The 56,505-nt window shown below is 56.5% G+C and carries 57 protein-coding genes, 1 tRNA gene and 1 pseudogene (1 of these 59 cut by a window edge); 20 read left to right on the forward strand and 39 right to left on the reverse strand.

The features are described from left to right. Positions 1-60 carry the 3' end of a MarC family protein gene (locus tag AC0TOF_RS16980; protein WP_122003360.1) on the forward strand. It extends 570 nt beyond the left edge of the window, so the window shows 60 of its 630 coding nt (coding positions 571-630); its start codon lies off the left edge, out of view; its stop codon occupies positions 58-60. On the opposite strand, the gene phnE (AC0TOF_RS16985) is transcribed toward AC0TOF_RS16980, so the two are convergent. The 13 genes from phnE (AC0TOF_RS16985) to phnG form a co-directional block, all read right to left on the reverse strand. Beyond that, the gene (phnE, locus tag AC0TOF_RS16985) at positions 57-929 is read right to left on the reverse strand and encodes a phosphonate ABC transporter, permease protein PhnE (RefSeq protein WP_473769096.1); all 873 of its coding nucleotides are present in this window, start codon (positions 927-929) and stop codon (positions 57-59) included. The two genes, AC0TOF_RS16980 and phnE (AC0TOF_RS16985), sit on opposite strands and share 4 nt — an antisense overlap. 31 nt (positions 930-960) lie before the next feature. Further along, entirely contained in the window at positions 961-1,833 is an 873-nt protein-coding gene (gene phnE, locus AC0TOF_RS16990) for a phosphonate ABC transporter, permease protein PhnE (RefSeq protein ID WP_122003358.1), read from the reverse strand. Between the two features lie 65 nt (positions 1,834-1,898). After that, positions 1,899-2,840, reverse strand: a complete 942-nt coding sequence (gene phnD / locus AC0TOF_RS16995; protein ID WP_122003357.1) for a phosphonate ABC transporter substrate-binding protein — start codon at positions 2,838-2,840, stop codon at positions 1,899-1,901. A 56-nt stretch (positions 2,841-2,896) separates the two neighbouring features. After that, positions 2,897-3,727 carry a phosphonate ABC transporter ATP-binding protein gene (gene phnC / locus AC0TOF_RS17000; protein ID WP_122003356.1) on the reverse strand — a complete coding sequence of 277 codons (831 nt, stop codon included), beginning with the start codon at positions 3,725-3,727 and terminating at the stop codon, positions 2,897-2,899. A 102-nt stretch (positions 3,728-3,829) separates the two neighbouring features. Continuing rightward, a complete protein-coding gene (gene phnN, locus AC0TOF_RS17005) occupies positions 3,830-4,408 on the reverse strand; it encodes a phosphonate metabolism protein/1,5-bisphosphokinase (PRPP-forming) PhnN (RefSeq protein WP_473769143.1) in 579 nt (192 codons plus the stop codon). 5 nt (positions 4,409-4,413) lie between these two features. After that, positions 4,414-5,553, reverse strand: coding sequence for an alpha-D-ribose 1-methylphosphonate 5-triphosphate diphosphatase (locus AC0TOF_RS17010; RefSeq protein ID WP_473769097.1), 1,140 nt, complete (start codon positions 5,551-5,553; stop codon positions 4,414-4,416). Further along, the gene (locus tag AC0TOF_RS17015; RefSeq protein ID WP_473769098.1) at positions 5,546-6,202 is read right to left on the reverse strand and encodes a DapH/DapD/GlmU-related protein; all 657 of its coding nucleotides are present in this window, start codon (positions 6,200-6,202) and stop codon (positions 5,546-5,548) included. The genes AC0TOF_RS17010 and AC0TOF_RS17015 overlap by 8 nt, the downstream gene beginning before the upstream one ends. Further along, positions 6,199-6,918, reverse strand: a complete 720-nt coding sequence (gene phnL / locus AC0TOF_RS17020; RefSeq protein ID WP_473769099.1) for a phosphonate C-P lyase system protein PhnL — start codon at positions 6,916-6,918, stop codon at positions 6,199-6,201. The genes AC0TOF_RS17015 and phnL overlap by 4 nt, the downstream gene beginning before the upstream one ends. Before the next feature lie 67 nt (positions 6,919-6,985). Next, positions 6,986-7,762: a phosphonate C-P lyase system protein PhnK gene (phnK, locus tag AC0TOF_RS17025; RefSeq protein WP_113474744.1), complete on the reverse strand. Its 777-nt coding sequence runs from the start codon at positions 7,760-7,762 to the stop codon at positions 6,986-6,988. Further along, positions 7,759-8,640, reverse strand: coding sequence for an alpha-D-ribose 1-methylphosphonate 5-phosphate C-P-lyase PhnJ (locus AC0TOF_RS17030; RefSeq protein ID WP_473769100.1), 882 nt, complete (start codon positions 8,638-8,640; stop codon positions 7,759-7,761). Before AC0TOF_RS17030 ends, phnK begins: the two co-directional genes overlap by 4 nt. Next, the gene (locus AC0TOF_RS17035) at positions 8,637-9,746 is read right to left on the reverse strand and encodes a carbon-phosphorus lyase complex subunit PhnI (RefSeq protein WP_122003351.1); all 1,110 of its coding nucleotides are present in this window, start codon (positions 9,744-9,746) and stop codon (positions 8,637-8,639) included. The genes AC0TOF_RS17030 and AC0TOF_RS17035 overlap by 4 nt, the downstream gene beginning before the upstream one ends. A gap of 2 nt (positions 9,747-9,748) precedes the next feature. Further along, positions 9,749-10,357 carry a phosphonate C-P lyase system protein PhnH gene (gene phnH, locus AC0TOF_RS17040; RefSeq protein ID WP_473769101.1) on the reverse strand — a complete coding sequence of 203 codons (609 nt, stop codon included), beginning with the start codon at positions 10,355-10,357 and terminating at the stop codon, positions 9,749-9,751. Then, a complete protein-coding gene (gene phnG / locus AC0TOF_RS17045; protein WP_473769102.1) occupies positions 10,357-10,872 on the reverse strand; it encodes a phosphonate C-P lyase system protein PhnG in 516 nt (171 codons plus the stop codon). Before phnG ends, phnH begins: the two co-directional genes overlap by 1 nt. Before the next feature lie 133 nt (positions 10,873-11,005). Here phnG and phnF point away from each other — a divergent pair, with 133 nt between their 5' ends. From phnF to arsH, 5 genes are all read left to right on the forward strand, one after another. Next, the gene (phnF, locus tag AC0TOF_RS17050; protein WP_473769103.1) at positions 11,006-11,755 is read left to right on the forward strand and encodes a phosphonate metabolism transcriptional regulator PhnF; all 750 of its coding nucleotides are present in this window, start codon (positions 11,006-11,008) and stop codon (positions 11,753-11,755) included. A 152-nt stretch (positions 11,756-11,907) separates the two neighbouring features. After that, positions 11,908-12,267 carry an ArsR/SmtB family transcription factor gene (locus AC0TOF_RS17055; RefSeq protein WP_473769104.1) on the forward strand — a complete coding sequence of 120 codons (360 nt, stop codon included), beginning with the start codon at positions 11,908-11,910 and terminating at the stop codon, positions 12,265-12,267. Between the two features lie 144 nt (positions 12,268-12,411). After that, positions 12,412-13,473, forward strand: a complete 1,062-nt coding sequence (gene arsB, locus AC0TOF_RS17060) for an ACR3 family arsenite efflux transporter (protein ID WP_473769105.1) — start codon at positions 12,412-12,414, stop codon at positions 13,471-13,473. Continuing rightward, on the forward strand, positions 13,470-13,880 hold the full coding sequence (gene arsC, locus AC0TOF_RS17065) for an arsenate reductase (glutaredoxin) (protein ID WP_473769106.1): 411 nt from the start codon (positions 13,470-13,472) through the stop codon (positions 13,878-13,880). Before arsB ends, arsC begins: the two co-directional genes overlap by 4 nt. Next, positions 13,877-14,590, forward strand: a complete 714-nt coding sequence (gene arsH, locus AC0TOF_RS17070; protein WP_473769107.1) for an arsenical resistance protein ArsH — start codon at positions 13,877-13,879, stop codon at positions 14,588-14,590. Before arsC ends, arsH begins: the two co-directional genes overlap by 4 nt. A gap of 287 nt (positions 14,591-14,877) precedes the next feature. Here the strand turns inward: arsH and ssb are convergent, their stop codons facing one another. After that, positions 14,878-15,393: a single-stranded DNA-binding protein gene (gene ssb / locus AC0TOF_RS17075; RefSeq protein WP_006470425.1), complete on the reverse strand. Its 516-nt coding sequence runs from the start codon at positions 15,391-15,393 to the stop codon at positions 14,878-14,880. Positions 15,394-15,508: 115 nt separating this feature from the next. Here ssb and AC0TOF_RS17080 point away from each other — a divergent pair, with 115 nt between their 5' ends. From AC0TOF_RS17080 to AC0TOF_RS17090, 3 genes are all read left to right on the forward strand, one after another. Beyond that, the gene (locus AC0TOF_RS17080) at positions 15,509-15,985 is read left to right on the forward strand and encodes a hypothetical protein (protein WP_473769108.1); all 477 of its coding nucleotides are present in this window, start codon (positions 15,509-15,511) and stop codon (positions 15,983-15,985) included. A 397-nt stretch (positions 15,986-16,382) separates the two neighbouring features. After that, complete coding sequence (uvrA, locus tag AC0TOF_RS17085) at positions 16,383-19,307, forward strand: excinuclease ABC subunit UvrA (protein WP_473769109.1); 2,925 nt, start codon at positions 16,383-16,385, stop codon at positions 19,305-19,307. A 120-nt stretch (positions 19,308-19,427) separates the two neighbouring features. Then, a complete protein-coding gene (locus AC0TOF_RS17090; RefSeq protein WP_473769110.1) occupies positions 19,428-20,009 on the forward strand; it encodes a hypothetical protein in 582 nt (193 codons plus the stop codon). 41 nt (positions 20,010-20,050) lie between these two features. Here AC0TOF_RS17090 and AC0TOF_RS17095 read toward each other — a convergent pair whose 3' ends face one another. From AC0TOF_RS17095 to AC0TOF_RS17145, 11 genes and pseudogenes are all read right to left on the reverse strand, one after another. Then, on the reverse strand, positions 20,051-20,371 hold the full coding sequence (locus tag AC0TOF_RS17095; protein ID WP_473769111.1) for a hypothetical protein: 321 nt from the start codon (positions 20,369-20,371) through the stop codon (positions 20,051-20,053). Positions 20,372-20,571: 200 nt separating this feature from the next. Beyond that, positions 20,572-20,847, reverse strand: coding sequence for an HU family DNA-binding protein (locus tag AC0TOF_RS17100; RefSeq protein WP_006470422.1), 276 nt, complete (start codon positions 20,845-20,847; stop codon positions 20,572-20,574). Positions 20,848-21,124: 277 nt separating this feature from the next. Next, on the reverse strand, positions 21,125-23,563 hold the full coding sequence (gene lon, locus AC0TOF_RS17105; protein ID WP_122003339.1) for an endopeptidase La: 2,439 nt from the start codon (positions 23,561-23,563) through the stop codon (positions 21,125-21,127). Between the two features lie 306 nt (positions 23,564-23,869). Then, positions 23,870-25,144 (reverse strand): ATP-dependent Clp protease ATP-binding subunit ClpX, encoded by a 1,275-nt coding sequence (gene clpX / locus AC0TOF_RS17110; protein ID WP_121983125.1) that lies wholly within the window; start codon positions 25,142-25,144, stop codon positions 23,870-23,872. 397 nt (positions 25,145-25,541) lie between these two features. After that, complete coding sequence (clpP, locus tag AC0TOF_RS17115) at positions 25,542-26,171, reverse strand: ATP-dependent Clp endopeptidase proteolytic subunit ClpP (RefSeq protein WP_112588234.1); 630 nt, start codon at positions 26,169-26,171, stop codon at positions 25,542-25,544. A gap of 95 nt (positions 26,172-26,266) precedes the next feature. Further along, complete coding sequence (hflX, locus tag AC0TOF_RS17120) at positions 26,267-27,685, reverse strand: GTPase HflX (protein WP_122003338.1); 1,419 nt, start codon at positions 27,683-27,685, stop codon at positions 26,267-26,269. A gap of 202 nt (positions 27,686-27,887) precedes the next feature. Further along, entirely contained in the window at positions 27,888-28,124 is a 237-nt protein-coding gene (gene hfq, locus AC0TOF_RS17125; protein ID WP_002964239.1) for an RNA chaperone Hfq, read from the reverse strand. Between the two features lie 5 nt (positions 28,125-28,129). Continuing rightward, positions 28,130-28,345, reverse strand: a pseudogene (locus AC0TOF_RS17130) (hypothetical protein). 59 nt (positions 28,346-28,404) lie between these two features. After that, positions 28,405-29,781, reverse strand: a complete 1,377-nt coding sequence (trkA, locus tag AC0TOF_RS17135) for a Trk system potassium transporter TrkA (protein WP_122003337.1) — start codon at positions 29,779-29,781, stop codon at positions 28,405-28,407. Between the two features lie 31 nt (positions 29,782-29,812). Further along, positions 29,813-31,174, reverse strand: a complete 1,362-nt coding sequence (gene ntrX, locus AC0TOF_RS17140) for a nitrogen assimilation response regulator NtrX (RefSeq protein ID WP_122003336.1) — start codon at positions 31,172-31,174, stop codon at positions 29,813-29,815. Between the two features lies 1 nt (position 31,175). Then, complete coding sequence (locus AC0TOF_RS17145; protein WP_473769112.1) at positions 31,176-33,533, reverse strand: sensor histidine kinase NtrY-like; 2,358 nt, start codon at positions 33,531-33,533, stop codon at positions 31,176-31,178. Positions 33,534-33,838: 305 nt separating this feature from the next. On the opposite strand from AC0TOF_RS17145, the gene AC0TOF_RS17150 reads away from it, so the two are divergent. Continuing rightward, a complete protein-coding gene (locus AC0TOF_RS17150; RefSeq protein ID WP_473769113.1) occupies positions 33,839-34,423 on the forward strand; it encodes a class I SAM-dependent methyltransferase in 585 nt (194 codons plus the stop codon). Between the two features lie 16 nt (positions 34,424-34,439). Here the strand turns inward: AC0TOF_RS17150 and AC0TOF_RS17155 are convergent, their stop codons facing one another. Further along, positions 34,440-34,937 carry a GNAT family N-acetyltransferase gene (locus AC0TOF_RS17155; RefSeq protein WP_473769114.1) on the reverse strand — a complete coding sequence of 166 codons (498 nt, stop codon included), beginning with the start codon at positions 34,935-34,937 and terminating at the stop codon, positions 34,440-34,442. 568 nt (positions 34,938-35,505) lie between these two features. After that, entirely contained in the window at positions 35,506-36,312 is an 807-nt protein-coding gene (locus tag AC0TOF_RS17160) for an ABC transporter substrate-binding protein (protein ID WP_122003332.1), read from the reverse strand. Positions 36,313-36,971: 659 nt separating this feature from the next. Here AC0TOF_RS17160 and AC0TOF_RS17165 point away from each other — a divergent pair. Further along, a complete protein-coding gene (locus tag AC0TOF_RS17165; protein ID WP_473769115.1) occupies positions 36,972-38,159 on the forward strand; it encodes a tyrosine-type recombinase/integrase in 1,188 nt (395 codons plus the stop codon). Between the two features lie 445 nt (positions 38,160-38,604). Then, on the forward strand, positions 38,605-39,003 hold the full coding sequence (locus AC0TOF_RS17170; protein ID WP_473769116.1) for a hypothetical protein: 399 nt from the start codon (positions 38,605-38,607) through the stop codon (positions 39,001-39,003). Between the two features lie 238 nt (positions 39,004-39,241). On the opposite strand, the gene AC0TOF_RS17175 is transcribed toward AC0TOF_RS17170, so the two are convergent. Continuing rightward, the gene (locus tag AC0TOF_RS17175; protein WP_473769117.1) at positions 39,242-41,482 is read right to left on the reverse strand and encodes an AAA family ATPase; all 2,241 of its coding nucleotides are present in this window, start codon (positions 41,480-41,482) and stop codon (positions 39,242-39,244) included. A gap of 355 nt (positions 41,483-41,837) precedes the next feature. Between AC0TOF_RS17175 and dcm the strand changes: the two genes are divergently transcribed. The 3 genes from dcm to AC0TOF_RS17190 are packed head-to-tail and all read left to right on the forward strand — an operon-like array spanning position 41,838 to position 44,923. Beyond that, positions 41,838-43,091, forward strand: a complete 1,254-nt coding sequence (dcm, locus tag AC0TOF_RS17180; RefSeq protein WP_473769118.1) for a DNA (cytosine-5-)-methyltransferase — start codon at positions 41,838-41,840, stop codon at positions 43,089-43,091. Continuing rightward, a complete protein-coding gene (locus AC0TOF_RS17185) occupies positions 43,084-43,548 on the forward strand; it encodes a very short patch repair endonuclease (protein ID WP_473769119.1) in 465 nt (154 codons plus the stop codon). Before dcm ends, AC0TOF_RS17185 begins: the two co-directional genes overlap by 8 nt. Continuing rightward, the gene (locus tag AC0TOF_RS17190) at positions 43,541-44,923 is read left to right on the forward strand and encodes an MvaI/BcnI family restriction endonuclease (protein ID WP_473769120.1); all 1,383 of its coding nucleotides are present in this window, start codon (positions 43,541-43,543) and stop codon (positions 44,921-44,923) included. Before AC0TOF_RS17185 ends, AC0TOF_RS17190 begins: the two co-directional genes overlap by 8 nt. 241 nt (positions 44,924-45,164) lie before the next feature. On the opposite strand, the gene AC0TOF_RS17195 is transcribed toward AC0TOF_RS17190, so the two are convergent. Next, positions 45,165-45,695 (reverse strand): hypothetical protein, encoded by a 531-nt coding sequence (locus tag AC0TOF_RS17195; protein WP_473769121.1) that lies wholly within the window; start codon positions 45,693-45,695, stop codon positions 45,165-45,167. 77 nt (positions 45,696-45,772) lie between these two features. Here AC0TOF_RS17195 and AC0TOF_RS17200 point away from each other — a divergent pair, with 77 nt between their 5' ends. From AC0TOF_RS17200 to AC0TOF_RS17210, 3 genes are all read left to right on the forward strand, one after another. Next, positions 45,773-46,033 carry a helix-turn-helix domain-containing protein gene (locus tag AC0TOF_RS17200; protein ID WP_473769122.1) on the forward strand — a complete coding sequence of 87 codons (261 nt, stop codon included), beginning with the start codon at positions 45,773-45,775 and terminating at the stop codon, positions 46,031-46,033. A 490-nt stretch (positions 46,034-46,523) separates the two neighbouring features. Beyond that, the gene (locus AC0TOF_RS17205; RefSeq protein ID WP_473769123.1) at positions 46,524-47,096 is read left to right on the forward strand and encodes a recombinase family protein; all 573 of its coding nucleotides are present in this window, start codon (positions 46,524-46,526) and stop codon (positions 47,094-47,096) included. 88 nt (positions 47,097-47,184) lie between these two features. Continuing rightward, positions 47,185-47,472 carry a hypothetical protein gene (locus AC0TOF_RS17210; protein ID WP_473769124.1) on the forward strand — a complete coding sequence of 96 codons (288 nt, stop codon included), beginning with the start codon at positions 47,185-47,187 and terminating at the stop codon, positions 47,470-47,472. Here AC0TOF_RS17210 and AC0TOF_RS17215 read toward each other — a convergent pair. The 9 genes from AC0TOF_RS17215 to AC0TOF_RS17255 all read right to left on the reverse strand — a co-directional run bounded on the left by AC0TOF_RS17215 (position 47,469) and on the right by AC0TOF_RS17255 (position 54,663). Next, positions 47,469-47,912 carry a hypothetical protein gene (locus AC0TOF_RS17215; RefSeq protein WP_473769125.1) on the reverse strand — a complete coding sequence of 148 codons (444 nt, stop codon included), beginning with the start codon at positions 47,910-47,912 and terminating at the stop codon, positions 47,469-47,471. The two genes, AC0TOF_RS17210 and AC0TOF_RS17215, sit on opposite strands and share 4 nt — an antisense overlap. A 222-nt stretch (positions 47,913-48,134) precedes the next feature. Further along, on the reverse strand, positions 48,135-49,532 hold the full coding sequence (locus AC0TOF_RS17220; protein ID WP_473769126.1) for a virulence-associated E family protein: 1,398 nt from the start codon (positions 49,530-49,532) through the stop codon (positions 48,135-48,137). Further along, on the reverse strand, positions 49,525-49,746 hold the full coding sequence (locus AC0TOF_RS17225) for a hypothetical protein (protein WP_162997387.1): 222 nt from the start codon (positions 49,744-49,746) through the stop codon (positions 49,525-49,527). The genes AC0TOF_RS17220 and AC0TOF_RS17225 overlap by 8 nt, the downstream gene beginning before the upstream one ends. Positions 49,747-49,839: 93 nt before the next feature. Next, positions 49,840-50,127, reverse strand: coding sequence for a hypothetical protein (locus AC0TOF_RS17230; RefSeq protein ID WP_122003322.1), 288 nt, complete (start codon positions 50,125-50,127; stop codon positions 49,840-49,842). Continuing rightward, positions 50,127-50,498, reverse strand: coding sequence for a hypothetical protein (locus AC0TOF_RS17235; RefSeq protein ID WP_473769127.1), 372 nt, complete (start codon positions 50,496-50,498; stop codon positions 50,127-50,129). Before AC0TOF_RS17235 ends, AC0TOF_RS17230 begins: the two co-directional genes overlap by 1 nt. Beyond that, positions 50,495-50,830, reverse strand: coding sequence for a hypothetical protein (locus AC0TOF_RS17240; protein ID WP_473769128.1), 336 nt, complete (start codon positions 50,828-50,830; stop codon positions 50,495-50,497). Before AC0TOF_RS17240 ends, AC0TOF_RS17235 begins: the two co-directional genes overlap by 4 nt. Before the next feature lie 857 nt (positions 50,831-51,687). After that, positions 51,688-51,764 (reverse strand) — tRNA-Arg (locus AC0TOF_RS17245). Positions 51,765-51,872: 108 nt separating this feature from the next. Beyond that, positions 51,873-53,495 (reverse strand): ABC-F family ATP-binding cassette domain-containing protein, encoded by a 1,623-nt coding sequence (locus tag AC0TOF_RS17250; RefSeq protein ID WP_122003319.1) that lies wholly within the window; start codon positions 53,493-53,495, stop codon positions 51,873-51,875. 118 nt (positions 53,496-53,613) lie between these two features. Further along, the gene (locus AC0TOF_RS17255; RefSeq protein ID WP_473769129.1) at positions 53,614-54,663 is read right to left on the reverse strand and encodes a lipoate--protein ligase family protein; all 1,050 of its coding nucleotides are present in this window, start codon (positions 54,661-54,663) and stop codon (positions 53,614-53,616) included. A gap of 400 nt (positions 54,664-55,063) precedes the next feature. On the opposite strand from AC0TOF_RS17255, the gene AC0TOF_RS17260 reads away from it, so the two are divergent. Then, complete coding sequence (locus AC0TOF_RS17260) at positions 55,064-55,615, forward strand: hypothetical protein (RefSeq protein ID WP_473769144.1); 552 nt, start codon at positions 55,064-55,066, stop codon at positions 55,613-55,615. Here AC0TOF_RS17260 and AC0TOF_RS17265 read toward each other — a convergent pair. Then, positions 55,612-55,902: a hypothetical protein gene (locus AC0TOF_RS17265; RefSeq protein ID WP_473769130.1), complete on the reverse strand. Its 291-nt coding sequence runs from the start codon at positions 55,900-55,902 to the stop codon at positions 55,612-55,614. The genes AC0TOF_RS17260 and AC0TOF_RS17265 overlap by 4 nt on opposite strands. Before the next feature lie 332 nt (positions 55,903-56,234). Between AC0TOF_RS17265 and AC0TOF_RS17270 the strand changes: the two genes are divergently transcribed. After that, complete coding sequence (locus AC0TOF_RS17270) at positions 56,235-56,432, forward strand: hypothetical protein (RefSeq protein ID WP_025089582.1); 198 nt, start codon at positions 56,235-56,237, stop codon at positions 56,430-56,432. Positions 56,433-56,505 lie beyond the last annotated feature (73 nt).

Below are 56,505 nucleotides of genomic sequence, written 5' to 3' on the forward strand. Positions count from 1 at the left end.
CTGGCAGCGCTGGCCGTTCAGTTCGTGGCCGATGGCATCAAGACGCTCATTACCGGCTAGGCGGATTTCTGCGCCTTCTTGCCGATCATGGCGTGACGTAGTTTCGACGAGAACCAGTCGATCACGGCAACGGCAACCAGGATCATGATGATCAGGAACGAGACGTCCTGAAGGTTCAGAACCTTGATCTGCTCGGCCAGATGCGCGCCAATGCCGCCTGCCCCGACGATGCCGATGATCGTCGCCGAACGGGTGTTCGACTCGAAGAAATAGAGCACCTGACTGCCAATCAGCGGCAGAACCTGCGGCAGCACACCGAAGCGATAACTGTGCAACTTGCCGCCGCCCGACGAGACAATGCCTTCGACGGGCTTTTTATCCGCGCCTTCAATGGCTTCTGAAAACAGCTTGCCGAACGCGCCGAAATCCGAGCAGGCGATGGCGAGAATACCGGCAAACGGCCCAAGCCCTACCACCGAGACCCAGATCAGGGCCCAGATCAGCGTGTCGACGCCGCGAATGGTATCGAGGAAGCGGCGGATGCCAAAATGCAGGAACACATTCGGGATAATGTTCTTCGCTGCCAGAAAGCCGAACGGGAAGGCAAGGATCGCCGCCAGCAATGTGCCGAGATAGGCAATCGCCAGCGTTTCCATCATCGACCACAGATAAAGGCTGAAACGCCCGCCGGAGGATGGAGGCATCATCATCAAGGCGAAATCGCCAAGCCGACCGAGGCCGTTCAGAATGCGCAGCAGCGAAAAATCCAGCCAGTAAAAGGCGAACCAGAGTGAAGCGATAAGCGCTACGGTTAAAATCGCCAGATTGCGCCATGTGCGGCCATTGCCGAACAGATCGGCATATTCGGCCCTCAATTCCTTTTCGTGCGCATGTGCCTCACGCGAGAGAGTTTGTGCAATGTCGGTCATAATTCTCTCTTTTGTTTGAGCATGATCTTTCTCAACCAATGCGACCAAGCAGTGCATGTCGCACACGCTGCGTAATGAGATCGATGACAACAATGGTCACGATGATCAGAAGCAGGATGGCGCTGACATCGCTGTAATAGAACTGGCGGATGGAGGTGAGCAGTTCCTGCCCGATGCCGCCTGCCCCCACAAAGCCCATGACGGAAGCGCCGCGCACGTTGATTTCAAAGCGCAGCAGGCCATAGGAGGCGAAATTGGCGGCCACTTGCGGCAGTACGGCAAAGCGGATGACCTGCAGGCCGGAACCGCCGGATGCGCGAATGCCTTCAACCGGACGCATGTCGATATTCTCGACCACTTCCGAGAACAGCTTGCCCAGCGCCCCTGTCGTGTGCAGCATCAGCGCCAGAACACCAGCCATCGGCCCAAGGCCGAAGGCGATGACGAAAAGCAGCGCGAAGACGATTTCCGGAACCGTGCGCAACAATTCCAGTCCGCGACGGACTATGAAGCGCACCGTGGAATTGGGGGCCATGTTGGATGAGGCTGCAAAGGCCGCAGCGAAAGCAACGACTGCGCCGATCAATGTCGCCAGATAGGCAATCAGCAGCGTTTCGAACAGCATCTTCAGCCAGCCGCCGAGGTTCCAGTACCAGGCAGCGAGATCGCCCCAGAAATTGGCAATGGTCAGATCCGGCAGAATGCGGCCGAGATAGCTTGTGAAGCGAAATAGATTTTCGACCAGTGTGCCGGGCCGAACATCGGCAACGACGGAGGCAGCAATGGCGACAAGGACAAGCGCAAGGAGAAGCGCGATACCGTAGAGCCGCCGTTTACCGACTTCCCTGCGATAATCGGCAAGCAGGCTCTTTGCACCACTGCCGTCGAGTGAGGATACCGTCATGCGAGATTCCCTAACAAAAGTGCCCGAAGCTTTTGCGGCTTCGGGCACTTCAATTGTTCTACGGATCAGGACTTGCGAGCCTTGTCGTTGAACTTGAGCATTTCGATGATCGGCTCGTAGTCCTTGGCTTCGGTGGCTACGAATTCCTGATCCTTGCCGTCGGAAAGAGCGTCAAAACCAGCCTTGTCCTTCTTCGGCATGTCGAGGAAGGCTTGCTTGATGTCGGCCTTCAGCTGGTCCGGCAGGGTGCTGAGAACGGCGAACGGGCCTTCAGGAAGGAAGTCCGATTTGAAGATGACGCGGAAATCGTCCTTCGTCATCGCCTTGCCGTTGGCATCCTTCAGAACGCCGCGGCTGACCATGCGGGTCAGGTTGGAATCGTCTTCCGAGTTCCAGGAGTTGGCAGCCGCATCGGCGGTGCCCTGTGCCAGAGCGAGAACTGCGTTTTCATGGCTGCCAGCGAAGAAGTTCTTACCGAAGAACGTATCGACGCTATAGCCCTCGCGATTGAGGAAGAAGCGCGGCGCATTGTTGCCCGAGGTCGAGTTCGGATCGACCAGAGCGATGGTCTTGCCCTTCAGGTCGTCCATTTTCTGGTAGGGGCTGTCGGCGCGAACGTAAACGACCGAATAATAGCCATTGACGCCGGTATCGTGACGCTGGTTGACGAGCGGCGTGGTTTCAACGCCGGTCATGACGGCGCGGGCATAGGACGCCGGGCCATAGAATGCGATCTGGATGTTACCGGCGCGCTGGCCTTCGATGACGGCTGCATAGTCGTTGGCAACGCGCAGCGTAACCTTGGTACCGAGTTCCTTGCCGAGATAGGCAGCCAGAGGCGCATAGCGGTCGGAAGTGGTCGAGGCGTTTTCCGCCGGGATCACGCCCAGAACGATTTCCGGATAGTCTTTGCTCCAGTCAGCAGCCTGAGCGGTGGAAGCCATCATTGGCATGGTCAGCGTTGCGGTAAGCGCAGCAGCCGCCAGAAAGTTTCTACGGTTAAGCATAGGTATCTCCTGTTAATCCTGAGTTTGGAGCGTGTTTTTTCCTGAGCTCTGTGCGCTCAGGCGGAAAGCTGACGCAGAACGGCTTCAGCCGACTGCGGAACTGGCATTGGCAATGGCTCATCCTGCTGCTCATCGGCATCGATGACGTCAGCGGCTTCCATGCCGTACAGGTCGCGGGCTGCCATTTCGGTCAGCATAGAAGGCGTGCCGCGGAATACGATCTTGCCAGCAGACATGCCGACCAGACGGTCGCAATAGCTGCGCGCAATATCGAGCGAGTGCAGATTGCAGAGAACCGTAATGCCATATTCGCGATTGATGCGGCGCAGCGCGTCCATGACACTGCGGGTGTTGCGCGGATCGAGCGATGCAATCGGCTCGTCGGCGAGAATGATGCGGGGCTGCTGAACAAGCGCGCGCGCAATCGCCACGCGCTGCTGCTGGCCACCCGAAAGCTCGTCGGCACGGTGCGCCGCAAGATGCGCTATGTCGAACTGCTGCAAGGCGGAAAGAGCGATCAGGCGTTCTTCATCGCTCCAGACGCGCAGGAGCGATTTCGGCGTCGAAACATAGTTCAGGCGTCCCATCAAAACATTCGTCAGAACATCGAGGCGGTCGACCAGATTGAAGTGCTGGAAAATCATCGCGCATTGCGCGCGCCAGTCGCGCAGCGCCGAACCTTTCAGCCCCGTAACGTCGCGACCATCCCAGTGAATGGTCCCTTCAGAAGGCTCGACAAGGCGATTGATCATGCGCAAAAGCGTTGACTTGCCCGCGCCCGAGCGCCCGATAATTCCCACAAACGTGCCGGGTTCGATTTCGAGGTCTACGCCCGAAACCGCCACCTTGTCATTATAGCGGCGCGTTATGTTTTTCAGTTGAAGCATGAATTCTTCTCCATTCATGCTCACTCTGAATGGCTTCCATGACACTGCAATGAAAGCACAATGACGTTTGTGTAAATTTACACGTCACTATAGGAAATCTAATCAAGCGATTGTTTTAACGCTGATTTCTTGCAGATGGCACAGGAAGGCTTTTGTGGATAGGCCGACTTCACCGGAATTGTCTATTGTGACAACGTCTCCCGCACCGTCATCGAAGCTGACTTCACGCGCCAGTCGCGCCACGATTTCCTCGCGGCTTTCGCGGCCGCGCGATGCGAGCCGCTCCGCCAGAACTTCCGGTCGGGCCGTTATCACGACCACCGAACGCGACGCATAGAGTCTGCGAATATCGCTGAGAACCCGGCGCGAAACATTGGCGATAACCACCGTTCCATCCGCGATTTCCCCCTCCAGCGATTTCGGCAATCCATAGCTCAAGCCATGCGCCTGCCAGTGCAGGGCGAATGCACCCTCACCCGCCGATTTCGCGAACGCCGCTTCGTCCAGACTGTCGTGATCTTCCGTTCCCGGCATTTGCGGGCGGGTGATGGTGCGACGCACGAAGTGAAAACGCGTGTCGCCCGCAAGAGCCACACGCGCCGCATCCATGATCGTATCCTTGCCGGCCCCGCTGGGGCCGACGACGGCGACGAAACAGCCTTTCGGCCTCTTGGATTGCATCTGCATCAAAGCACCCGTTCGCCTTCACGCCACACCGTGCGGACAACCGGAATCGCGCCTTTCGGACGTACACGGACCAGATCGGCGCGCTTGCCGATGGCGATCTCGCCGCGATCATCCATGGCCATCGCGTCGGCAGGATTCTTGGTCACAAGGCGGATGGCATCGGGAAGCGCAATCGGTCGTTCGCCGGAAGCCAGACCGAAAGCCGACTGAATGAGGCTGAAAGGAATGTAATCCGAGGAAAGAATGTCGAGGCTGCCATTGTCCACCAGATCGCGCGCGGCAATATTGCCGGAATGCGAGCCGCCGCGAACGATGTTCGGCGCGCCCATGAGGATCGAGAGGCCCGCGCCTTTCGACGCGTTGGCGGCTTCCATCGTGGTCGGGAATTCGGCAATCCGCACGCCATGGTCGAGCGATTCATCGACATGCGCACTGGTCGCATCGTCGTGGCTCGCCAGAACGATGCCGCGCGTTGTCGCCAGTTCGGCGATGGCGCGCCGGTGTCTGGCGGAATAGGCGTCCGAATCCGCCATGCGCTTTTCACAATGCACCCGGAACTCCTCATCCGTGAGCTTCATCTTGCGCATGTAATAGGTGCGATAGGTCTCAAGATCAACGAATTGCCGCTGTCCGGGGGCGTGATCCATGAGCGAAGCAAGTTTTACGCGATCATCGCCTGCGAAAAGCTCGAATGTTTCGAGACAATCGGCAGAGGAAACTTCGCAGCGCAGATGCAGGAAATGGTCGGCACGCAGGCGGTTTTCGCGCACGCCGCTTTCAATCGCATCCGCGAGCATCCGCATATCCTTGCCGACGAAATCGCGGTCATAGTCGGAGCCGACGCGCATCGCGTCGAATACGGTGGTGATGCCCGATGCCGCCACTTGCGCGTCATGCGCCTGCACGGCGGCATCGACATTCCAGCGCACTTTCGGGCGCGGCGCATAGTGGCTTTCAAGCTGGTCGGTGTGCAACTCGATCAATCCCGGAATGATATAATCGCCATCCATGTCGTCGCCGCCATTGGCGCTGCCCTGATCGATGGCTGCGATCTTGCCGTCACGGATCAGGATGGAGCCGGAAATAATCTCGTCAGCGAGCACGATCCGCGCGTTTTTCAGAACGATTTCATTAGCCATTGGACAGCTCTTTCATGACCGCATTTGTGATGGCGGCTGTTTCATATTTCGAGAGGAAGGCTTCGATATCGAGCGCGCGGAAATCATCGAGCGCCTGGCGCAGACGATCATGGCTCCAGTCCCACCAGGCCAGCCGGTCAAGGCGATTGCCGGTTGCAGCGTCGAAGCGTTCGCGGATGAGACGCGCAGGCACGCCGCCCACGATCGTATAGGGCGCTACGTCCTTGCTCACCACGGCTCCGGCACCGACAACCGCACCATTGCCGACCGTTACGCCCGGCAAAATGGTGGAACCATGGCCAAGCCAAGTGTCGTGGCCGATCTTCACGGCATTGCCGCGACGCCACTCGAAAAACTCGGTCTCATCCTTTTCTTCCGGCCAGTAATCCCCGGCACGATAGGTGAAATGATGCAGTGTCGGACGCCATGTCGGATGGTTGGTGGCGTTGATGCGCACGTGGCTGGCAATATTGGAAAACTTGCCAATCTCCGCGCACCAGATTTCGCAGTCGACGCCAAGATAGGAGTAATCGCCCAGCACGGTTTCCGAGACGCGGCTGCGCTCGCCGATCTCCGTATAGCGCCCGAGTGTGCAGCCGTTGACGATGGCCGTTTCGTGAACCAGTGGTTCTACCGAGAGTTTGGTCATGCCAGCCCCCTCGGAGAGAAAGCCGTCACGTCAATGATTCGGTCAGCAACTACCGAGCGCACGTCTTCATCGTGGAAGATGCCAAGCATGGCGACGCCTTGCTCCTTCTTGGTCTTGATGAGATCGACCACGACCGCGCGGTTCTTCGCATCAAGCGAGGCGGTCGGCTCGTCGAGCAGCAATACCGGATGATCCGTGATGAAACCGCGTGCGATATTCACGCGCTGCTGTTCGCCGCCGGAGAAGGTGGCTGGCGGCAAGGCCCACAGCCTTTCCGGCAGATTGAGCTGCGCCAGAAGTTCGCGGGCGCGGTTCAGCGCCGCTTCACGATCAACGCCACGCGCAACGAGCGGTTCGGCAACCACATCGATTGCCGCAACGCGCGGCAGCGTGCGCAAAAACTGGCTGACATAGCCGATCGTATCGCGACGCACGGCCAGCACCTCACGCGGATCGGCTATGGCAAGATCCACCGTGCGGTCTTCATGACGGATCAGGATCGAGCCGCCATTGACCGCATAATTACCGTAGACCATTTTCAGGATCGAGCTTTTGCCCGCACCCGAAGGTCCGCCAAGCACGGCGCATTCACCGGCGCGGAGTTCAAAATTGACGCCGCGCACGACCGGAAGTTCGATGCCGCCCTGCAAATGCATGACGAAGGTTTTCGTCACATCGGTGACGGCAAGCGGGGCTGATGTTTGCAACATAGGCATTTTTCACCTCACGCATGAAGTTCGGCTAATTTAGGAACAACATGCAATAAACATCTGTTTTAATTTACTAAACCTGCAGAATTGACGATACAAGCAACTGCGTATAAGGCGCCTGCGGGTCGTCGAGCACGCGGTCCGTCAAGCCCTGCTCGACAATATGGCCGTCTTTCATGACCATGATGCGATGGGACAGAAGACGCGCCACGGCGAGATCATGCGTCACGATAATCACCGACAGGCCGAGATCGCTGACAAGGCCGCGAAGGAGATCGAGAAGGCGCGCCTGCACCGACACATCAAGGCCGCCGGTCGGTTCATCCATGAAGACGAGGCGCGGAGCGGTCACCAGATTGCGGGCAATCTGCAAGCGCTGGCGCATGCCGCCTGAAAAGGCGCGTGGCTGATCGTCAATGCGATCAGAGGCGATTTCGACACGTCCGAGCCATTCCGTGGCCGTCGAGCGAATATTGCCGTAATGGCGTTCACCGACGGCCATCAGGCGTTCGCCGACATTGGCGCCAGCCGAAACCGTCATGCGCAACCCGTCAGCCGGATTCTGGTGCACAAAGCCCCAGTCCGTCCGCATCAGGAAGCGGCGTTCCGCCTCGCCAATCTTGTAAAGATCGCGAAATTCACCGTCACGCATCCGGTATTCAACGGTGCCGGAAGTGGGTTCCAGACGGGTGGCCAGACTGTTCAGCAGCGTCGTCTTGCCGGAACCGGATTCGCCCACGATGGCCAGCACCTCGCCCGGCCACAGATTGAAGGAAATATCCGCGCAGCCACGGCGATTGCCATAGAATTTCGACAGGCTGTTCACTCTCAGTAGAGGTTGCTCGCTCATTCTGCGGCCTCCTTGTTATTGGCGGACAGATGACCAAAATGCCCGTTGGCCTGCCGGTCTTCGCAAAAATCGGTGTCGGAGCAGACGAACATCGAGCCGCCGCGATCATCCAGCACGACTTCATCGAGATAGACGCCCTTCGCCCCGCAAAGCGCGCATGGTTCCTTGAACTTCTGCACTTCGAACGGATGATCCTCGAAATCGAGGCTCACGACATCCGTATAGGGCGGCACGGCGTAGATGCGCTTTTCGCGGCCCGCGCCGAACAACTGCAAGGCCGGAGACATATGCATTTTCGGATTGTCGAATTTCGGCGTCGGCGAAGGCGCCATCACATAGCGCCCCTCGATCATCACCGGATAATCATAGGTCTTGGCGATATGGCCGTGCCGCGCAATGTCCTCATAAAGCTTCACATGCATGAGGCCATATTCGGCAAGCGCATGCATCTTGCGGGTTTCGGTTTCACGCGGCTCCAGAAAACGCAGCGGCTCCGGGATCGGCACCTGATAGACGATCACCTGCCCTTCGGTCAGCGGATATTCCGGGATGCGGTGACGGGTCTGGATGATCGTCGCCTCGCCCGTATGGGTGGTGACGGCAACATTGGCGGTCTTCTGGAAGAAGGCGCGGATGGAGACGGCATTGGTCGTGTCGTCGGCACCCTGATCGATAACCTTCAGCACATCGTCCGGCCCGATGATCGAGGCTGTGACTTGCACGCCGCCGGTGCCCCAGCCATAGGGCATCGGCATTTCACGGCTGGCAAACGGCACCTGATAACCGGGGATCGCGATGGCCTTCAGAATGGCGCGGCGGATCATCCGCTTGGTCTGTTCGTCCAGATAGGCAAAATTGTAATTGGCCAGATCGCTCATTCTGCGGCCTCCTTTGCCAAACTTTCGGTATCGTTGTTCGCTTGCTCATATTCCGCGCGCATGCGGCGGATGAGTTCGAGTTCGGCTTGAAAATCAACGTAATGCGGCAGTTTCAGATGCTCGACAAAGCCGGTGGACTGCACATTATCGGAATGGGAAATGACGAATTCCTCATCCTGTGCGGGAGCGGTCACATCCGTATCGAATTCGCGCACGCGCAGCGCACGGTCGCAGAGCGACATGGACATGGCCTTGCGCTCGCTCTGGCCGAACACCAACCCATAACCGCGTGTAAACTGCGGCGGCTGTTTGGCAGAACCCTTGAACTGGTTGACCATCTGGCATTCGGTCAGCTGCACGCGACCGAGCGAGACGGCAAAGCCCAGTTCCGGCACGTCGAACTCGACCTCCACTTCGCCAATGCGGATTTCACCGACGAAAGGATGCGTGTTGCCATAGCCGCGCTGCGTGGAATAGCCGAGCGCCAGCAGAAAGCCTTCGTCGCCGCGCGCCAGCGCCTGCAAGCGCAGGTCGCGTTCCATCGGAAACGTCCACGGTTCGCGGGTCAGGTCGCCCGGCTCGTGCCCTTCCGGCAGCGAGCCGTCATCCTCGATCATGCCGTTGACGCCCAGAATATCGGTCACGCGTGGCGTTTCTTCCGGCTCCGCAGAGCGCGTTTCCGGTTCCGGCACAGCCACATCGCCAGCCAGATTGGGATCGAGAAGTCGATGCGTGTAGTCGAAGGTAGGCCCGAGCAACTGGCCGCCCGGCAGATCCTTATAGGTCGCCGAAATGCGCCGCTCGATCAGCATTTGCGCGGTTTCCATGGGACGCGAATAGCCGAAGCGCGGCAAGGTTGTGCGATAGGCCCGCACCAGAAAGATTGCCTCGATCAGATCGCCGCGCGACTGGCGAATGGCAAGGGCCGCCAATTCACGGTCATAGAGCGAGCCTTCGGCCATAACGCGATCAACGGCCAGCGCCAGCTGTTCGGCAATCTGGTCAAGACGAAGTGCTGGAACTGCACGGTCGCCGCGACGACGATCATCGAGAAGGCGGTGGGCATTGCGGATGGCCGTTTCGCCACCCTTTACGGCAACATACATTTTCAGCCCTCCAGAGCAGAAATTCTGGTTGTGCGGGGAAGTGCTGCAACGGCGCCGTCGCAGACCAGAACAAGATCAATGCCGAGCGGGTATTGCGCACCGTTCTCGTGCCATTGCCGGATGAAATCCTGCGGCAGACCATCGACATGCAGCTTGCGCTCGCCATTGATGCCGGGGCCGTTCAACACAAAACCCTGCCCGTCTGTCAGAGACGCAACGGCGAGAACCACCGTGGTCGAACGATCGGGGAATTCCGGTTCGCCTTGCGCAAAGGAAGAAAGCGCTGGCAGCGATTGCGCATTTGTCACGAGCGCGAACTGTGCCCTCGACTGCTCCTCAATGATTGGCGCGCCGGTATGGAAAGTCAGCCAGGCCGCTGCCTCCTGATTGGCGGCAATTTCAGCATCAACCCATATGCTGGCGTCGTGATCGAGCAGAGTGGCTGCAATAACGCCCAGCTCCGGCGTCAGCGGCTGCGGCGGCGTGGCTGCACGCGCCAGCGGATAGATTTGGCCGGGATTGGCCATGGCGTGCATAACGCCATGAAAAGCCGACTGCGCCTCATTGACCGGATCGGCCAGTCCGCCTTCGAAAGCAGAAGATTGGAGCATTAGTTGTCTCCCCGAACCATTGTGAAGAAATCGACCTTGGTGGCGGCAGCTTCGCCGCGCAGCTTGTCATCAGCGGCATTCATGCGATGGCGCAGCACGTCCAGCACTTCGCTTTCAACGGCGCTGCGCTTTCCCTCATCGAGCCAGATTGCGTCGAACAGGGCGGCAAGCTTTGCCTTCTCCTGATCGCGGCCCAGCGCGTAGGCATGGCCGACGAAACCGTTTGCCAGACGAACGGTCGCCCGCGTGACGGTCGCTTCACCAACGTTAAAAGGAGCGCCGCCGCCGCCGATGCGCCCGCGCAGCATGACCAGCCCGGTTTCAGGACCGCGCAAAACTTCAAATTGCGGCTTTTCCGTCCAGTTTTGCCAAAGCGCCTTAAGCTCTTCGCCACTCGCCTGCGCAAGCAGCGCCATGCTTGCCTGCCGTGCAATCTGCACCGCATCCGCTGTCGGCCTGCTTCCAGCGGCGGCGCGAGCTTCACTTTCGCCTGTGCTGTGTCGCGTTGTCTGCATGAGCTTTTTCCGCCCTATCTAATTCAGTTGACCTGATCGCCCTTATTGTCTAGTTATATAGACAACTATACAATATCAGAATGATTACACCCTGCCAATGACAGGACGATGACAGTTGATGACAAAGGCGCTGATGAAAAAGAGTGGACGAATTGAGAGAAACAGCGGCGTTGCCATCTGGCGGCAGATTGCCGACGAGATTCGTGGCGAGATCAGAGCCGGGAAGCTTCAGTCTGGCGCGCGCATGCCTGCCGAGATGGAGTTGGCCGACAGGTTCGGGGTCAATCGCCATACGGTGCGCAGCGCCATCGCCGCGCTGACACAGGAAGGAGTGCTGCGTGCCGAACAGGGACGCGGCACTTTCGTCGCCAATGCAAAACGCCTCACCTACCAGATCGGGCGCCGCACCCGCATTTCTCAGTCGCTCGCCTCGCAGGTGCGGGAAATGCAGGGGATTTTACTGGCTTCAGCCATCGAACCCGCCTCTCCGGATATCGCCCATGCGCTGGAACTGCATCCCGGCGAAGAGGTGATCCGGCTCGAAACAATGCACAATGCCGATGGCTACCCTGTTTCGACGGCCACCCACTGGATTAATGCCGCTCGATTCCCTTCCTTTGTGAAGGATTATGCGGAAAGCGGCTCGATCACGGCTGCTTTCAAAGCCGCCGGTATTGCCGACTATCTGCGAAAATCGACGGTCATATCGGCCCGCCACGCCGACCCGGAAGACCTTAGAAACCTGAAACTGTCTCCCGGCGCCATCGTACTTACGGCGCGGGCGGTGAATATCGATACGGAAGGAAAGCCGATCCAATATTCCTTGACCCGTTTTTCGGCAGACCGCATGGAATTCTCTATCGAGAATGACGAGAACGGCTGAGAAGTCTGCTTCATGCAGTTTTGGGTAAGCCTCTGTGGCGGCTGGGCATTTTGAGGGCTGTGGCTGTATCTCAACCCTGGCAGAACCCATGGGCTGGATGGCCACACCAGATCGCAACTTGACGCGCATGATATATCCATTATTCTAGATATATGGAAAACGACTCGGCAATCTCGGCTCTGGCCGCCCTCGCCCAATCGACAAGGCTTGATACCTTTCGATTGCTGGTTCGACACGAACCTGCCGGAATCAAGGCGGGCGAGTTGGCCCGTATGTTGGACATTCCGCAAAATACGATGTCCGCCCATCTGGCTACCCTGTCACGGGCTGGCCTCGTCAAGAGCGAGCGGCACAGCCGTTCGATCATCTATCGCGCGGATCTGGATCAGTTTCGCGAACTGACGCTTTTCATGATCAAGGATTGTTGCGGCGGCAGCGCCGAACTCTGCGCGCCTCTGCTCCAAAGCCTGACACCTTGCTGCGAACCCAAGACGGCTGACGCCACTCAATAACCACGTTCTGGCGACGCCAGTTCACCCCAACGGACGTTAAAATGATAAATCGGTTTCACCTGGCGCCCGGCGTGCGCGCGGGCAGTCATTCGCCCATGAAAAACGGTCTGACGCGGACATGCAAAGCCACGTGGAGCAACGCTGATGTCTGTCTTTGAAAGGTATCTGACCGTCTGGGTTGCTCTTTGCATTGTCGCGGGCGTCGCTTTGGGGCATCTTTTCCCGACGCTATTCCACGCTATCGGCTCCGCCGAGATTGCCAAGGTCAATATTCCCGTCGCCGTTCTCATCTGGCTGATGATTATTCCCATGCTTTTGAAAATCGACTTCGCCGCACTTCGGCAAGTCGGCCGGCACTGGCGGGGCATCGGTGTCACGCTGTTTATCAACTGGGCCGTCAAGCCGTTCTCGATGGCGCTTCTTGCTTGGCTGTTCATCGGCTGGTTTTTCCGCCCGAATCTGCCTGCCGATCAGATCGACTCTTACATTGCAGGCCTTATCATCCTTGCCGCAGCACCTTGCACGGCCATGGTCTTCATATGGTCCAGCCTGACAAAAGGGGAGCCGCACTTCACCTTGTCCCAGGTCGCATTGAATGACGCCATCATGGTCATAGCCTTTGCTCCGATTGTCGGGCTTTTACTCGGGCTTTCGGCGATTACAGTTCCATGGGATACGCTCGTTCTTTCCGTTGTCCTCTATATCGTCATTCCGGTGATCCTTGCGCAAATCATCCGGCGAAGCCTGCTGGCGGGTGGCGGACAAGGCGCGCTCGACAGGCCGCTGAAGACGCTGCAACCGCTTTCTCTTGTCGCGCTGCTTGCCACTCTCGTCCTGCTCTTCGGTTTTCAGGGCGAGCAGATCATCGCGCAGCCGCTCATCATCGCCATGCTGGCAGTGCCGATCCTCATTCAGGTCTATTTCAATTCGGGGCTGGCCTATCTTCTCAACCGCCTGTCCGGCGAAAAACACAGCGTTGCCGGACCGTCGGCCCTGATCGGCGCGTCGAATTTCTTTGAGCTTGCCGTCGCCGCTGCAATCAGCCTTTTCGGCTTTTCATCCGGCGCAGCCCTCGCCACCGTGGTCGGCGTTCTGGTGGAAGTGCCAGTCATGCTGTCGGTCGTCTGGATCGTGAACCGCTCCAAAGACTGGTATGAACGCGGCACAGATCAAAAGCCCGCTACACAGACAGGAAACTCCCGATGACCGTCACTATTTTTCACAACCCGAAATGCGGCACCTCGCGCAATACGCTGGCGATGATCCGGGCGAGCGGCGAAGAGCCTGTGATTGTCGAATATGTGCAGAACCCGCCCACGCGGGATCGTCTGCTCGGCTTGCTGGCGGCAATGAAGCTGACGCCGCGTGAACTGCTGCGCGAGAAAGGTACACCCTATGGCGAACTCGGCCTGTCAGATCCGAAATGGACCGATGACGAGTTGATCGACTTCATGATGGCCCATCCGATTCTGATCAACCGGCCGATTGTAGAAACACCGCGCGGCACCAGGCTATGCCGTCCCTCCGAACTGGTTCTGCCGCTCTTGGAAAACCCGGTTGCTTCCTTCACCAAGGAAGACGGTGAGCAGGTCACCTATGGAGAACGGAAATGACAGACGCGGACTTGCCCAACCTCGACCGGAAATCCTTTCTTCTGCCGGATGAGAATGCTCTTCGCGCGCCTTTTCCGGAACATAGGCCTCGTATCCTGCTGCTCTACGGGTCGTTGCGCGAACGCTCCTATAGCCGTTTCCTGATGCTGGAAGCGCAGCGACTGCTTGATGCAATGGGCGCGGAAACCCGCGTTTTCCATGCCGATGGCTTGCCTTTGCCGGACGATGGGGCGCCGGACCACCCGAAGGTTCAAGAACTGCGCGAGGCGATGCTTTGGTCGGAAGGCCAGGTCTGGACAAGCCCTGAACGCCATGGCGCGATGAGTGCCGTCATGAAATCGCAGATCGACTGGATTCCGTTACCCGGCGGCGCTGTCAGACCCACGCAAGGGCGAACACTGGCCCTGATGCAAGTTTCCGGCGGTTCGCAGAGCTTCAATGCTGTCAATCAGATGCGCATTCTGGGCCGGTGGATGCGGATGATTACCATTCCCAATCAGTCATCGGTTGCCAAGGCTTGGCAGGAATTCGATGATGCTGGCCGTATGAAGCCCTCATCTTTCTACGATCGCGTGGTCGATGTCATGGAAGAACTGATGAAATTTACCCTGCTGACACGTAGGATTTCAGAGCATCTGACAAATCGCTACAGCGAACGGAAAGAAGCCGCTGCCCAGCTTGAAAAGCGTGTTTCTCTGCAATCGATCTGACATTCCGGCAGTCTGGCGCTCAGGCAGCGGGATGCATTCAAGTTGAATCGCCATCCCGCCGCAAGCTATTGTTTGGGCGTGATTTCATCCGATCCGGGCAGGATCAGAATTCAGTCCGATAGACTGATTTCCCTGCGTAGGTGGTTCCCCTTTTCGGAATCATGCTCCGGTTTCAGGCGGGGTATTTCTGCCGATGTGAATGCAAGAACATCAATTCAACAAACAGAAAAGGCGCCGTAAAACAGCGCCTTATCGAATTTCACTAATAAATTGGATTATACTCGTTCTCAGAACGGAATTTCGTCGTCCAGATCGCGGGAGAAGCCACCGCCGCTGCCGCCGCCCGAAGATGGACCGGACGAACCGAAGTCGCCGCCGCCACCGGAGTAATCCGACATCTGGTTGCGGTTGCCGCCGCCGCCAAACGAACGGCCCTCACCGCCGCCTTCGCCACGGCTGTCGAGCATCTGCAGTTCACCACGGAACTTCTGCAGCACGACTTCCGTCGAGTAACGGTCATTGCCGTTCTGGTCCTGCCATTTGCGGGTCTGGAGCGCGCCTTCGATATAAACCTTGGCGCCCTTCTTCAGATACTGTTCCGCGACCTTGGCAAGGTTCTCGTTGAAAATGACGACGCTGTGCCATTCGGTGCGGTCCTTGCGTTCGCCGGTCTGACGGTCGCGCCAGCTTTCCGACGTTGCAATGCGCAGATTGGCAACCACATCGCCCGAGTTCAGGCGACGAATTTCCGGATCGGCACCAAGATTGCCGACCAGAATGACTTTGTTGACGCTACCAGCCATCGAAAAATTACTCCGGGTCTCGCACGCGCACCCTTTCCGCATGTCTTCGCACGGACAAGAGGCGCTTTCCAAATGAAGGCTCAGGCGCAATGATGCGCCATCACCAGAAACTCATATGTTCACCTTACAGGACTGGCTCAATGAGCGCTCAATCCGGCGCGGTGAATTTGTCAATGTCCACAGAGTTTATGTTCTTGTTTTGTTCAAATTGCAACCTTCAACACTAAAAAGACATGCCTTCGCCACAAATTTTCATGGGTTTTTGCACCGTTTCCTGTACGGAAAATGCAGTTTTCCTTATTTCAGCGTGAAAAACCGCATCTGCCTTAATTTCAAAACAGCCTTCGCGTGCCTCATGAATCGACAACCGCAGGTGCTCCGCGAGGCCGTTCAGATTTCCAAGGAAAAGCCCTGCCGCTCACTGTATCTTTGGCGCGCAGGGCTTGGGTTGGAGCGATGCTCATGTGTCGGCAATAATTCGCCAACAGGTGGTTTCGGATCACAAAGGCGCACGGCCATTTGCATTCCGCGCAAATTCAAATTGTCGGCAATCGCACTTTCGATCAACGAGGCATCATTCCTTGCGAAATGATGCTGCCGCAACCGAAACGGATCGTGCTTTCATCCTTGTGAAAGCTAGGCAACGTAGTCAGGTGGACTCATGCTCCTTTACCTCCCTACTGGATCTCCCGCCTCCTGCGGACCTCTTGCCGATGCCGTGTCATCCCACCGCGGCACCTCTCCGCTATCAGCGAGTAAGGGTAGTCTGCTCCTGTCAGGAGTGACAGTCAACGCTCTTGCGTTCACATTTCGTATCGCCTATCAGAAGGCTGGTTGTTCGATATTTGTTCTAATGATAAGAGTGCATCGATGAATGACCCGAGACCCCTTCTTATTGGAGGGTTCCACCCCATATTAGGTACCGGCGCGACGTGTTTCACCATTCGGCGCCCGTTTATCCATGGCATAATGAGCAGGCAGGACGCGGAATGAGCGATCAGAAATTCATTTCCATACGTGGCGCGCGCGAACACAACTTGAAAAATGTCGATCTCGATCTGCCTCGCGACAAGCTGATCGTGATGACGGGTCTTTCCGGCTCGGGCAAATCCTCGCTTGCCTTCGATACGATCTATGCGGAAGGCCAGCGCCGCTATGTCGAAAGCCTTTCGGCCTATGCGCGCCAGTTCCTGGAAATGATGCAGAAGCCGGATGTCGACCAGATCGACGGCCTGTCTCCCGCCATTTCCATCGAGCAGAAGACGACGAGCCGCAATCCGCGCTCGACGGTCGGCACCGTCACCGAAATCTACGACTATATGCGCCTGCTCTTCGCGCGTGTCGGCGTGCCCTATTCGCCCGCGACCGGCCTGCCCATCGAAAGCCAGACCGTCAGCCAGATGGTTGATCGCGTCATGGCGCTTGAGGAAGGCACCCGCCTCTATATCCTCGCGCCCATCGTGCGCGGGCGCAAGGGCGAGTACAAGAAGGAATTGGCCGAGCTCCAGAAGAAGGGCTTTCAGCGCGTCAAGGTAGACGGCACCTTCTATGAAATCGCCGACGTTCCGGCACTGGACAAGAAGTACAAGCACGATATCGACGTGGTGGTTGACCGTGTCGTGGTGCGCGCGGACCTTTCAACCCGCCTCGCCGACAGCCTGGAAACCTGCCTCAAGCTTGCCGAAGGTCTGGCCGTTGCCGAATTCGCCGACAAGCCGCTGCCGCCCGAAGAAACGGCGGAAGGCGGCGCTGCCAACAAGTCGGCCAACGAAACCCATGAGCGGATTCTTTTCTCGGAAAAGTTCGCCTGCCCGGTGTCCGGCTTCACCATTCCCGAAATCGAGCCGCGCCTGTTCTCGTTCAACAATCCGTTCGGCGCCTGCCCGACCTGTGACGGTCTCGGCACGCAGCAGGCCATCGATCCGAATCTGATCGTTCCCGACGAAACGGCAGTGTTGAAGGACGGCGCGATTGCCCCGTGGGCGCGATCCTCCTCGCCTTACTACAATCAAACGCTGGAAGCGCTCGGCAAAACCTATGGCTTCAAGATCGGCGCAAAATGGGCTGATCTCTCGGAAGAAGCGCAGCAGGCCATTCTTTATGGCACCAAGGGCAAGGAAATCACCTTCCAGTATGATGACGGCTTGCGCTCTTACCAGACGACAAAGCCGTTCGAGGGTGTCATCCCCAATCTGGAACGCCGCTGGAAGGAGACCGATTCCGCCTGGTCGCGTGAAGATATCGAGCGCTTCATGGCCTCGACGCCCTGCCCTGCCTGTAACGGTTTCCGCCTGAAGCCGGAAGCGCTGGCGGTCAAGCTTGGCATGAAGCATATCGGTGAAATCACCGAAATGTCTATCCGCAAGGCCGATGCCTGGTTCCATGACATTGATAGCAGCTTCAACGACAAGCAGCGCGAAATTGCCGCCCGCATTCTCAAGGAAATCCGCGAGCGCCTGCAATTCCTCAACGACGTCGGTCTCGATTACCTGACGCTGGCGCGCAATTCCGGCACATTGTCGGGCGGAGAAAGCCAGCGCATCCGTCTTGCCTCGCAGATCGGCTCGGGTCTGACGGGCGTGCTTTACGTGCTGGATGAGCCGTCCATCGGCCTGCATCAGCGCGACAATGCCCGCCTTCTCGACACGCTGCGCCACTTGCGCGATCTCGGCAATACGGTCATCGTGGTCGAACATGATGAAGATGCGATCCTGACCGCCGATTATGTGGTCGATATCGGCCCGGCGGCTGGTGTCCACGGCGGCAAGATCATCGCTCAGGGGTCGCCGCAGGATGTGATGTCCAACGCAAACTCGCTGACCGGCAAATATCTGTCGGGCGCGATGGAGGTTGCGGTTCCGGCGGAACGGCGCAAGATTGAGAAATCCAAGCGCATCCGGGTGGTGGGCGCGCGCGGCAACAACCTCAAAAATGTCTCGGCGGATATTCCGCTCGGCACCTTCACCGCCGTCACCGGCGTTTCAGGCGGCGGCAAGTCCACCTTTCTGATCGAAACGCTGTTCAAGGCCGCTTCGCGCCGCATCATGGGGTCGCGTGAGCATCCGGCAGAGCATGACCGTATCGAAGGGCTGGAATTCCTCGACAAGGTGATCGACATCGACCAGTCTCCGATTGGCCGCACCCCGCGCTCCAACCCGGCGACCTATACCGGCGCCTTCACGCCGATCCGCGACTGGTTCGCGGGTCTGCCGGAAGCCAAGGCACGCGGCTATCAGCCAGGCCGCTTCTCGTTCAACGTGAAGGGCGGGCGCTGCGAGGCCTGCCAGGGCGATGGCGTCATCAAGATCGAGATGCACTTCCTGCCGGATGTGTATGTGACCTGCGACGTCTGCCACGGCAAGCGTTACAACCGCGAAACGCTGGAAGTCCTGTTCAAAGGCAAGTCCATCGCCGATGTGCTGGATATGACGGTTGAGGAAGGCGCGGAGTTCTTCTCCGCCGTGCCTGCGGTGCGTGACAAGCTGGAAACGCTCGTCAAGGTGGGGCTTGGCTATATCAAGGTCGGCCAGCAGGCAACGACGCTTTCCGGCGGCGAAGCGCAGCGCGTGAAGCTTGCCAAGGAACTGTCGCGCCGCGCGACGGGCCGCACGCTCTATATTCTGGATGAGCCGACAACCGGCCTGCACTTCCATGATGTGGCGAAGCTTTTGGAAGTGCTGCACGAACTGGTCGAACAGGGCAATACGGTCGTAGTGATTGAGCATAACCTCGAAGTCATCAAGACCGCCGACTGGGTGATCGACCTTGGACCGGAAGGCGGCGATGGCGGCGGCGAGATTGTCGCCGTGGGCCGTCCGGAAGACATTGTGAAGGAGAAGCGCTCCTACACCGGCCACTTCCTCAAGGAACTGCTGGAACGCCGCCCCAAGCGCGATTCAGAGGCGGCGGAGTAGGAACGGCTCGCGTGTGTAGAGCCTCCAACATCCCTTGTTGATGCCTATCCCCACGGCTTTTTGCACTTTTATCGCCACTTGTGAGATAAGGTGCAAACAATCTGACCGATGGGGATAGACATGCGGCACAGCATTCTTAGCCTGGTCGTCTGTCCACTACTGGCGTTCACTGCTACGCCGGTTTTAGCTGACACGACCAACATTTTTGATCGCTACAAAGCCACCATGGAAACTCTGGTGGGCGACTTCACCAATCCAGAAGCATATCGCAAGAAGATTTTTGCTGGTCTTGATGGAGACTGGTTTGCGATCAGCACTCTGGAGCCAGCTAAAATTGATCCAGCAAAACTTGATCTGTTTTGCAAACCCTCGAGTCTTGGAAGAATAGCTGTTCGAGTTCTGAGCCCGTATTCATTCGAAGCGACCACTGCGCCCGCCAGCAAAAACCCGTCATCCGCCATTTATACGGCCCGCTCTGAAAACCAGTTCGGTTCGTATACTGACGTTCAGCCGCTTGTGCGCAGGCTGGGGATTGCTGATGGCGATGCTGTTTCTCCGGCGGAGAAGAGAATGATATCCGCGATATTGCAGAGGAATAATGGTGTTGTGACCATTACGCGCCCCTATGACGATATGCTGCTCATTCGCTCTCCAGACACGGTTTTGATTATGGCGCGATGTCCAAAGCAGGACGCTCCATGAGAGAGCCATATCCCTTAGCTGCGAACAGTTTCCGGCTTCCGTTATTTGAGCAGCTTTAACCGATAACGATCGATCATCCACAAGTGGAGGATCTGTACCGCAATCAATGCGATCAGCACTATGCCCACCGATTTTGCAGTGTATTTTTCGGGATCATGCTCCGCTGCCCAAATGAATATGCCAGCCAGCACGGCGTAAAGCACCGGGGCAAAGGATAGAGCCAAGAGGCGCGGTGCCGTCCAGTTAATCTGGCCTGATAAACCCCACTGCATGGGAAGCCGCTCAAGTTCCCCAAACCGGCTGTTAGCGGCCACCGCCAGCAGCACGCTTATTGCAAAACCCATTAAACCAACGGCGAGCATAGACGCCTCCAAATCAGCCAACGATAATTGTCCACAACGTGCCACGTTGCGACAGTATGTGGAAGCAGATCCCCCACCTCAGCATACGAAAAAAGCCCGGATAAACCGGGCCTTCTCGACAGCCATTCGCGATCATGCCGCGAGGGCTGGAAATTTATCGTCACGATCCGTTCGAAGAGCTTTCACTCTCCAGATCATGATTAGCCGTTTACGGCGTCCTTCAGGCCCTTGCCAGCCGAGAACTTCGGCACGTTGCGAGCCGGAATAGCAACTTCCTTGCCGGTCGACGGGTTACGGCCGGTCGAGGCAGCGCGGTGCGAAACGGAGAAAACGCCGAAGCCAGGCAGACGGACTTCTTCACCAGCCTTCAGGGCGCCGGTAACAGCAGCGAGTACGGCGTCAACAGCAGTACCGGCATCAGCCTTCGTCAAACCGCCCTTTTCCGCAACTGCGGCAACCAATTCGTTCTTGTTCATTGGCATTTCCTTTCTTTATCTACCGGAACGGATAACGTGACCGGATTGGTCGGAGTTTATTCAAATCGTTTCACAAACCAAGCCTGTCAACGTGAAAAAACCCCGGAAAACCGGGGTTAAACACAGAAATGCCGGGCAATTTGCCCGGCATTTCGATTGTTGGTCCTGATAGACAGCTTCCGGCAGGGCTATCCGACTGAATCAGAATCGCCTGCCAGAAGTTCATTTCAGTACATTCCCAATAAGCAAACCCGTTCGAACGTTTGCCGGAAATGTCTTAATGGGGCATCGAGGCGCCAGCCTCTTCCTCGACCGAAGGGACCGGTGTCGCATTTGCGGGCTCGGTCCATTCAATCGGCTCGGGCTCGCGAACCAGAGCGTGCCTCAGCACCTCACCCACGCGGGACACCGGAACGATCTCAAGACTGTTCTTCACATTGTCCGGAATATCCGCCAGATCCTTGGCGTTTTCTTCCGGGATCAGAACCTTCTTGATGCCGCCGCGCAGAGCCGCGAGGAGCTTTTCCTTGAGACCGCCGATTGGCAGAACGCGACCGCGCAGCGTGACTTCGCCCGTCATTGCGATGTCCTTGCGCACCGGAATGCCGGTCAGCACGGAGACGATCGCCGTGACCATGGCGATGCCGGCGGACGGACCGTCCTTCGGCGTCGCGCCTTCCGGCACGTGCACGTGAATGTCGCGCTTGTCGAACAGCGGCGGCTCGATGCCGAAGTCGATTGCCCTGCTGCGGACATAAGATGCCGCCGCCGAGATCGATTCCTTCATCACGTCGCGGAGATTACCCGTGACGGTCATGCGGCCCTTGCCGGGCATCATGACGCCTTCGATGGTCAGCAATTCGCCGCCGACTTCCGTCCAGGCAAGGCCGGTCACGACGCCAACCTGATCTTCGCCGTCGATCTGGCCGAAGCGGAACCGCTCGACACCCAGATAGTCGGAGAGGTTCTTTTCGGTGACTTTCACCGACTTCTTCTTCGACTTCAGGATTTCGGTCACGGCCTTGCGCGCCAGCGTCATCAGTTCGCGTTCGAGGCTGCGCACACCTGCTTCCCGCGTGTAAAGGCGGATAACATTGCGCAGTGCTTCATCCGTGACCGAAAACTCCTTCGGTTGCAGGGCGTGGTCCTTGATTGCCTTCGGCAGCAGGTGCCGCTTGGCGATCTCGAGCTTTTCGTCCTCGGTGTAGCCGGCAATACGGATGATCTCCATACGATCCAGCAACGGACCCGGAATATTCAGCGTATTGGCCGTCGTCACGAACATGACGTTCGACAGGTCATATTCGACCTCAAGGTAGTGATCCATGAAGGTCGAGTTCTGTTCAGGGTCCAGCACCTCGAGCATGGCCGATGACGGATCGCCGCGGAAATCCTGGCCCATCTTGTCGATTTCATCGAGCAGGAAGAGCGGGTTGGACTTCTTCGCCTTCTTCATCGACTGGATGACCTTGCCGGGCATCGAGCCGATATAGGTGCGGCGGTGACCGCGGATTTCGGCCTCGTCGCGCACGCCGCCGAGCGACATGCGGACATATTCACGGCCTGTCGCCTTGGCAATCGAACGGGCGAGCGAGGTCTTGCCGACGCCGGGAGGTCCGACGAGGCAGAGGATCGGGCCCTTGATCTTGGTCGAGCGAGCCTGCACCGCGAGATATTCGACGATGCGCTCCTTGACCTTGTCGAGGCCGAAATGCTCGTCATCAAGCACTTCCTCGGCAAAATTCAGGTCCTGCTTGATCTTCGACTTCTTGCCCCACGGAATGGACAGCAGCCAGTCGAGATAGTTGCGCACGACCGTTGCCTCGGCAGACATCGGGCTCATGGAGCGCAGCTTCTTCAGCTCGGCCTGTGCCTTTTCGCGGGCTTCCTTGGAAAGCTTGGTCTTGTTGATGCGTTCTTCGAGTTCAGCCGCTTCATCGCGACCGTCCTCGCCATCGCCAAGCTCCTTCTGGATCGCCTTCATCTGCTCGTTGAGATAGTATTCGCGCTGAGTCTTCTCCATCTGGCGCTTGACGCGGCTGCGGATACGCTTCTCAACCTGCAGAACCGAGATTTCGGCTTCCATGAAGGAAAGTGCCTTCTCAAGGCGCTCGCGCACCGAGAGGATGGACAGCATTTCCTGCTTCTCGGGAATCTTGATCGCGAGATGCGAGGCAACCGTGTCGGCAAGCTTCGAATAATCGTCGATCTGGCTGGCGGCGCCAACCACTTCCGGCGAAATCTTCTTGTTCAGCTTGACGTAGTTTTCGAAGTCGGAAACCACCGAGCGGGCAAGCGCCTCGATCTCGACGGCATCTTCATCCGGCTCCGGCAGAGCCGCAGCATAGGCCTCGTGATAGTCCTCACGGTCGGTGAACTTGGAAACCTTGGCGCGCGCCGTGCCTTCGACCAGCACCTTGACGGTGCCGTCCGGCAGCTTCAAAAGCTGGAGCACATTGGCAATCGTGCCGATTTCATAAATCGCATCCGGTGCCGGATCGTCATCGGCGGCGTTCTTCTGGGTGGCAAGCAATATCTGCTTGTCCACGCCCATCACTTCCTCCAGCGCGCGAATGGACTTCTCGCGGCCGACAAAAAGCGGAACGATCATATGGGGGAAAACGACGATGTCACGCAACGGCAAAACGGCATAGAGCCCGTCCGCGCCGCCCGCTTCAGAGCCACCCAGTGGTGTCTTCTGTTCAGTACTCGTCATAGTTCAAGTCCTTTCTCAGGTTTTTCAACCTGACTGCCACATCCGCGCCCCCTTTCGTCATGAGGCAGGTCACGAATGTGCTTCGGTCCATACTTGGAGAGCCTAACCCGGCAATTCAATAGGCTTTATCGGGCCGACTTTCATAGAATCGTCATCTATCCTGCGCTGTGCGGTGCATTAGTACAATATCCAGCTTAGCATGTACCCTGATTGCTGTGCCCTGCAATAGTTGCAGGTTGAGCCCCACGCAAGCTCAGCACATGAAAAAGGCCGCTTGCGCGGCCTTTTGCTCGGTCATCTTTCCGCTCAGGCGGAAACATTACCCTTTTCGTCCTGCCGCTCGGCATAGATATAGAGCGGACGGGCGCTGCCATCCACCACATCACCGGAAATAACCACCTCCTGCACGCCTTCCAGCGTCGGAAGCTCGAACATCGTATCGAGCAGGATCTTTTCCATGATCGAACGCAATCCGCGTGCACCCGTCTTGCGCTCGACCGCCTTGTTGGCAATCGCCCGCAGGGCATCGTCGTGGAAGCTTAGCTCGACATTTTCCATATCGAACAGGCGCTGATACTGCTTCACGAGCGCATTCTTCGGCTCGGTCAGGATTTGTACCAGAGCGTCGACATCGAGGTCTTCGAGCGTCGCGATCACCGGCAGACGGCCAACGAATTCCGGAATGAGGCCGAATTTCAGAAGATCTTCCGGCTCCAGTTCCTTGAACACGTCACCGATGCGGCGTTCATCGACCGACTTGACGGTTGCGCCGAAGCCGATGGAGGTCTTTTCACCGCGTGCGGAGATGATCTTGTCCAGACCGGCAAAAGCGCCGCCGCAGATGAAAAGGATGTTCGTCGTGTCCACCTGCAGGAATTCCTGCTGCGGATGCTTGCGGCCACCCTGCGGCGGCACGGAAGCGACAGTGCCTTCCATGATCTTCAGAAGCGCCTGCTGGACGCCCTCGCCCGACACGTCGCGCGTGATGGACGGATTGTCCGACTTGCGGCTGATCTTGTCGACTTCGTCGATATAGACGATGCCGCGCTGTGCGCGTTCCACGTTGTAATCGGCAGCCTGAAGCAGCTTCAGGATGATGTTCTCGACATCTTCACCGACATAGCCTGCTTCCGTCAGCGTCGTCGCATCGGCCATGGTGAACGGCACATCGATGATGCGGGCGAGCGTCTGGGCAAGATAGGTCTTGCCGCACCCCGTGGGACCCACGAGCAGAATGTTCGACTTCGCAAGCTCGATGTCGCTGTTCTTCGACTGATGGGCGAGACGCTTGTAGTGATTGTGTACCGCAACCGACAGAACGCGCTTGGCATCCTTCTGGCCGATGACGTAATCGTCAAGAACGGCCATGATTTCCTGCGGCGTCGGCACGCCCTCGCGCGACTTCACCATGGAGGATTTGTTTTCCTCGCGGATGATGTCCATGCAGAGTTCGACGCACTCGTCGCAGATGAAAACGGTCGGGCCTGCAATCAGCTTGCGCACTTCATGCTGGCTTTTGCCGCAGAACGAGCAATAAAGCGTATTCTTGGAATCGCCGCCGCTGTTGCTGACTTTGCTCATCGCAGTTTCCTTTCAATTGACCGAAATGAACGCAAGGCGTCCAGATCGATCGTTTCTTCCGGTTCGGACCCAGTGCTGGAGGAGAAACGCACCTCCCGCCGCTCATGACAGCAGCAGATACGCGCTTGCCGTCATCCAGGGCCTGTAGTCTCAGGATTCCTCTCACCGCATGGCTCCCCGACCGAAGGAGCCATATGGGGACTGTTGCAGAAGCTGCACCGCCGAACAAATGAAAAATATGTTCCCGGCAAAGATTCGGCATAATCCGGCCAAGTTTAGCGCCCCGAACCCCAACAGATGCTTAACGCGGCGCGTTAACCATCACGTAGTTGCAAGAAATGGGCCCCTTTTGTGGCAAAGGGCGCTAAAAACAGGCGCGAGCCGGAGATTCCGGCTCTTACTTCGATTCGTCCGCGCCAACGTCGCGCGCTTCGACCACCTTGTCGATGAGGCCGAATTCGAGCGCTTCCTGCGCGGTCATGAAATGGTCGCGGTCGAGCGTGCGTTCGATCGTCTCGTAATCGCGGCCCGTGTGCTTGACGTAGATCTCGTTCAGGCGGCGCTTCATCTTGATGATGTCCTGCGCATGGCGCTCAATGTCCGAGGCCTGCCCCTGGAAGCCGCCCGATGGCTGGTGGACCATGATACGCGCATTCGGCAGCGCATAACGCTGGCCGGTGGCGCCTGCCGTCAGAAGCAGCGAGCCCATCGAAGCAGCCTGGCCCATGCAAAGCGTGGAAACCGGCGGGCGGATGAACTGCATCGTATCATAGATCGCCATGCCGGACGTCACGACGCCGCCGGGCGAATTGATGTACATGTTGATCTCTTTCTTCGGGTTTTCCGCTTCGAGAAAGAGAAGCTGCGCGCATACCAGCATCGACATTCCGTCTTCAACCGGTCCGTTCACGAAGATGATGCGTTCCTTCAGAAGGCGCGAGAAAATATCATAGGCCCGTTCGCCACGGTTGGTCTGCTCAACCACCATCGGGACGAGGTTCATGACGGTTTCGATCGGATCTCTCATTATGGGCCTCTGGATAACTTTATGGCGAAGTGAATAATTCTGAATCGTACGTTTCCATACATAGGGCGTTGCGCCCCTGTTCCGCAAGTGGCGCTCTATTCCCAGTCGGACTCCGGCTTTTCAGGCCGAATCCCGCGTTTCTCGTCCAGCGTCTTGCGGGCTACTTCCGTCAGCCGGGCCCTGATGCGAACGGAGCCGTCTTCCAGATTTTCGCGCTCGACATTGCTGCCATGCTGGTAAATCCAGTCGAGAAGATGAAGCTCGAAAGGAGACAGCAGCACATCGACCGCGCCGAGCGACCCCGCTATCCGGGTTTCGATCAGCGAAAGCAACCTGTCAACGCCTTCACCGGTAATGGCCGAAAGCGGAATGGGACGCCCCTCCTCGCTGCCGGCAGCAGCAAGGCGCAAGGCGGCTTCGCGCCCGCTTTCGTCCAGATTGTCGATCTTGTTCCAGATTTCGACGACGCGCTTGCGGTCCTGAGGCTCGATGCCCAGGCCCGCCAGAATGCTTTCCACGTCTTCGGCCTGCGCGGCATTGTCCGGATCGGAAATGTCGCGGACATGCAGGATCAGATCGGCTTCAACCACTTCTTCAAGCGTGGCGCGGAATGCGGCGACCAGATGGTGCGGGAGGTTCGAGATGAAACCCACCGTATCCGACAGGATAACCGTCTCGCCATGCGGCAGGCGAATGCGGCGCAATGTCGGGTCGAGCGTCGCGAAGAGCATGTCTTCTGCCAGCACTTCCGCACCTGTCATGCGATTGAAAAGCGTGGACTTTCCAGCATTGGTATAACCGACGAGCGCAACAATCGGATGCGGCACCTTGCGCCGCTTCTGGCGATGCAGCGTGCGGGTTCGCACCACCGTTTCCAGCTCGCGCTTGATCTTCAGAATCTTGTCCTGCAGCAGACGGCGGTCGGCTTCGATCTGGGTTTCACCCGGACCGCCGAGAAAGCCGCCACCGCCGCGCTGGCGTTCAAGGTGGGTCCAGCTTCGGACCAGACGGCCCTTCTGATAGTTCAGATGCGCCAGTTCGACCTGCAATGCGCCTTCCTTGGTGCGCGCACGTTCGCCGAAAATTTCAAGGATAAGTCCCGTTCGGTCGATGACCTTGACGTTCCATTCCTTTTCGAGATTGCGCTGCTGCACCGGGGTCAGCGCGTGATCGACGATCACGAGCCCTATGGCCTTTTCTTTCACAACCTCGGCAATTGCCTCCACCTTGCCCGTGCCCAGAAGGGTCGCGGGACGAGGATTGGCAACAATGGCGATTTCGGCATGTTCGATGTCGAGGCTGATCGCGCGGGCAAGTCCGACGGCTTCTTCAAGACGCGCCTCATTCGAGCGCTGGAATTCGGGGCGAGCCCCATCTTCCGCTGACGTACCCGTATTATACCGCTCTGGAAGGATGGGAACGATAACGGCTGCCCTTGTGGGCTCTGGTTCTGAAAATTCGAAACCCTTGTCTGCATCGGCAGATGTCGGCTTCTTATCCTTGAATTTGGACAATGTTCACTCCGGGGACGCGGAAACGCGCTTTATCTGCCCATGCAGATAAGTCACCGCGAAAGCTGTTTCAAATGAAAGACGCCCCGGACTGTTTAAACATGACGAGCCGGACAGGCAGTGCATGTCCGGCTATCATCCGCAGAAACAAAAAACTGGAGCGAAACAACGTCGGCCATTGCGCTCCAATGCCATTCGGAAAGCGTCAGGCTTCTTCGCCTTCGAACATCTGCACTGGCTGGCTTGGCATGATCGTCGAGATCGCATGCTTGTAGACAAGCTGCGAATGACCGTCACGGCGCAGAAGCACGCAGAAATTATCGAAAGACGTTACAATGCCGGTCAGTTTGACGCCATTGATAAGGAAAATCGTCAGGGAAATTTTCTGCTTGCGTACAGAGTTCAGAAAAAGGTCTTGCAGATTTTGCGATCGTTCAGCCATTGTTTTTATTCCTTTAATCGATCAGCAGCCAGCTCGCGATGCGTTAAACGAACACGCGCATGCACATAAATCAAGCACCGGTGCGTGCAAAACCGATGCCCGACTGCAATTGCTGTGGAAAGACAACTGCTTCGCTATTCAGCTTCGGTTAACAGGATGGGAATCTTTGTGCAACCGTCAATTTCATTAGCCTCCTGCCAAATTCTGACAGGGCCGACCATACAGGGACGTCAAATGTCACGCCGAACTTGGCGAAACCTCTTTGTCCCTGAGCCGTCGATCAGAAGAACTCCAGACTGACACGGAACATCTGCTCAACGTGTTTTACTGCGTCGGATGTTGCGAAAATGACGACGCGATCCTTCGGCTTGATGCGCACATCGCCGTTCGGGCGGATCACCTGCCCGTCACGATAAATCGCACCGATTCGCAGACCTTCGGGCAAGTCGAGATCGCGCAGCGGTGCGCCGACGAGCGAGGAGGTTTCCAGAGCCTCGGCTTCGATCAGTTCGGCCATGTCGCGATAAACGCTATAGACCGCACGGATTCGGCCTCGCCGGACATGCTGGAGGATTTTGGAAATCGTGACCGCCTTCGGGTTTATATAGGCGTCGATCCCCACCATGTGGGTGAAATCCTGATAGGCAACCGTATTGAGCAGCGCCATGTTGGACTTGCAGCCCAACCGTTTCGCCATGATGCTCGACAGGATATTGACCTGATCCTGATTGGTGAGCGCGACCATGAGGTCGGCGTCCTGAATATCGGCCTCCTGGAGCAGGTTCTGGTCGAGCGCGCTGCCATGCAAGACCATGGTGCGCTTCAGCTGATCGGCGATGGCGAAGGCGCGCTCGTGCTCGCTTTCGATCATCTTGACGCGCGTGTGCCATTTGCGGTCCTCGATGGCCTTGGCGACGTACAAGCCGATATTGCCGCCGCCCGCGATAACGATGCGGCTGGCTTCCGGTTTCTCGTGCCCGAACAGACCCAATGTGCGGCGGACCTGCTCGCGCGTCGTCACCACATAAGCGAGATCGCCTGCATTCAGTTCGTCCGAAGAACGCGGGATGAAAAGGCTGTCATTGCGCACCACGCCAACGACAGTTGCCGCAAGATCGGGAAACAGATCGGTCAACTGCTTCAGTGGCGTATTGATGACCGGACATTCCTCAAGACATTCTATGGCTAGGCCGATGATCTTGTCGTCGGCAAAGCGCAGCACGTCCGTCGCGCCCTGCAAGGCGATGCGCCGCAGGACCACCTCGCCCACTTCCACCTCTGGCGAGATGATGACGTCGATCGGCAGGTTTTCGCGCAGGAACAGGTCCTGATATTCGGCCTTGAGGTAGGACTGGGCGCGGATACGGGCGATCTTGGTGGGCACGTTGAAGACCGAATGCGCCACCTGACAGGCCACCATATTGACCTCATCGGACAAGGTGACGGCGATAATCATATCCGCTTCGTCGGCGCCAGCGGCAGCAAGCACGTCCGGTTGCGAGCCGTGCCCGACAAATCCGCGCACATCAAGCGTGTCGCGCACGATCTCGATATGGCGGGCCGAGGTGTCGATAACCGAGACATCGTTTTCCTCGGCGGCAAGCCGCTCGGCGATGCCGTATCCGACCTGCCCTGCTCCGCAAACGATTACCCGCATGACCGCTCCGCCTGCCCGAACCTTGCTTTCATCATACGCCGAGAGATTTCAGTTTGCGATGAAGCGCCGAACGCTCCATGCCAACAAACTCAGCCGTGCGTGAAATATTGCCGCCAAACCGGTTGATCTGGGCGATCAGATATTCCTTCTCGAAACGCTCGCGCGCCTCACGCAGCGGAAGCGCCATGATGTGCTGGTCGGATTCCGTCGGCGCGCGCGGCAGCGTGTCGCCGATTTCAGCCGGAAGAAGATCGGCCGTCACTGGTGCTTCGGGATCATCGCCGCGCGCCAGAATCATCAGGCGTTCGACATTGTTGCGAAGCTGGCGAAGATTGCCGGGCCAGCTGTGCGCCTGCAAAACCGCCATCGCATCAGAGCCGATCTTGCGCGGCTTGATGCCCGCCTGTTCGGCGATCTGCTTCATGAAATACTCGACCAGTGACGGAATATCCTCGCGCCGGGCGGCGAGTGGCGGCACCTGCACCGGCACCACCGAAAGTCGGTGAAACAGGTCTTCGCGGAACGTGCCCTCGGCGATCATGCCTTCGAGGTTCTGCGCCGTCGAGGAGATGATGCGCACATCCACCTTCACGCGCTTGGTGCCGCCCACGCGCTCGAACTGCTGGTCCACAAGCACACGCAAAATCTTGTTCTGCGTCTCGCGCGGCATATCGGCAACTTCATCGAGATAGAGAATGCCGCCATGGGCTTCTTCCAGCGCGCCCACCTTGCGCTCGCCGCCGTCCATTTCGGTGCCGAAAAGCTCGATCTCCATGCGCTCCGGCGTGATGGTCGCGGCATTGACCGTCACAAACGGTCCGTTGGCACGGGTGGACTGCGCATGAATGGCTCGCGCTGCCAGTTCCTTGCCTGCCCCCGACGGGCCGGTGATCATGATCCGGCTGTTGGTCGGCGCCACGCGCTCGATGGTCTGGCGCAACTGGCTCATGGCAAGCGACGAGCCGATCAGTTCCAGATGATCGCCGCTGCGCTTGCGCAGGTTCGAAACTTCACGCCTCAGCTTCGAGGTTTCGAGCGCCCGTTCCGCGACGAGAATGAGGCGGTCAGCCTTGAACGGCTTTTCAATGAAGTCATAAGCGCCGCGGCGGATCGCCGACACTGCCGTTTCAATGTTGCCGTGACCGGAAATCATCACGACCGGCAGTTCGGGATGCTGCTTCTTGATTTCATCGAGCAGCGCCAGACCGTCCAGACGGCTGCCTTGCAGCCAGATATCCAGAAAAACCAGCCGGGGAACGCGATCATTGATCGCGGCGAGCGCGCTGTCCGCGTCGAAAGCCGTGCGGGTTTCGTGGCCTTCATCGCTCAGAATGCCTGCAACAAGTTCCCGGATATCCGCTTCGTCATCAACTACAAGAATATCGGCAGCCATATCAAATCACCTGTCCAGCTATGTTCTTTTCGTCATTATCCGTATTGGTGCCAGCTTCGCCGGCGGGTTCCGCATTCGCGCCCGCTTCGCCAGTCGGCGCCTGCGGAAAGACCATACGTATCATCGCGCCCCGTCCTCCGTGGAAGTCCGGTGGCGCGTCATGCAATTCCAGATGCCCGCCATGATCCTCGACGATCTTGCGGACAATCGCGAGGCCAAGGCCGGTGCCCTTCTCTCGCGTCGTCATGTAAGGTTCCAGCAGCTTCTGGCGGTCGTCGCCCGGCAGGCCCTTGCCATTGTCGATCACATCGACAAACAGTTGCCCATCCGCCTGATAGGAACGGATAAGGATGTGCCCGTCATCGCCTTCCCTGGCGCGATCTTCCTTCGGAAGTCCGTCAATGGCTTCGCTGGCGTTCTTGATGACATTGCCGAACGCCTGCCCGATCAGGCGGCTGTCAAACGAGCCGACCAGCCTTTCGGAGCCAAAATCGTTCTGGAAACGAATATCGCTGCGGCTGACTTCAACCAGGAAGGAAGCCTCGCGCAATGCCTCGCGCATATCCATAAGCCGCATTTCCGGTTTCGGCATGCGGGCGAAGGCGGAGAATTCATCGACCATGCGCCCGATATCGCCAACCTGGCGAATGATCGTATCCGTGCACTGGTCGAAAACCTCGCGATCCTCGGTAATCACCTTGCCATAGCGGCGGCGAATGCGTTCTGCGGAAAGCTGGATCGGGGTGAGCGGGTTCTTGATCTCATGCGCGATGCGGCGCGCCACATCCGCCCAGGCGGACGAACGCTGCGCCTGCACCAGATCGGTAATATCATCCACCGTCACCACATAGGAATGATCTTCGGATTCCGTATCCTCAACCGTCACCTGCACGTTGAAGGTACGCGCCACGCCGCCACGGGTCATGCTGACCTGCTCGCGGTGAACGGCACGTCCCGTCGAACGGGCAACCTCGAAAGCCTGCCCGATCTCCGGCGCGATGCTGGTGAGGTTCCTGCCGACAGCCTCTTCCGATGTGACGCCGAACATATGTTCTGCGGAACGGTTCAGAATGGAAATGCAGCCATCCGTCTCGATACCGATGACGCCCGCCGTCACGCCTGAAAGCACGGCCTCGGAGAACCGGCGGCGCTCGTCAATCTGGTCCTTGGCGGAAAGCAGCTCATTACGCTGGCTCTTAAGTTCGGCGACCATGTTGTTGAAAGTACCGGACAATGCGCCGACGTCTCCATCGGAGGTGCGTACCGGAACCGAGACGTCGAGATTACCCGCCGCCACATCGTCGGACGCGCCGATCAGCAGCCGGATCGGGCGCACCAGCCGGTCGGCCACGGCAATCCCGGTCCAGATCGCCGAAAGCAGAACGATCAGCGTCAGGCCGAAATAGAGCAGCGCGAAGGCGATCTGCGTCGGAATGCGGTTGGCATCCATCTCCTGATAACGCTGGGTGTTGGCTTCCATCAGGCGCATGGCGTCGAGAATCTGGGAATCGACGGCGCGGACCGTATAGAGATAGACGTCGGGTATCTCGCGCATCTTGATGATCGCGCCGACGAAATTACTGTTGCCCGGCGGAATGATGACGGGCTTGCCGTCCGGAGCGGTCTTCAATGCATCTTCGGTCGGCGGCGGCAGGCGATCCTCGACACCGGTATCGCTTTTGACGACCACAGCGCCGTTTTCACGCACCAGAAACGCGCCGAGCAGGCCGCGGCCACGCGCCTGCAGCGTCATCAACTGGACGAAGCCGCCACGATCAAGACTGTAAATGGTGCGCTGCGCATCCAGATCCTGCAACATCGAATAGGATGTGCTTTGCAGGTTGAGCGCTGTTTCACGAATATAGGCAGTGGTAAGGCTTTGCGATGAACTGACAATGTCGCGCGTATTGGTATCGAACCAGCGGTCCAGACCGAGATTGAGCGTGACCGATGCCACGATGGCAACCACAATCGCGGGGACGGCTGCGATCAGCGAAAACAGCGCGACAATGCGGACATGCAGGCGCGAAGCGGCCTTTCCAAGCCGCCGGGCCATGACGATACGGTAAACTTCGCGGCAGATCAGCAGGATCAGGAACAGGATCAGCGCGACATTGATGATGACCAATGCCAGCGTGACAGTCCGGTCCGGCGTGATCGGCGTGATGCCAATCAGAATGGCAAAAGAAATCGATGCGGTGACAAGCGCCGAAATGACAGTGATAATGCCCGGAAGCGCCAGAAGCCTGCGCCCCTCGCCGCCTTGCGATGATTGTTTCTCGCCGTTCATGTCCGCCGTCAGATTCGCCGTGTTCATGTTAACCATGTTACCCAATAGCGTTGCATCTATGCAACGCATTGTGGCGAAAATGCAACGTTAATCTGCACGTCATCACCAATGATCCCGCGCAGAACGCCGGGGAGACTGTTGAATAGCGGTTCCCAACGCCGTCAGGGCTTTCCATGCGGTGCGATTTCACCGCATAAGTGCCTGCTAGAGCATTTCCTATTTTTCATGAATCGTCGGAAATGCTCTATCTATTTTTAACGCGCATCTTGTTCCGAAAACCGTTTCACACTTTTCGGGATGCGCTCTAGGTTCGGGAATCCCGGACCCGGCAACCACTTACCTTTCAAACATTTGGGCAGAGGGCCTTCAGGCACATGCAGGACAACACGCTGGGATTCTACAATTCAAATGCGACCGACTACGCAGCCGACGGCGGCACGCCCAATCCGAAGCTGCCGGGTTTCCTGAAGCGCTGCAAGACAGGCGGCCGCATTCTGGAACTGGGGACCGGCTCGGGAACCGATGCTCAAGCTATTCTGAACGCCGGTTTCAAGCTTGATGCCACGGACGGCTCCGCCGAACTGGCGGCAATCGCCTCGAAACGACTGGGACAACCCGTCAGGACAATGATGTTCGACGAACTTTCGGCAATCAAGGAATATGACGGCGTTTATGCTTCCGCGTCGCTTACCCATGTACCCAGAGGCGAACTCGCTCCCATTGTTGAAAAAATTCACTCGGCATTGGTGAAAGGCGGTGTCGTCTGGGCCAGTTTCAAGACCGGCACCGCTGAAGGCAATGACGCGCTTGGCCGCTATTACAATTATCTTTCGCCGCAAGAGCTTACGGATTACTGGCGCAATAACGGCCACTGGTCCCACATCGAAATAGAATGCTGGACCGGCAGCGCCTATGATAAACGTGTCACCGACTGGGCAGCAGTCGTGGCGGTGCGATAATTCCGAGAGAAATATATCAGAAATTGAGCCTCGCCATTGCCAGTGTGTCGACGAATTCTCCGGCCCGGAAGGCATCTTTCTTGCGAATGCCTTCCGAAACAAAACCGAATTTTTCATAGAGGCGGATCGCTGCGGCATTATCGACATAAGCGGTCAGCTCAAGCCGTTTCAGATCGAGCCAGTTGTCAGCAATATCGATCAGTTCGGTCATGAATGCCGTGCCGATCCCCTTGCCGACATATTCGTCATGTATGCCCATGATGAGTGACGCGCTATGGCTTCGCCGTCCTGCATGCCGAAGCAAGCCAGCGTTTCCGACAATCTCCTCGTTGATTGTCGCGACAATAATGGTCGATTCCGGGCCAAGCGACTGAAGCCATTTCTTTGTGGTATCAAGACGCTGGAACGGCATGCGCAATGTGCCAAACCGAAATCCCGGCATGTTTTGCAAACGGGTCAGGCCTTCCGCATCCTTGTCTTCCACCGCACGAATGACGAGGTTTTCAGGTCGCATTTATCCTCCTTTATATTGCTGGATAGTCGTCAGTTTGCCCACTGGCAAACATCAAGACATGCAGAGACCGGCTCGCGATTCTTATCACAAATGCAGCCCTTTGAAGCGGCATAAGACAATGTCGGCATTTTCTCCCGGCTATGTGACGAAACAATAACGAGCGCGAAGCCGGAAACGGTCAGGCATAGCAGTCGATACATTTTGACCTCCCTTGCACCGAGATCAAACAGTGTCATTGCCAGTAAAAAAATGCGCAACCGCAACAAATATCTCATAATTATACAGACAATCTATTTTGTCCGTAATCATCACGAGATGGAGCAAACCCGCATAAGCTATTGTTTTTTATTTTTATTGCCCGAAAATCGGCCCCATCTTTCGATGGTGTATGCTTGTCTGGAGCGGTTCCGCATCGAAGCGGGATCAGAAATCAGTCCAGTGGATTGATTTCCCCGCGTAGGCGCTTCGCACTTTTGGCTCGAAAATACCCTAGCCCTATCGAAAGAATGCCGCCCAAATTGGGCGGCATGATAGATTGCAGTATAGTGAACGCCTGGCCTTTGCCCGGTCAGTTTTCAGCGCCGTAGGCATCGAAGTCGAAGTACTTGTCGTTGACTTCCTTGTACTTGCCGTTCGCGCGGATCGCCTTGATGGCGTTGTTGAACTTTTCAACCAGTTCAGGACGTCCCTTCTTCATGGCAACGCCAACGCCGACACCATGAATATTGTCATCCGGCGGATAGGTGCCGATCATCTTGCAGCATGCTCCGTCCGGGGTCTTCAGCCACTCGCTCAGCGTCACGCTGTCGTCATTGACGGCATCAAGGCGGCCATTGGCCATATCGAGCCGATATTCTTCGGCGGTCGGATAGGCCTTGATCGTGCTTTCGGTGAAGGCGTGCTCGGCATAATTGGCATGTGTCGTGGACACCTGGACACCGATGGTCTTGCCGGCGAGATCTTCCTTGGTCACGCCCTTGATGTCGCTATCCTTGGGGACCGCGACGCCGGGAGGCGTGTTGTAATATTTATTGGAAAAATCGACCTGCTTCTTGCGTTCTTCCGTGATCGACATGGAGGAAACATAGGCGTCGAATTTTCCGGCCTGAAGTGCGGGAATGGTGCCATCCCATTCCTGCGTAATGAATGTGCACTCGGCCTTCATCTCCTCGCAAAGCGCCCTTGCGATATCGACATCGAAACCCGACAGGGAACCATCCGGATTGGTGAAATTGAACGGCGGATATGCGCCTTCTGTTCCGATAATCAGTTTCAGCGGCTCTTCGGCATTTGCAATGCCCATTGCCAAACCACTTGCCGTTGCAGCGATCCCCACAATCGAAGCTGCCACAGCGATACGCTTTAAAACGCGCATTCACATTCCTCCCATTTCATCTTGGCTGTTCCGAAATTCATCATCCCGGTTCAGCCTCTCGCGAAGGGGAAGCTTTACGAAGGTCGTGCAAATAGCCGACTCGTTATTATTTCTCCCCCATCGCTATCAATAGATGGTTCGGTGGAGCTTGCACACTATCTTTTCGCTCAAGGCCGCGATCAGAAGGCCTGTGTTCGCTTGCGGCCTGTTTGTCATCGCGCCATTTTAATCGCCGGGCTCGACCCTCACGGTCCGGCTGGTCCGCTGCCCATCGGCCAATCTTTGCGCCGAATTTGGACATGTCACTGTCCTGGGCCCTTTTGTCGAATCGTGGCCACCTGAAATCACCGTAATCGCTATTGTACCGGGGTTTCAGCACTGTGCCAAAATTGTGCCAACAAATAGCTAGATCCAATCGCTAGTTTCGCGACCTTCGTAATTACTTGATTTTATTGGAATTTATGGCGCACCCGACAGGATTCGAACCTGTGACCTCTGCCTTCGGAGGGCAGAAACGCAGCTCTTCCTAAAATTGAATTCAATTACATCACATTGATTTTAATACTTATTTCAATAGACCACGATTACCCACTATTGCCACGAATTGCCCATTTGTGCTACCTATTAGCTACCTAGGAAGCAAACTCAAAGGGCGTCCCATGGCGCAGTCAAAGAAACGCATTGGTATTCGGGACATAGCGGCCTTGCCGGTTAACTCGGTAGTGTGGGATAGCACCGTGACAGGTTTTGGGGCGCGGCGGCAGCGCGGCGAGTCCGTTTCTTACATTCTCTTTTTCCGCACCAAAGACGGACGCCAACACAAGATCACCATCGGACGACACGGAGCGCCGTGGGCGCCGGATACTGCTAGGGCCGAAGCGCAGCGTCTCCTTGGCGAAGTCGTGGTAAAAGGGAAAAGTCCGACTGCTGCGCGCCTCTCGGTACAGACCGTTGCCGAATTATGCGACCAGTACCTCAAGGACGCAGGGTCAACGATGCGTCGCCCGAAGAAAGCTTCGACCCTCGCCACGGATGCAGGCCGCATCGAACGCCATATCAAACCGCTCCTTGGTCGTAAGTCAGTCGCTCAAGTCACCCGCCAAGACATCGAGGATTTCATGAACGATGTGGCGAAGGGAAAAACTGCGAAAATCGAGAAGACAAAGAAGCTGCGTGGTAAGTCTGTAGTGCGGGGCGGAACTGGTACGGCGAGCCGAACAGTAGGTCTGCTCGGCGGTATCTTCACATACGCTGTCCGGCTGGGCCTGCGCCCGGACAATCCAGTCCACGGGATAATGCGGCCAGCTGACGCCCGCAAGATGCGACGTCTCAATGACGAGGAATACAAAGAGCTTGGCAAAGCGCTCGTCCGTGACGACATGTGGCCCCCGGCGCTGGCGGCAATCCGCTTCCTCGCCCTTACGGGATGGAGGCGCAGCGAGGCCAGCTTATTGCGTTGGGAAGAAGTGAACCTTGAACGCCGCACGGCTACACTGGGTGATACAAAGACGGGCTTCAGCATCCGTCCACTTTCACAGGCAGCTTGTGATGCGCTTGGCCCGGCGAAATCCTCCGGCTTGGTTTTCATTCCCGCGCGAGGCGAGACCTTGGCGCTACAAACGCACTGGGAGAAGCTGAAGCTTCCAGCGGGCATTACCCTCCACACACTTCGGCACAGCTTCGCCAGCCTTGCCGCCGATCTTGGCTATAGTGAGCCGACCATTGGCGCACTGCTTGGTCACAAAAGCACAACGATCACGGCGAGGTACGTTCACTTTGCTGACGCAGTGCTGGTTGCGGCGGCTGATGCAGTGGCGGACGAAACGGTGAAAAGAATGGCGATATAGTCGAAAATGAAAACACGACCGGAAATTAACGATAGGAGATGAAACAAGCAGCAGCAGCTGCCATTTCATTGAACGTAACCTGTCGTTGCGATAAATTTGAATGGGTAATTGCCTATGGGGCACATGCAACAGGCACAAACACACCATTATTTCAGTATTCGCCCATCTCTGCTGCGTGGATTTCGGCTGGAATAATCGCTTTACTAGTACTTCTGCACTCCGTGGTTATGGTGTGCTGGTACACAAAAGCTTGTGGCCTTGCCATGGAGCCGATCAATCGCGTCGGCCATATGTTTGACCTTAACCGCGAAATGAACGTTCCGACTTGGTTTTCCGTACTTCAGCTATTTGCGACTGCGTGCGCTCTCGCATTGGTCCCGTGGGTCCAGCGCCTCAAATCACTTCCTTCGACTGCGTGGTGGGGCTGTCAGCGATCTTCTTTTATATGTCGCTCGACGAGGGAACGGACATGCATGGTTTATGGCGCGCGGATAATTTCGCCATCCCCGGCACCGCCCATCCATTTTTCTCATGGATCATTCCGGCTGCTTTCGTGGTGATTGTTGTCGGAGGAATTTACATCCGCTGGTTATTGGCACTGCCCCGACGCACAGCAAGCCTGTTCGTCCTTGCAGGAACGGTTTTTGTGACCGGCGCTCTGGTTTTTGAGGGTATTGGCGCGTTCTTGGCTGACGAAACCTTTTTCAATGCGTCCTACCTCGTCGTTTCAACAATCGAAGAAACGCTGGAAATGTCGGGCGTTTTAATTATGCTTTTCGCAGTGCTCGACTATCTGGAAGGCCAAGGCGTTAGAGTTGCCTTGGCGCCTGAGCGATACAACTAAAACAATGCCACAAAATTTGCGAGGCTACGCGCCAAGACAAAGCCGAGGTGGGCTATGTGGCGAGGGTACCCGCCCCCTGCAGCATTGTGCTATCAATCGCAAAAATATGATGCCATTCCGCAGCGAACGAAATGGTACACAGTCAAGCTTGGACGGCAGTGAAGGCGGGTTACTAAATAGTTTTTCCCGGAGTTCCACGGTTCGACTATCTAACCGTCGTCTGAACGAGATGACGAATTTAGCGCGTGGCTTCAAGTGATCCGTAATGAACGGGGTCGTGGTTTCTTACAGAATCTAAGATTAGGGCGACAATCGCTTGCGCCTCCCCCATGTCTGGCAATTGCATTCCGGCACGGCGGGAAAGCGTGTGCGAATAGAAATGCATAAATTTGCGTGCGCGTTCAGCATCAACCGGATCGATGATGAGACGATCAATACTGCTATCTATGTTGACATGTTCGAGGAATTTAAACGCAGCATACCCTTCAACGAATCTGCGGGCCATATTTCCGAGATTGAAGATGATCTGATGATCGTTTAGAGGATTCTCTGCGTAGCCGACGAGTTGGTGGAAGAGATAGAGATACTCGGAACGATATTTCTGAATGCTATCAGGGCACGGGATCAGTCTCGAAGCAACAAGGCCATTCGCGTCGGTCCGCTCAATGAGATATGTTCGATACATCTGTTCAGTCATCTTTCCCATCCAGTCGATCATGAGGCTGAGAAACTCATGGCTGTGTGTCGAGACGAACAGTTGCTTGGCTAGACATTCATGTCTGGCGGGTCTGGGTGCCCCTTCATTGAAACGGTAAAAGGTTGTTCTAATGAATGCACAGACGTGCAAAAGATGATGCGCATCAAGGCTTGATATAGGATCATCAATATAGACAATGGTCTGCGAGAGATCGTTTCCGTTTTCAACCAACTTGGTGATGAAATAGCAGAAGGCAATTGCCGTGCGTTCGCCTTCGCTCAGATTCCGCGCCGGCTCTTGACCACGCATGAGCAAAAAGCGGTCGCCTTCAATGACTTTAACTTGGATATCGGCTTTCCCAAAAAAACGATACAACGTATCGTTGATGGCCGCTGCGCCTTTGGTAGCGTCGGACAGCTCCGCTTGAAGCCTAGCAATTTCGGCTTCAAGTGTATCAAGCTCTGCTCCACACTTTGTTTCGATTGCATTCTGCGCAATAATTTGAGCTTCCAGTGCAAACCGATCAATCTGGCGCATTGCTTCGGCTACATAGTGATTCTTTAGTGTGGCAATCGCTTCATTGCGCGCGGTTGCGAAGCGTCGAGTGCGCTGGTTGTTCCCATCCACCAAGACCTGAAATCGCTTTCCAGCGGCACTAAGCGAATCGGTTTCCGGCTTCCCATCCGGGGCTGGCACAACATCAAAAGGACTAGCTAATTTCCTTTCAAGAGCATCAATTAACTCCTGCAGGCCTTGGTTGAAACTGTCTCTCGCGAGGGCTAATTCCATACCAGCTTGTGTATGTTCATCATGCAAATCTGCGTAAAAGCCTGATCGGGGATATGCCGAGCCGGAAAACTGCATCCGCCTACCGACAAGTCCATCAATGGCGGTGGTGATCCTTTTCTTGAGATCATTAAATGCTTCGGAAAAGTGAGCATTAAGCGCCGCCTTACGAGAAGCGGTGAGTTCCCCTGCACAGAACTCACAGTGGAACTTGCCCTCGTGAAGCTGGCGCCCTTGTTCAACCCATGCACCAACATCCGGATGCTTCACTAAATGGGCGATAGTGGCAGATGAATCGATCTGCTCGCTCAGAAGAGCAGCGCCATCACGCCAGAGTTGGTCGATAGGATGCACAGTGATTGAAAGATCCGGTAAAATATCCTTCGGTTCAGCTGCCACCTTGGCGCGTGCTGCCTGAACTTCCTCTGGAGTAAGCGCATCGGGTAGAACCCCCTTCCACGCGCTGATAATGGGCTTCAGGTTAGTTTTGTTAAAGCGTCCAACCGGTAGCTCATTGACGATCCGACTGGCGCAGTCGGTTTCTGTCTTACCAATCTCATCTTCAAGGCGTTTGGCCTCGGCAGTGGCTGCCTTACGCTGATCCTTGAGCTGAGTACGGTGCGATTCCTTTGTCGTCAGTTCATCGCGTCGTTCGATATTCTCCGCACCGAGCAAGAGAATAGGATTAAAGCCGTCGGCATCGTCCCAACGAAGATGGGCTTTTCGAAAATCCTCATTGAAGACGCGGACGTTGCAAGGCACAGCAAAGCTGTGGTCATAGTGTGTGCCGTCGGAGCGTAATATTTCAAAGCGCGCGTTTGGATAATCTGGATGAAGCCCACTGTCTTCTAAGCAACGAAAAACACGCGATAGCGTCGTTTTGCCAGAATAATTCCACCCATAAATCAAATTGAAAGGTGCGAACTCCGGCAAAGTACCTCCGGTAAAGTTCTTGAATACGCCGAAATCCCTGATGCTTGAAATACGTCTGAACATGTTGCCCCGAATCCCCAGCGTTTACCAGCCTACACCACAACGCTTCTCCCTATGAGTTTACTATATGCATGACGCTCGACTTTGACTAGAATCCCTCATGAGGCATCGGAAAAAATCGGGCCAATCCCAACGTCAGCAATTGGCAAAAACACTGCTTTTTTTTTCGCCAACACCAGATCCAATGTACTCAACGAGGCGGGTTCTTTGATACAATTCTGAAATATTAAGGCCGAAGTGCGGAACAACAATCTGTGTGAAATGAGCTCATTATTAGAACAAATAACGAACAAACTATTTGTGAGCTGAGTCTGATTATGCCAATATGTCAAAAACTGACACAGTGGAGATTCGGGCGGTGACCCTACACGAAAGCAAGAGCGAGTTTGCGCGCCTCCGGGAACAGGCGGGCCTAACAGTCGAAGAAGCCGCTAAAGCGATAAAGGTGTCATTGCGCTCAGCCTATCGGCACGAGAATGGCGAGTGCTCTCCTTCACCTCTCGCGTTGGATACACTCAGACTCATGGTAAACAGACATCGACCACCAAATCGGCCTGCTAGGTTCCGCTTCATTGACCTGTTCGCTGGCATTGGCGGGCTGCGTGTGGGTTTTGAGAACATCGGTGGCAAATGCGTTTTCACAAGTGAGTGGGACAAGTATGCTGTCGAAACCTACCGAAAGAATTTCCCTGAAGACGAGGAACACATTTTCGCGGGTGATATTCGCGAATATACCAAGGACGATGCCGCCTTGGCGAAGATTCCGGTACATGACGTGTTGCTGGCGGGTTTTCCGTGCCAACCTTTCTCGATTGCTGGGGTATCCAAGAAAAACGCTCTTGGCCGTCCGCACGGCTTTCTCGATGCTACTCAGGGAACTCTGTTTTTCGACGTAGCCCAGATTATACGTTTTCACAGACCAAGAGCGTTCCTCTTAGAGAACGTGAAGAACCTGCAACGACACGATAAAGGCCGGACGTTCGAAACAATTATGAACGTGCTGGAAAACGAATTGGGTTACAAAGTTGTCACCCGGGTTGTTAGCGCCCGTCCATGGGTTCCCCAAGGCCGCGAGCGCATCTTTATTGCAGGGTTTCTGGACCACGATACCGCATTTTCATTTGACAGTATGACGATCCCCGAAGGACCGGCGCCAACACTTGGGTCTATCTTGGACACAAGTGTTGCTGAGAAATACACTCTCACCCCAAAGCTGTGGGATTATCTCCAAGCCTATAAGAAGAAGCACGAATCAAAGGGTAACGGTTTCGGCTTCGGGTTGTTCGGTCCGGGCGACGTCGCCCGTACGCTCTCTGCTCGTTACTATAAGGACGGCTCGGAAATATTAGTAAACCAAGGCAGGGGAAAGCGACCGCGCCGACTGACGCCAAAGGAATGTGCTCGCCTGATGGGATTTGAGCGCGGCAATCGAACTTGGGAAATTCCAGTATCTGACATGCAAGCCTACAAGCAGTTTGGAAATGCTGTGGTGGTGCCGGTGGTCGAAGCCATTGCCGAGGCGATGAGTCCTTGGTTACCCGGATTGGCCGATGAAACTATCGTCATCCCTTCCGATCTCACTGAACCTTGGAAGGCTGTAGCACATGGCTGACATCGTGCCTGCCGACGTTCGCAGCAGGATGATGGCAGGTATCCGCGGTAAAAACACAAAGCCCGAATTACAAGTGCGTCGCGCCCTTCATGCTGAAGGCTTTCGCTACCGGTTGCATGACGCCAAGCTGCCTGGAAAACCGGATATGGTATTCCCAAAGCACAGGGCGGCTGTGTTTGTGCATGGTTGTTTCTGGCATGGTCACAATTGTCATTTGTTCCGCCTGCCTGCGTCCCGATCTCACTTTTGGCAGCAAAAAATTCAATGTAATGTCGAACGCGATCATAAGACGACTGGGACCTTGCACCACTACGGCTGGCGCGTTGGCATTGTCTGGGAATGCGCGTTGAAGGGTAAAGAACGCTTACCAGCGGGGGAAGTTGTAGGGGCTCTTGCCGAGTGGCTCCGTGGAGAGGCACCGGACTTCGAGATCTTGGGGAAAGTAAAGAATGATTGAAACACTGGAGGCCCTCGTTGGCCTGATGCGCCAAGACGGTGCAGTGCGTATTTACGCCAAAAAACTGGCTCCAAATGACAACTCCAAGAACCAGATATACCTAGGTGGAGACTTCTCTGCTTTAAACATTATTCCGCACGGCGAAGTACGAACCGATGATGCAGAGATGGCCGGTAGTGTCCGTGATCGGGCTAAGGCTTCCATCCACTTCTCGTGGATTGACGAGGGCGGCCAATACTTGGCTCCCACAGCGCAGCTTATTCTTTATCCCAAGTACCCCGAAGTGCGTATGTCGGGCTTCCTCAAAGGTGCCAAGCTGAAAGATGCACACCATGCACCGGGTGACGTAATGCGTGTGCGGGATGAGGGTCGTGTGTTGTTCCTCGGAATCACCCGAAAAGGCACGGTGCTCGGCTTTGCCGCGTCAGCTAACAGTCCTATCGCCCGTGCTCTTGAGGCACGTCACGATTTGGAACCAGTCGGGGTATTCTTGGAAATACCAGCCGAGCCTGCGGCCGGCAGTACGAAAGAACGCCTACTGGAAACCTTGGAAGCGATTTACCGCAAGCATTGGATTCCATCCCAAAAGCTCGACCGGCACGGCGTCAAACAGGCCTATGCTGCCCGGAACGGTGGTGGCTACACTCTGGAGGCCGAACTAGGTATCGCGCCCAATAGCTATGCGGAACCAGACTATCTCGGCTGGGAAGTCAAGCAGTACGGGGTTGCGGACTTTGACAGCTATAGGCCGACGAGCGTGGTCACGTTGATGACGCCGGAGCCGACGGGTGGCTTTTACCGGGACAACGGGGCGGAAGCCTTCGTGCGCCGCTTTGGATACCGCGATAAGAGTGGCAAGGCTGATCGTATCAATTTTGGTGGCATTTATGCGAGTAACAAAACCTTCCACCCGGATACCGGGCTTCAGCTTCGTATGACGGGCTATGATATAGCAGCGGATAAAATCACAGACATGGAAGGCGGAATTGCACTTCTAGACCGGCGCGACGAAGTAGCCGCGCTGTGGAAGTTTCCCGGTATTATCGAGCACTGGAGCCGTAAGCACGCACAGGCAGCTTATGTGCCGTCCCTATTCAGAACGCCTCCACCGGAATACTGCTATGGGCCGCGCATTCTCCTGTGTGAGCAAACCGACTTAACGCTGTTTCTCAAGGCCGTAGCTGATGGCACAGTGTATTATGATCCAGCCTTAAAAATTGAGCCGCTAACTGGACTAAAACGGCGGAGTCAATTCCGCATCCGCCACAACCAACTCCAGCGGATGTATCATCAAAGCGAGATCGTGAATCTGGATGCAACTTCGGCCTTTTCGCCGCGGCACTCAAATGTGGTTTCTTCTGAAAGCGCTTGTTAATATACACCACTTCGCCCTCCCCTGTATTCAGGTTCAAATCCGGCTTCCGCCAAGCCCGAAATTTGAATGTCGATTAGTCCTGAAAGCTAAAACTGCTCCGCGTCATGCGGACTGGTTCGCGTTGCGATGCGTTGAGAATAAGCACATTATGTAATGCACGAGGACTGGAAGAACACTGATGATGACGAAAGTGATAGCTTTGTCCGACTAGACACATGTGCATTGGCTGATCAGCTCGAGATTACCGCGAAGAAACGACCTTCGCCTTCGCCACTATTGTTGAAGCGATGCTTTTACAAACCGATGCAAATTTTTGAAAATTCTTCTTATGTTCGCTTTGATTGGCTAGCTCTTTTTCCAGAATTTTGCCGAGATTCAGCGAGTTCTGCTTCGAAACAGATTTGTAATTTTCGATGTCGGACTTACCCCGGATCAGTTCTTGGATGTTGTCAGTCTCTTGCCGGTAATAGGTTTCCAAATCAATCCAGTCAGCCGCTCGGGCCAGATCAGACATGTGAACGTTTTCCAGCGCATTTATTTTCATCGCCCACGTCGCATCGCTTCCTCCTGCTGCCAGATTATGGGCCACAGTGTCGCGATAATTGTTGCTGACTGTTCCGCGCACACATAACACGACTGATTTTTTCTCAGATAAGGTTAGGCCGTCCAAACTTGGGTACGCTTCATTCCCCGCAAACGCTCTACCGGATAGAAGAAGCAAGCTTGCTACGGCAATTACACGCTTGCTGGTTCTGTTCTCATTGATCCCCATATCAGTCCCTCTTAAGTATCCCAATCATGGTCTTATAGGACGTGGTTTCATAACAGTCCAGATGGTGCTCTGACAAAATGGATGTCAGAGAACGAGTCGGCTGGAACCTTCGACGCTTAAGGGTTGAAAAAGGTATATCGCAGGATCACCTTGCGTTTGCCGCAGAGGTTGAGCGCGCTTATGTCGGCCATCTCGAGCGCGGCAAGAAAAACCCAACAATCGTCACGCTCCATAAACTGGCTACGGTTCTCGATTGCGACGTTTCCGAGTTATTCGCCATTCCCCCGAAAAACGCTGAGCCAATCGCCCCGCTCGGTGCAGGCAGGCGCAAAAGCTAAAGGTCGCCCAGGCTGAGCCATACCATCCAAAATGTTTCACAAAATTTGCGAGGGACATGGTCAGGCGGATGGGGGGGCACCCGGCGAAACCACTCCCTCTGCGCGGAAAACTTGAAGGGGTGGGAGGGGCTCGGCCACTCACGCGATTAGCAGCCCATGGGCCATACCGATCTTCGCCCCGCATCCCCAGCATGGTGGGATATGTCATTCGATGGATAGAACTACCGGCAATCATTGCCGCGCTTGATGGCGGCACCATTCCGTCCCGTTTCCCGATAAATTCTATCCATGGCTAGCCATGCAATGCATCGCCCAACCCCATGCGTATGGCTCAACCTCACAGCACTGTATTCCCGCGCAGTATCAATAGGGCAAGCCCTAGCGATTCTCGGAATAGAGCCAACTGGTGGTATCACACACATTGAAGTTGACTTTTTGATACGTTGGTATCACAGTATCTAAAAGTTATGTGAGACCATCGGAGTCCGTCATGTCCACCGCCGCAATCGTTGGCTACGCCCGCGCATCAACCACCGACCAGAAAGCTGGCCTTGAAGCCCAGCTCCGCGATCTGTCCGCTGCGGGAGCGTCGCGCATCTTCCAAGAGGAGTTGTCGTCTGTGGCTACCAAGCGCCCCGAACTGGAGCGGGCGCTGGATTACTTACGCGAGGGCGACACACTTATCGTCACCAAGCTGGACCGCCTTGCGCGTTCCGTCGCAGACCTCGTGGCGATCACAGAGACGCTTCGCACGAAGGGCGTGGGGATTCGCATCCTATCGATGAACCTCGACACCGCCACACCGACTGGCAAGCTGATGCTGAATTTGCTGGGGTCGATTGCGGAGTTTGAACGGGAGTTGATGCTGGAACGGCAGCGCGAGGGGATCGCGAGGGCCAAAGCCGAGGGCAAGTACAAGGGGCGAGCGCCGACTGCGCGGGCAAAAGCGGAAGATGTACTGCGGTTGAAGGCCGGAGGAATGACGGCTGACGCAATCGCGACGAAGCTGGGGATCGGGCGGGCGAGTGTGTTTAGAATACTGCGATCAAAGATTGTAATTTAATGTATTTACACACTATGCGAGTGCAGCTTACTGTGTAACGGGAGTACTTTGGAAACGGAGGCAGGTGAAAATCATCACCTGATTTCATATGTTTTATACCATACGGTTTAACGCTGCACTTGCTGCTTTGGGGATTGATCCGTCCACCATCCCTGCAAACCTTCGGCAAATTGGGCAATCTCGCGGCAAAGCGGCGGGTTGCTCGCCTCAAGAAGCGGTTCTTGTGATCCTCAGCGAACTTCCCTTAGAAGTGAAAATGATGGCTGATCTCAGAGCAGTTTATGTCTGGGCTCGGGACGGCAAGGTACGCGCAGATAACCCAATTATTCAGACAGTTGCCCTCGACCTCGGTTTAGAACTGCCACGAACCTGCTAACGGACTCGTGCAGCCTTGAGCCGCTCCGCAAGCCCCACTGCTGACATTTCCACGGCGGGGCTTTCGGTTCCCTCGGTCCAGCCAGCTTCGCTGGTGGGCCATTCCCCTTTAGCGTGAAGGTCAAGGCGTAACCTCGCCCTGCCAAGCCGCTCGGCGGTCTCCTTACTCGCGACAAGAGAGGCCGCAGGGGGCGGCGTCACGCGCCTCGCCTCCACCTTCCGCAGCAACTTCAACGCGTCCAGCCGCAAATCCGTTGATTGTTCCTCATCTTCGGCCACCCCGAGCAAATATCGGTGGGTGAGGTCGTAGACCCCTTGCGGCGCTTCATACTCAATAATCGCTTTCGCGGCCTCGACGCACTTGGCCTCTGCCACCTCGGTCGAGGTCATGATTTGCAACAGCGCGGCGAGCGCCGGGCTTAGGATTTCACCCTCGGCCATTCTTCTGCCTCCACATAACGGTTATGAAAGGGACAATGACCCGGTTTCGGTTAGGGATGAAAATCCCATGTTTTCAATAGGATGGAAGAAATCCTAACCGTTCTAACTGATCTAACTGATAAGGGGATTGAAGGGATTTAGTGTCCTAGGAAGTCTATAAAGTTCGTGTTATAACCGTTAGGAACAGTTAGGCGGTTAGGCCGTTGTTTTTATTGTATTTTTTCATTCATCATCCGTTAGGGCCATACCACCCTCTTTAACATACCCTCTAACCGGCTTATCTCCCGCCCAGATCAGCTTCGGCCCGGTCCACCCCAGCCGCCTCATGCAATCGCCCAGCCTCCGACTATCCCGCTTCGTCACGTTCGGCATCTCCATCGCCAATGCCGATGCGAAAATGGTACTCGTGGCGATACGAAGCTCACCTTCGGCCTGCTTAGCAAGCTTCGGTAGGAGCGCGGCGAGCGTATCTTCCCACGGATCAGCCTCAACCCGTTCGGCTTGCCGCTCGGCAGCAACCGTCCACAAATGTTCCGGGATCGTAACCGGGTCAGCTTCGCCCGGCTCCACTATCGCGGCTTCAGCCCAAAGCTGATCGCGGGCCTCACGCAGGGCCGCCAGATCAATCTCTCCCGTCACCACCGGCCAAAACCTCCGGTTCCCGGTCGGGTCTTTCAGGTAATGGTCGTCGTTCGTCGTGCCGATCAGGACGCAGCGACGGGGCACTTCCTCGACCGTCCGGGCGTAGGCGGCACGCGCTCGGTCGTGGGTTTTTGAAATGAACTGCTTTGCCCGCCGCACGTCCGACTGGCCAAGCCCATCCAACTCCGGCGCTTCAACGATCCACTTTCCCAGCAGCAGTTCTTGATGTTCCTTATAGTTTTGGCGGAAATCGAGGGCGTCGGTGAAATTGTCATCACCTCCGGCCAATACCTTGAGCGCCGATGACTTACCGCGCCCCTGCGGCCCTTCCAGCACCAGCATCGCATCAAACTTACAGCCGGGACGCCGTACGCGCCGGATCCCGGCAACCAGCACGGCCCGGCCAATGGCCCGCGTCAGTTCGTCATCCGCAGCGCCAAGATACACCGAAAGCCAAGTGTCCAGCCTCCGCCTTCCATCCCAAACCAGCCCATCAAGATAATCCCGCACCGGATCGAACGCGTTCTGCATCGCAAGCAGCCTTGCCGCATCTTCCACGTTTCGCTGGCCGGGATCGAAATCGAAATTCTCAATCACAACATCGCGCAGCTTCAGCACCGTGTCCGCAAAAGCCTCGCCAACCGGCTTATCGTAACCCTCGATCTCCATCCGCATGTGGAACTTGTCGAACTTCATGCGGATGCCCAGCTTGGTGATCGCTAGCTTCGCGTTCGCCACCGACGGCGCGAAGCCACCCGGATTTGCTTGGCGGTTCAGTTCCGCCTGCGCCTTGCCCTTTCGCGCCTGCTTGCGGTCCAAAAATGAGCTAAAGGTCTGCACTTCGTTCGGTTTGGACGAAACCGGCAGCAAGTCTTTCATTGCCAGATCGTCTGCGGTGAGCAACGCAAGGTCCGTGGTGTCTAACTCCCGCACCACCCTTGCCATCACATCCTTCTCCATCTTCAAAATCTCACCCACGGCCCAGCCTCCGTTCTCGATCAAAAACCACCCGCATTCCTTGGCATAGGCGGTCGTAGGCATCTTCGGCCCGCTTTCCCGGCAGGGCTTCGATCAGTTCCAGCGCTTCGCGCAACAAGTACATGCCCCGGAAAAACTCGTCCTGTGCAACCAACTCCGGCTCCACCCGCAACCGATTCCGGGCCTCGTCCAATGAAATCACGTCTGCAGTCATCGCCGTTCACCTCGCTATCTTCCGAAAAATGAGACCGGCGGAATTTGCTTAGATACCTCCGCCGGTCCGCGTCGCGGTGGCCATGCCCGCGCCTCAATTCATCGACCTAGCCACCAGCTTCGCGGCCAAGTCCTCCAGCACCTCCACGGCTCGCTCCGCATCCCGCGCCAACACTTTCCGACCCGCCCGCCGATGCCAGTCCCGCAACTCCCGCAGCCCTCGAAGTCCTGCCATGAACTGCTTGACCGGATCGGACGAGGCCCGAACCTCCGCCACGGCCCGGTGCGCCACCCGCATGGCGTCCCGCCAGCCCGCGTCGTCCCCCGCAATGAACGCAGCCTCGGCTTCCTCCAGCAGCGCCCCGAACGGAGTCCGTGCCATCACCGTTCCTCCGGTTTCACCGTGCTGCTAAACAGACGGCTTGCTGCCGATTCAACGCCGCCATAGGTCTCGACCCCATGCGTCGGCGCTCCTCGTTCGGCCCCTCGGTCGTAAGCACCTGCGGCAGTGGAGTCAGCAAAGGTGTTGATGACGTTCAGGGCGTGGACGCTCATCGGCAGATTGCTACGCAGATAGTGCTCCAGCACTTCCCGGTGTCCGACCAGCTTGTGGTCCTGAATGTACCGGGCGACGCGCTCGTGCTCTTCTGGGTAAAGTGCCGCCGACTGCTGATAGCGGTACGCTATGGTGTCCAGTTGCTCCGGCGTGAAGAGGCGGGCGCTGGCGGCGTGATAAAAGTCTTCGGATTTCATCGGGATTGCTCCTTCTCCGCGAGCGCGGCAAGCCACGCCTCGACCTTGGGATGGCTGTACATAATGGACTGAAGCTCCGCTGGAGCGTCCGGGAATGCGGCGAAGACCGAGGCCCGCACCGCTTCACGAGCCTTTAGGCGTTCCATGTCCCGCTTGTGCATCGCCGCACTTTCGCTAATGCCCAACGCCACCGCGTCCGAGCCTTTATCGTAAGCTGGCACGGTTTGGCCGTTGAGGTGATCGGTCACGGAAATGCCGGGTCCGGCCCGGAAGCTTCCGAGCTTCGCCTCCAGTCGAGCGCTTTCAATCTTGTCGTTTGAAATGTAGTTCATGGCTTTCGCCTCCGTGGGTTATGCGGCAGCGGCGCTGCGCAGAGTTTCGCATTCGGTGGTGGTTGTGCCGACTGGGGAGGATTTCGCCTCGACCCACTCCAGAAGGTCCGCCCATCGATAGAGCGGCGTCCGTCCAAACCGACGAAACTTTGGCCCTCCACCTCGGCAAGCAAGTTTCGCCAACGTCGTTGCTTTTACGGGATAGCCTACAGCGCTTAGAGCTTTCGCAGCATCCCTCCTAAGTAAAAGTGTTTCCTTTTCCATCATAACCCTACCTGTATGGCTCATGTTGCTTCAATATCACTTGAATTCAACCACCATGGCTTGTCATTAATACTTAGTCAACAATGTTAATCAGGATCAAAAACAAGAAATTACAAGCAAATTAAAGCTGGTTTTAACCTATAACTTGAGGTGTATATTTTTGATATACTTGGGAAGGGAGGAGCTGATGATGGCGGCAAGTGCGCACATGACTCGACCGGCAAAGCTTGCCTTATGACTCCTTGGTCAAGGCAATGGCCTTCAGGTTCATACGATCCATCCGCGAGGCGAATTGTATGGCCCAAAGACTCGAACGACGGCAAACGTTGAAAAGACTCGTCCGAAACGAAAGCGGCTTCAGGTTTATATGGCTTTACGCTTCATGCGTAGAACCATACAGGACTCAGACGCGATTAAGCGTCTAAAGACTCCCAGCCGCGCTGGCGCGGCTTCCGACTCGCTCGCATGTTTCCGGCTTCGAGTCGAATCTTGGCTAGGAAAGCTCAGCCGCCAAGTCGGGACGAAACCCGCCGTGGCGCTACCTATTTGCTACCTAGGCTAAATCGATAATGCCGCCAAGTGATTGATTTTTATGGCGCACCCGACAGGATTCGAACCTGTGACCTCTGCCTTCGGAGGGCAGCACTCTATCCAGCTGAGCTACGGGTGCATTACTGGCAGGCACGAAGCCTTTTCATGCGCGTTTCTAACCGAACCGCGCATGTGCATCAATGACTTATTTTGAGAAATCAGAGCAAAGTTGCGACAGCTTCCGCTGTTAAGAACGCAACCCCGGAGCTTCCTGCCCCGTCCGCTCGACATATTCCGTATAGCCGCCGCCGTATTGGTGGATGCCATCAGGCGTCAGTTCCAGAACCCGGTTCGATAATGCGCCGAGAAAATGCCGGTCGTGCGATACGAACAGCATCGTGCCTTCATAGGCAGCAAGAGCCTTGATAAGCATTTCCTTGGTATCGAGGTCGAGATGGTTGGTCGGTTCGTCCAGAACCAGGAAGTTCGGTGGGTCGAACAGCATCGCCGCCATCACCAGACGGGCCTTTTCCCCACCCGAAAGCACGCGGCATTTCTTTTCGATATCATCACCGGAAAAACCAAAGCAGCCGGCGAGTGCACGAAGCGGCGCCTGGCCTGCTTTTGGAAAACGTTCTTCCAACCATTCCAGTATGGTGGCGTCGCCGTCGAGCACATCCATTGCATGCTGCGCGAAATAGCCAAGCTTGACGCTGGCGCCGATATTGACATTGCCCTTGTCCGGCTCTGCTGCACCTGCAACCAGTTTCAGCAGCGTCGACTTTCCCGCACCGTTGACACCCATGATGCACCAGCGTTCGCGGCGGCGGACCATGAAGTCGAAACCATCATAGATCGTGCGGCTGCCATAGGTCTTGTGCACGCCTTTCAGGCTCACGACATCCTCACCCGAACGCGGCGCGGGCGCGAAGTCGAAGGCGACCGTCTGACGGCGGCGGGGCGGCTCCACGCGGTCGATCTTCTCCAGCTTCTTCACACGGCTTTGGACCTGCGAAGCGTGGGAAGCACGCGCCTTGAAACGCTCGATGAACTTGATCTCCTTGGCAAGCATTGCCTGCTGGCGCTCAAATTGGGCCTGCTGCTGCTTTTCATTCAGCGCCCGCTGGCCCTCGTAAAAAGCGTAATCGCCGGAATAGGTCGTCAGCGAGCCGCCGTCGATTTCGATGATCTTGGTCACGATACGGTTCATGAACTCGCGGTCGTGCGAGGTCATCAGCAACGCGCCGTCATAATTCTTGAGGAACGCTTCCAGCCAGATCAGGCTTTCGAGATCGAGATGGTTGCTCGGCTCGTCGAGCAGCATCACGTCCGGCCGCATCAGCAGGATGCGCGCCAGCGCAACGCGCATTTTCCAGCCGCCGGAAAGCTTGCCGACATCGCCGTCCATCATTTCCTGCGTGAAGCTCAAGCCCGCCAGAACCTCGCGCGCGCGGCCATCCAGACCGTAGCCGTCCAGTTCCTCGTATCGCGCCTGCACTTCGCCATAACGTTCGATGATGGCATCCATCTCGTCCATGCGGTCTGGATCGACCATTGCGGCCTCCAGCTCGCGGAGCTCCGCCGCAACTACGCTGACAGGGCCCGCCCCCTCCATTACTTCCGCGACGGCAGAACGTCCGCCCATTTCACCGACATTCTGGTCGAAATAGCCAATCGTCACGCCTTTTTCGACGGAAACCTGCCCCTCGTCCGGCTGCTCATCGCCGGTAATCATGCGAAACAGGGTCGTCTTGCCCGCACCGTTGGGCCCCACAAGTCCGATCTTTTCGCCCCGGTTCAGGGCGGCGGAAGCCTCGATAAAGAGAATGCGATGGCTGTTGGATTTGCTGATATTGTCGATGCGGATCATGAAACGGGCAGACTTTGCGAGATGGCGTTGGATGGAAGGCGGTCGCGTTGCGGCCTCCTATGCCACGACGGCACAGCCAAGTCACCCCGCTTTGCGGTTGGAAATTCTCCGCTTCAGATCATGGAATGTTATGCAACCATTGCTCGGTCGAGAATTTTTCGACCACCAGCTTTTCCGCCGCCGCATATTCCTCAGGCGTAATCGTGCTGCTGACGCCGCCATTGAGCGATACAAATGTTTCCTTCATGCGCTTGATGACTTCCTCGCGCGGCAGACCTGTCTGGCTGCGAACAGGATCGACGCGTTTCACTGCGCTCGTCGTGCCCTTGTCGCTCAGCTTCTCGCGCCCGATGCGCAGAACCTTCACCATTTTCTCGGCGTCCATGTCGTAGGCCATGGTCACATGATGGAGGACCGTCCCCTTGGAAAAGCGCTTCTGCGCCGCGCCGCCGATCTTGCCCCTGGAGCTCGAAATATCGTTGAGCGGCTTGTAAAACGCATCGATGCCCAGCGAATTGAGCGCTTTCAGCACCCAATCGTCGAGAAATGCATAGGAATCGGCAAAGCTCATATCGCGCACGAGTTCGCCGGGCGCATAGAGCGAATAGGTTATGGTGCTGCCGGGTTCAACGAACATCGCGCCGCCGCCGGTTACGCGCCGAACGGTCTCTACGCCAAATTCGCGTGTCGCTTCCATATCCACTTCATTGCGCAGCGACTGGAACGCGCCGATGATGATGGCCGGGCGTTCCCATTCCCAGAAGCGCAGCGTCGGCGCGCGGCGTCCTGCGGCCACTTCCTTTGCCAGAACCTCGTCGAGCGCGAGATGCATCGCGGGCGAAACCGCCGGCATTTCAACGATCTGCCACTCAAAATCCCGCCATGTGCGTGCAACGCCCAGTGCTCGCCTGACGGCAATCGCCACCGCTTCCGGGCTGAAACCGAGCATCATGGCATCGGGGCGAAGGCCAGCCCTCACCGCGTCGGCAATCTGTTCCGACGAGGCATCGACGGAGAGACCTTCAACAGCATTGCAGATATCCCCCAGAGCCTCATCCGGCTCCAGGAAAAAATCGCCCGCCACCTGCACGTCGCTCAAACGCCCGTCACGAACTTCCAGATCGACAACGACAAGTTTTCCACCATGGACTTTGTATTCGCCGTGCATGTGTGCAGCCTCCCGAACAGTGAACGTGAGTGTTTCATTTCATGAAACTTGCGGGAAAGGAAGGAGGTCGGACGAAAGGGCTGGACTATATTCCGGCTTCAGAGGGCGCAGAACGTTGAACAAGCGATGTCTGGCGCGCCTCTTTCGTTTTGTGGCCGACAAAAAAACCGACGGCGATCATGCCTGCCAGAACAACGATGATCGATTTGAAACGAAAAGGCAGTCGGTGCATTTCAGAACCTCATTCTTGCCGTAGCAAACCAGAGCAGAAAATGTTTGTCGACCCCGCCTCCTGGAATTCTTAACCAACTGGCAAAATTCCCATTGGGCGCGCCCTATTCATCCTCTGTTCAAGCTACCGGAATTAAAGCATATTCCATCGATATCAGAGGGACTCATGATGATACCTGCACTCAAGACGACTGTTGCCTCCCTATGCCTTGGCGGCCTGGTGGCCGTCCTCTCACCTCTCGTCACACCGGCTTCAGCAGCCCAGTTGCAGCGCTGCGCAAGCGAAAACGGTGTTTGCCAGCTGCCCTACCCGGCTGAAGTGGTCTATGGCACCGGTGGACAGAATACATCGCGCTTCATCGACCGCCCGCAGGTCAGCTGCTCCAACCGTGTCTTTGGCGATCCCGCACCGGGTAAAAAGAAGAGCTGCTCCTTCGTCGTTCAGGATCGCTGGGACAGGCCAGATCGTCCGGGCCGTCCTGACCGCCCCGATCGTCCAAATCGGTATGATCCGTATGATCGCTACGATGACCGTGACCGCGACTGGAGCCGTTGCGCGAAGGAAGGCGGGTTCTGCGATTTCTACGGCCGCAAGCGCGTGCGCTATGGCGCAAATGGCCGCTTCACGGAAGGCGTGTTCCGCAACGGCGTCCGGTGTGACAACCGCACCTTCGGCGACCCGGCGCGCGGCAAGGTCAAGTCGTGCTACGTTCTCGATTAAGAACCGAGCATCAGAATACAGAAGCCCGGACCGAACAGTCCGGGCTTTGTTTTCGGCGAATCCAAATTTGCTCCCCAAGCCTTGAATCCCGCGCCGGACGCGAAACCGCGACTCGTCAATTCAAATACCTGGAATGTTGATTCGTCATTGTAGACCTGACGAAGTTGCTTTCGTCGGCCATTCTCCCGCTCCATAAAAGAAAACGAACGCAGCAGGGGTAAAGCAATGGTTCTATTCTCTATTGTCATAGGCGTGCTGACATCCGCGGTGGTGATCGCCGCATGCATTATGCTTTGGAGATATGAACGTTCCTGAGACACATCCACCGGGAAGCGGACGGATGGTGGGCGTGACAGGGATTGAACCTGTGACCCCTCCCGTGTGAAGGGATTCGGTGCGCGCGTGTTTACAACAGCTTGCGCACCGATTCTATCATTTTCCACGGATTCTGCACGGATTTCTCATTCTGTGGAATTTTACAGGCTTCTAAAAGCTGGCCCTGAAAAATCAATTTGACTCTCCCAACCGACCGTGAACAGAATAAGAACATCGGAAGGCGGCCCGATCACCTCACAGACATGCTTGGTGGCGTGTGTGTCTGCTTCGCTGGAGCAGAACAATGAATGCGGTTGCGCAGGGAAATGAATACGACGACGAAATTGAATTGGTTCTCGCCTACCACAAAGGCGATGCGCGGGCTGCGATAGAATCACTGCTTAAGGATCGGGATTTTCTCGTCAAGGAAATCGAGTATGCCAGTCTGGCTATGTCGATGGGCTTTGCACGCGGCTGGAAACCAACAATCTTCGTGAAGTGAAATGCGAACGGTACTGCGAGAACTGCGCCCGCGAAACGTCGTGCGCTTTAGCTGTGCCAATTGCCGTCACTAT

Source organism: Ochrobactrum sp. PL_is501, from assembly GCF_055816895.1.

Coding starts and splice junctions, on each gene's coding strand:
- phnE (WP_473769096.1), bottom strand. CDS start 929: ATGACCGACATTGCACAAACTCTCTCGCGTGAGGCACATGCGCACGAA.
- phnE (WP_122003358.1), bottom strand. CDS start 1,833: ATGACGGTATCCTCACTCGACGGCAGTGGTGCAAAGAGCCTGCTTGCC.
- phnD (WP_122003357.1), bottom strand. CDS start 2,840: ATGCTTAACCGTAGAAACTTTCTGGCGGCTGCTGCGCTTACCGCAACG.
- phnC (WP_122003356.1), bottom strand. CDS start 3,727: ATGCTTCAACTGAAAAACATAACGCGCCGCTATAATGACAAGGTGGCG.
- phnN (WP_473769143.1), bottom strand. CDS start 4,408: ATGCAATCCAAGAGGCCGAAAGGCTGTTTCGTCGCCGTCGTCGGCCCC.
- AC0TOF_RS17010 (WP_473769097.1), bottom strand. CDS start 5,553: ATGGCTAATGAAATCGTTCTGAAAAACGCGCGGATCGTGCTCGCTGAC.
- AC0TOF_RS17015 (WP_473769098.1), bottom strand. CDS start 6,202: ATGACCAAACTCTCGGTAGAACCACTGGTTCACGAAACGGCCATCGTC.
- phnL (WP_473769099.1), bottom strand. CDS start 6,918: ATGCCTATGTTGCAAACATCAGCCCCGCTTGCCGTCACCGATGTGACG.
- phnK (WP_113474744.1), bottom strand. CDS start 7,762: ATGAGCGAGCAACCTCTACTGAGAGTGAACAGCCTGTCGAAATTCTAT.
- AC0TOF_RS17030 (WP_473769100.1), bottom strand. CDS start 8,640: ATGAGCGATCTGGCCAATTACAATTTTGCCTATCTGGACGAACAGACC.
- AC0TOF_RS17035 (WP_122003351.1), bottom strand. CDS start 9,746: ATGTATGTTGCCGTAAAGGGTGGCGAAACGGCCATCCGCAATGCCCAC.
- phnH (WP_473769101.1), bottom strand. CDS start 10,357: ATGCTCCAATCTTCTGCTTTCGAAGGCGGACTGGCCGATCCGGTCAAT.
- phnG (WP_473769102.1), bottom strand. CDS start 10,872: ATGCAGACAACGCGACACAGCACAGGCGAAAGTGAAGCTCGCGCCGCC.
- phnF (WP_473769103.1), top strand. CDS start 11,006: ATGAAAAAGAGTGGACGAATTGAGAGAAACAGCGGCGTTGCCATCTGG.
- AC0TOF_RS17055 (WP_473769104.1), top strand. CDS start 11,908: ATGGAAAACGACTCGGCAATCTCGGCTCTGGCCGCCCTCGCCCAATCG.
- arsB (WP_473769105.1), top strand. CDS start 12,412: ATGTCTGTCTTTGAAAGGTATCTGACCGTCTGGGTTGCTCTTTGCATT.
- arsC (WP_473769106.1), top strand. CDS start 13,470: ATGACCGTCACTATTTTTCACAACCCGAAATGCGGCACCTCGCGCAAT.
- arsH (WP_473769107.1), top strand. CDS start 13,877: ATGACAGACGCGGACTTGCCCAACCTCGACCGGAAATCCTTTCTTCTG.
- ssb (WP_006470425.1), bottom strand. CDS start 15,393: ATGGCTGGTAGCGTCAACAAAGTCATTCTGGTCGGCAATCTTGGTGCC.
- AC0TOF_RS17080 (WP_473769108.1), top strand. CDS start 15,509: ATGTTCACCTTACAGGACTGGCTCAATGAGCGCTCAATCCGGCGCGGT.
- uvrA (WP_473769109.1), top strand. CDS start 16,383: ATGAGCGATCAGAAATTCATTTCCATACGTGGCGCGCGCGAACACAAC.
- AC0TOF_RS17090 (WP_473769110.1), top strand. CDS start 19,428: ATGCGGCACAGCATTCTTAGCCTGGTCGTCTGTCCACTACTGGCGTTC.
- AC0TOF_RS17095 (WP_473769111.1), bottom strand. CDS start 20,371: ATGCTCGCCGTTGGTTTAATGGGTTTTGCAATAAGCGTGCTGCTGGCG.
- AC0TOF_RS17100 (WP_006470422.1), bottom strand. CDS start 20,847: ATGAACAAGAACGAATTGGTTGCCGCAGTTGCGGAAAAGGGCGGTTTG.
- lon (WP_122003339.1), bottom strand. CDS start 23,563: ATGACGAGTACTGAACAGAAGACACCACTGGGTGGCTCTGAAGCGGGC.
- clpX (WP_121983125.1), bottom strand. CDS start 25,144: ATGAGCAAAGTCAGCAACAGCGGCGGCGATTCCAAGAATACGCTTTAT.
- clpP (WP_112588234.1), bottom strand. CDS start 26,171: ATGAGAGATCCGATCGAAACCGTCATGAACCTCGTCCCGATGGTGGTT.
- hfq (WP_002964239.1), bottom strand. CDS start 28,124: ATGGCTGAACGATCGCAAAATCTGCAAGACCTTTTTCTGAACTCTGTA.
- trkA (WP_122003337.1), bottom strand. CDS start 29,781: ATGCGGGTAATCGTTTGCGGAGCAGGGCAGGTCGGATACGGCATCGCC.
- ntrX (WP_122003336.1), bottom strand. CDS start 31,174: ATGGCTGCCGATATTCTTGTAGTTGATGACGAAGCGGATATCCGGGAA.
- AC0TOF_RS17145 (WP_473769112.1), bottom strand. CDS start 33,533: ATGCGTTGCATAGATGCAACGCTATTGGGTAACATGGTTAACATGAAC.
- AC0TOF_RS17150 (WP_473769113.1), top strand. CDS start 33,839: ATGCAGGACAACACGCTGGGATTCTACAATTCAAATGCGACCGACTAC.
- AC0TOF_RS17155 (WP_473769114.1), bottom strand. CDS start 34,937: ATGCGACCTGAAAACCTCGTCATTCGTGCGGTGGAAGACAAGGATGCG.
- AC0TOF_RS17160 (WP_122003332.1), bottom strand. CDS start 36,312: ATGCGCGTTTTAAAGCGTATCGCTGTGGCAGCTTCGATTGTGGGGATC.
- AC0TOF_RS17165 (WP_473769115.1), top strand. CDS start 36,972: ATGGCGCAGTCAAAGAAACGCATTGGTATTCGGGACATAGCGGCCTTG.
- AC0TOF_RS17170 (WP_473769116.1), top strand. CDS start 38,605: ATGTCGCTCGACGAGGGAACGGACATGCATGGTTTATGGCGCGCGGAT.
- AC0TOF_RS17175 (WP_473769117.1), bottom strand. CDS start 41,482: ATGTTCAGACGTATTTCAAGCATCAGGGATTTCGGCGTATTCAAGAAC.
- AC0TOF_RS17185 (WP_473769119.1), top strand. CDS start 43,084: ATGGCTGACATCGTGCCTGCCGACGTTCGCAGCAGGATGATGGCAGGT.
- AC0TOF_RS17190 (WP_473769120.1), top strand. CDS start 43,541: ATGATTGAAACACTGGAGGCCCTCGTTGGCCTGATGCGCCAAGACGGT.
- AC0TOF_RS17195 (WP_473769121.1), bottom strand. CDS start 45,695: ATGGGGATCAATGAGAACAGAACCAGCAAGCGTGTAATTGCCGTAGCA.
- AC0TOF_RS17200 (WP_473769122.1), top strand. CDS start 45,773: ATGGATGTCAGAGAACGAGTCGGCTGGAACCTTCGACGCTTAAGGGTT.
- AC0TOF_RS17205 (WP_473769123.1), top strand. CDS start 46,524: ATGTCCACCGCCGCAATCGTTGGCTACGCCCGCGCATCAACCACCGAC.
- AC0TOF_RS17210 (WP_473769124.1), top strand. CDS start 47,185: ATGTTTTATACCATACGGTTTAACGCTGCACTTGCTGCTTTGGGGATT.
- AC0TOF_RS17215 (WP_473769125.1), bottom strand. CDS start 47,912: ATGGCCGAGGGTGAAATCCTAAGCCCGGCGCTCGCCGCGCTGTTGCAA.
- AC0TOF_RS17225 (WP_162997387.1), bottom strand. CDS start 49,746: ATGACTGCAGACGTGATTTCATTGGACGAGGCCCGGAATCGGTTGCGG.
- AC0TOF_RS17230 (WP_122003322.1), bottom strand. CDS start 50,127: ATGGCACGGACTCCGTTCGGGGCGCTGCTGGAGGAAGCCGAGGCTGCG.
- AC0TOF_RS17235 (WP_473769127.1), bottom strand. CDS start 50,498: ATGAAATCCGAAGACTTTTATCACGCCGCCAGCGCCCGCCTCTTCACG.
- AC0TOF_RS17240 (WP_473769128.1), bottom strand. CDS start 50,830: ATGAACTACATTTCAAACGACAAGATTGAAAGCGCTCGACTGGAGGCG.
- AC0TOF_RS17250 (WP_122003319.1), bottom strand. CDS start 53,495: ATGATCCGCATCGACAATATCAGCAAATCCAACAGCCATCGCATTCTC.
- AC0TOF_RS17255 (WP_473769129.1), bottom strand. CDS start 54,663: ATGCACGGCGAATACAAAGTCCATGGTGGAAAACTTGTCGTTGTCGAT.
- AC0TOF_RS17260 (WP_473769144.1), top strand. CDS start 55,064: ATGATACCTGCACTCAAGACGACTGTTGCCTCCCTATGCCTTGGCGGC.
- AC0TOF_RS17265 (WP_473769130.1), bottom strand. CDS start 55,902: ATGCATGCGGCGATCACCACCGCGGATGTCAGCACGCCTATGACAATA.
- AC0TOF_RS17270 (WP_025089582.1), top strand. CDS start 56,235: ATGAATGCGGTTGCGCAGGGAAATGAATACGACGACGAAATTGAATTG.